General features: G+C 58.8%; 51 protein-coding genes, 2 tRNA genes and 1 pseudogene (2 of these 54 cut by a window edge). 33 read left to right on the forward strand and 21 right to left on the reverse strand.

Annotation, left to right across the window (positions count from 1 at the left end; genetic code table 11):
- The 3 genes from ACTWLJ_RS05165 to ACTWLJ_RS05175 all read right to left on the reverse strand — a co-directional run.
- Positions 1-1,186, reverse strand: the 5' portion of a protein-coding gene (locus ACTWLJ_RS05165; protein WP_445180103.1) for a DUF3999 domain-containing protein. 179 nt of this gene lie to the left of the window's left edge; the window shows 1,186 of its 1,365 coding nt (coding positions 1-1,186); the start codon lies at positions 1,184-1,186; its stop codon lies off the left edge, out of view.
- Positions 1,183-4,785 (reverse strand): DUF2339 domain-containing protein, encoded by a 3,603-nt coding sequence (locus ACTWLJ_RS05170; RefSeq protein WP_445180104.1) that lies wholly within the window; start codon positions 4,783-4,785, stop codon positions 1,183-1,185. The genes ACTWLJ_RS05165 and ACTWLJ_RS05170 overlap by 4 nt, the downstream gene beginning before the upstream one ends.
- A 165-nt stretch (positions 4,786-4,950) precedes the next feature.
- Positions 4,951-7,401, reverse strand: coding sequence for a glycogen/starch/alpha-glucan phosphorylase (locus ACTWLJ_RS05175; RefSeq protein ID WP_445180105.1), 2,451 nt, complete (start codon positions 7,399-7,401; stop codon positions 4,951-4,953).
- 258 nt (positions 7,402-7,659) lie between these two features.
- On the opposite strand from ACTWLJ_RS05175, the gene ACTWLJ_RS05180 reads away from it, so the two are divergent.
- Positions 7,660-8,097, forward strand: a complete 438-nt coding sequence (locus tag ACTWLJ_RS05180; RefSeq protein WP_401218690.1) for a YkgJ family cysteine cluster protein — start codon at positions 7,660-7,662, stop codon at positions 8,095-8,097.
- A 233-nt stretch (positions 8,098-8,330) separates the two neighbouring features.
- Here the strand turns inward: ACTWLJ_RS05180 and typA are convergent, their stop codons facing one another.
- Together typA and thiI are read right to left on the reverse strand one after the other, a co-directional pair.
- Positions 8,331-10,151, reverse strand: coding sequence for a translational GTPase TypA (gene typA, locus ACTWLJ_RS05185; RefSeq protein WP_445180106.1), 1,821 nt, complete (start codon positions 10,149-10,151; stop codon positions 8,331-8,333).
- A 142-nt stretch (positions 10,152-10,293) separates the two neighbouring features.
- Entirely contained in the window at positions 10,294-11,748 is a 1,455-nt protein-coding gene (gene thiI, locus ACTWLJ_RS05190; protein WP_445180107.1) for a tRNA uracil 4-sulfurtransferase ThiI, read from the reverse strand.
- A 330-nt stretch (positions 11,749-12,078) separates the two neighbouring features.
- Here thiI and glnA point away from each other — a divergent pair, with 330 nt between their 5' ends.
- The 5 genes from glnA (at position 12,079) to ntrC (ending at position 17,655) form a co-directional block, all read left to right on the forward strand.
- Positions 12,079-13,485 (forward strand): type I glutamate--ammonia ligase, encoded by a 1,407-nt coding sequence (gene glnA / locus ACTWLJ_RS05195; protein ID WP_401220392.1) that lies wholly within the window; start codon positions 12,079-12,081, stop codon positions 13,483-13,485.
- A gap of 287 nt (positions 13,486-13,772) precedes the next feature.
- The gene (locus ACTWLJ_RS05200; RefSeq protein WP_445180108.1) at positions 13,773-14,282 is read left to right on the forward strand and encodes a DUF4124 domain-containing protein; all 510 of its coding nucleotides are present in this window, start codon (positions 13,773-13,775) and stop codon (positions 14,280-14,282) included.
- Positions 14,279-14,905, forward strand: coding sequence for a DUF4124 domain-containing protein (locus ACTWLJ_RS05205; protein ID WP_445180109.1), 627 nt, complete (start codon positions 14,279-14,281; stop codon positions 14,903-14,905). The genes ACTWLJ_RS05200 and ACTWLJ_RS05205 overlap by 4 nt, the downstream gene beginning before the upstream one ends.
- A 231-nt stretch (positions 14,906-15,136) precedes the next feature.
- The gene (glnL, locus tag ACTWLJ_RS05210) at positions 15,137-16,222 is read left to right on the forward strand and encodes a nitrogen regulation protein NR(II) (protein WP_401220381.1); all 1,086 of its coding nucleotides are present in this window, start codon (positions 15,137-15,139) and stop codon (positions 16,220-16,222) included.
- Positions 16,219-17,655 carry a nitrogen regulation protein NR(I) gene (gene ntrC / locus ACTWLJ_RS05215; RefSeq protein ID WP_007909238.1) on the forward strand — a complete coding sequence of 479 codons (1,437 nt, stop codon included), beginning with the start codon at positions 16,219-16,221 and terminating at the stop codon, positions 17,653-17,655. The genes glnL and ntrC overlap by 4 nt, the downstream gene beginning before the upstream one ends.
- Positions 17,656-18,174: 519 nt before the next feature.
- Here the strand turns inward: ntrC and ACTWLJ_RS05220 are convergent.
- Complete coding sequence (locus ACTWLJ_RS05220; RefSeq protein ID WP_445180110.1) at positions 18,175-18,615, reverse strand: hypothetical protein; 441 nt, start codon at positions 18,613-18,615, stop codon at positions 18,175-18,177.
- On the opposite strand from ACTWLJ_RS05220, the gene ACTWLJ_RS05225 reads away from it, so the two are divergent.
- Entirely contained in the window at positions 18,614-19,069 is a 456-nt protein-coding gene (locus ACTWLJ_RS05225; protein WP_064117042.1) for a tRNA (cytidine(34)-2'-O)-methyltransferase, read from the forward strand. The two genes, ACTWLJ_RS05220 and ACTWLJ_RS05225, sit on opposite strands and share 2 nt — an antisense overlap.
- A gap of 121 nt (positions 19,070-19,190) precedes the next feature.
- Here ACTWLJ_RS05225 and secB read toward each other — a convergent pair whose 3' ends face one another.
- From secB to ACTWLJ_RS05240, 3 genes are read right to left on the reverse strand one after another with little or no spacing between them, the layout of a single operon-like run.
- Complete coding sequence (gene secB, locus ACTWLJ_RS05230) at positions 19,191-19,676, reverse strand: protein-export chaperone SecB (RefSeq protein ID WP_008080562.1); 486 nt, start codon at positions 19,674-19,676, stop codon at positions 19,191-19,193.
- Between the two features lie 57 nt (positions 19,677-19,733).
- Complete coding sequence (grxC, locus tag ACTWLJ_RS05235; RefSeq protein WP_445180111.1) at positions 19,734-19,988, reverse strand: glutaredoxin 3; 255 nt, start codon at positions 19,986-19,988, stop codon at positions 19,734-19,736.
- 1 nt (position 19,989) lies between these two features.
- Entirely contained in the window at positions 19,990-20,403 is a 414-nt protein-coding gene (locus ACTWLJ_RS05240) for a rhodanese-like domain-containing protein (protein WP_445180112.1), read from the reverse strand.
- A gap of 153 nt (positions 20,404-20,556) precedes the next feature.
- Between ACTWLJ_RS05240 and gpmI the strand changes: the two genes are divergently transcribed.
- From gpmI to ACTWLJ_RS05265, 5 genes are all read left to right on the forward strand, one after another.
- Entirely contained in the window at positions 20,557-22,086 is a 1,530-nt protein-coding gene (gene gpmI, locus ACTWLJ_RS05245) for a 2,3-bisphosphoglycerate-independent phosphoglycerate mutase (protein ID WP_445180113.1), read from the forward strand.
- Positions 22,087-22,339: 253 nt separating this feature from the next.
- Positions 22,340-23,626, forward strand: coding sequence for a murein hydrolase activator EnvC family protein (locus ACTWLJ_RS05250; RefSeq protein ID WP_445180114.1), 1,287 nt, complete (start codon positions 22,340-22,342; stop codon positions 23,624-23,626).
- A gap of 34 nt (positions 23,627-23,660) precedes the next feature.
- Complete coding sequence (locus ACTWLJ_RS05255; protein WP_401220369.1) at positions 23,661-24,980, forward strand: S41 family peptidase; 1,320 nt, start codon at positions 23,661-23,663, stop codon at positions 24,978-24,980.
- A gap of 2 nt (positions 24,981-24,982) precedes the next feature.
- On the forward strand, positions 24,983-25,759 hold the full coding sequence (locus ACTWLJ_RS05260; RefSeq protein WP_445180115.1) for a divergent polysaccharide deacetylase family protein: 777 nt from the start codon (positions 24,983-24,985) through the stop codon (positions 25,757-25,759).
- A gap of 137 nt (positions 25,760-25,896) precedes the next feature.
- On the forward strand, positions 25,897-27,369 hold the full coding sequence (locus ACTWLJ_RS05265; protein WP_445180116.1) for a trypsin-like peptidase domain-containing protein: 1,473 nt from the start codon (positions 25,897-25,899) through the stop codon (positions 27,367-27,369).
- On the opposite strand, the gene ACTWLJ_RS05270 is transcribed toward ACTWLJ_RS05265, so the two are convergent.
- From ACTWLJ_RS05270 to ACTWLJ_RS05300, 7 genes are all read right to left on the reverse strand, one after another.
- A complete protein-coding gene (locus ACTWLJ_RS05270) occupies positions 27,350-28,105 on the reverse strand; it encodes a substrate-binding periplasmic protein (protein WP_445180117.1) in 756 nt (251 codons plus the stop codon). The genes ACTWLJ_RS05265 and ACTWLJ_RS05270 overlap by 20 nt on opposite strands.
- Positions 28,106-28,178: 73 nt before the next feature.
- Positions 28,179-28,949, reverse strand: a complete 771-nt coding sequence (gene hisF, locus ACTWLJ_RS05275) for an imidazole glycerol phosphate synthase subunit HisF (RefSeq protein WP_007897430.1) — start codon at positions 28,947-28,949, stop codon at positions 28,179-28,181.
- Between the two features lie 9 nt (positions 28,950-28,958).
- A complete protein-coding gene (hisA, locus tag ACTWLJ_RS05280; RefSeq protein WP_014336098.1) occupies positions 28,959-29,696 on the reverse strand; it encodes a 1-(5-phosphoribosyl)-5-[(5-phosphoribosylamino)methylideneamino]imidazole-4-carboxamide isomerase in 738 nt (245 codons plus the stop codon).
- A gap of 42 nt (positions 29,697-29,738) precedes the next feature.
- Positions 29,739-29,999: a DUF2164 domain-containing protein gene (locus ACTWLJ_RS05285; protein ID WP_401219864.1), complete on the reverse strand. Its 261-nt coding sequence runs from the start codon at positions 29,997-29,999 to the stop codon at positions 29,739-29,741.
- Positions 30,000-30,638: an imidazole glycerol phosphate synthase subunit HisH gene (gene hisH / locus ACTWLJ_RS05290; RefSeq protein WP_401219866.1), complete on the reverse strand. Its 639-nt coding sequence runs from the start codon at positions 30,636-30,638 to the stop codon at positions 30,000-30,002. It lies immediately after the preceding gene.
- Complete coding sequence (hisB, locus tag ACTWLJ_RS05295; RefSeq protein ID WP_003218037.1) at positions 30,638-31,231, reverse strand: imidazoleglycerol-phosphate dehydratase HisB; 594 nt, start codon at positions 31,229-31,231, stop codon at positions 30,638-30,640. The genes hisH and hisB overlap by 1 nt, the downstream gene beginning before the upstream one ends.
- A 273-nt stretch (positions 31,232-31,504) precedes the next feature.
- A complete protein-coding gene (locus ACTWLJ_RS05300; RefSeq protein ID WP_445180118.1) occupies positions 31,505-33,169 on the reverse strand; it encodes an OFA family MFS transporter in 1,665 nt (554 codons plus the stop codon).
- A gap of 261 nt (positions 33,170-33,430) precedes the next feature.
- Here ACTWLJ_RS05300 and ACTWLJ_RS05305 point away from each other — a divergent pair, with 261 nt between their 5' ends.
- The 10 genes from ACTWLJ_RS05305 (at position 33,431) to ACTWLJ_RS05350 (ending at position 43,460) form a co-directional block, all read left to right on the forward strand.
- Positions 33,431-33,835, forward strand: a complete 405-nt coding sequence (locus ACTWLJ_RS05305) for an acetyl-CoA sensor PanZ family protein (RefSeq protein ID WP_445180119.1) — start codon at positions 33,431-33,433, stop codon at positions 33,833-33,835.
- Positions 33,836-33,913: 78 nt separating this feature from the next.
- Entirely contained in the window at positions 33,914-36,139 is a 2,226-nt protein-coding gene (locus ACTWLJ_RS05310) for an AsmA family protein (RefSeq protein ID WP_401219873.1), read from the forward strand.
- Positions 36,136-37,203, forward strand: coding sequence for an A/G-specific adenine glycosylase (gene mutY, locus ACTWLJ_RS05315; protein ID WP_445180120.1), 1,068 nt, complete (start codon positions 36,136-36,138; stop codon positions 37,201-37,203). The genes ACTWLJ_RS05310 and mutY overlap by 4 nt, the downstream gene beginning before the upstream one ends.
- Complete coding sequence (locus ACTWLJ_RS05320) at positions 37,200-37,472, forward strand: oxidative damage protection protein (protein ID WP_401219879.1); 273 nt, start codon at positions 37,200-37,202, stop codon at positions 37,470-37,472. Before mutY ends, ACTWLJ_RS05320 begins: the two co-directional genes overlap by 4 nt.
- Before the next feature lie 103 nt (positions 37,473-37,575).
- A tRNA-Phe gene (locus tag ACTWLJ_RS05325) sits at positions 37,576-37,651 on the forward strand.
- 329 nt (positions 37,652-37,980) lie between these two features.
- On the forward strand, positions 37,981-39,060 hold the full coding sequence (locus tag ACTWLJ_RS05330) for a hypothetical protein (RefSeq protein WP_445180121.1): 1,080 nt from the start codon (positions 37,981-37,983) through the stop codon (positions 39,058-39,060).
- A gap of 67 nt (positions 39,061-39,127) precedes the next feature.
- Positions 39,128-39,919: a TSUP family transporter gene (locus tag ACTWLJ_RS05335; protein ID WP_401219884.1), complete on the forward strand. Its 792-nt coding sequence runs from the start codon at positions 39,128-39,130 to the stop codon at positions 39,917-39,919.
- Between the two features lie 239 nt (positions 39,920-40,158).
- Positions 40,159-41,583 (forward strand): transporter, encoded by a 1,425-nt coding sequence (locus ACTWLJ_RS05340; protein WP_445180122.1) that lies wholly within the window; start codon positions 40,159-40,161, stop codon positions 41,581-41,583.
- Between the two features lie 29 nt (positions 41,584-41,612).
- A complete protein-coding gene (locus ACTWLJ_RS05345; protein ID WP_445180123.1) occupies positions 41,613-43,088 on the forward strand; it encodes an aminotransferase-like domain-containing protein in 1,476 nt (491 codons plus the stop codon).
- Between the two features lie 24 nt (positions 43,089-43,112).
- On the forward strand, positions 43,113-43,460 hold the full coding sequence (locus ACTWLJ_RS05350) for a hypothetical protein (protein WP_445180124.1): 348 nt from the start codon (positions 43,113-43,115) through the stop codon (positions 43,458-43,460).
- Here the strand turns inward: ACTWLJ_RS05350 and ACTWLJ_RS05355 are convergent.
- The gene (locus ACTWLJ_RS05355) at positions 43,457-43,906 is read right to left on the reverse strand and encodes a carboxypeptidase regulatory-like domain-containing protein (RefSeq protein WP_445180125.1); all 450 of its coding nucleotides are present in this window, start codon (positions 43,904-43,906) and stop codon (positions 43,457-43,459) included. The two genes, ACTWLJ_RS05350 and ACTWLJ_RS05355, sit on opposite strands and share 4 nt — an antisense overlap.
- Before the next feature lie 256 nt (positions 43,907-44,162).
- Between ACTWLJ_RS05355 and ACTWLJ_RS05360 the strand changes: the two genes are divergently transcribed.
- The 4 genes from ACTWLJ_RS05360 to ACTWLJ_RS05375 all read left to right on the forward strand — a co-directional run bounded on the left by ACTWLJ_RS05360 (position 44,163) and on the right by ACTWLJ_RS05375 (position 47,168).
- Positions 44,163-45,221, forward strand: coding sequence for a PDDEXK nuclease domain-containing protein (locus ACTWLJ_RS05360; protein ID WP_445180126.1), 1,059 nt, complete (start codon positions 44,163-44,165; stop codon positions 45,219-45,221).
- A gap of 67 nt (positions 45,222-45,288) precedes the next feature.
- Positions 45,289-46,263, forward strand: a complete 975-nt coding sequence (locus tag ACTWLJ_RS05365; RefSeq protein WP_445180127.1) for an alpha/beta hydrolase family protein — start codon at positions 45,289-45,291, stop codon at positions 46,261-46,263.
- A 29-nt stretch (positions 46,264-46,292) separates the two neighbouring features.
- A complete protein-coding gene (locus tag ACTWLJ_RS05370; protein ID WP_401219911.1) occupies positions 46,293-46,706 on the forward strand; it encodes a hypothetical protein in 414 nt (137 codons plus the stop codon).
- 6 nt (positions 46,707-46,712) lie between these two features.
- A complete protein-coding gene (locus ACTWLJ_RS05375) occupies positions 46,713-47,168 on the forward strand; it encodes a hypothetical protein (RefSeq protein WP_401219914.1) in 456 nt (151 codons plus the stop codon).
- A 326-nt stretch (positions 47,169-47,494) separates the two neighbouring features.
- Here the strand turns inward: ACTWLJ_RS05375 and gabP are convergent, their stop codons facing one another.
- A complete protein-coding gene (gene gabP / locus ACTWLJ_RS05380; protein WP_445180128.1) occupies positions 47,495-48,886 on the reverse strand; it encodes a GABA permease in 1,392 nt (463 codons plus the stop codon).
- A gap of 552 nt (positions 48,887-49,438) precedes the next feature.
- Here gabP and ACTWLJ_RS05385 point away from each other — a divergent pair.
- The 7 genes from ACTWLJ_RS05385 to ACTWLJ_RS05415 all read left to right on the forward strand — a co-directional run bounded on the left by ACTWLJ_RS05385 (position 49,439) and on the right by ACTWLJ_RS05415 (position 54,979).
- Entirely contained in the window at positions 49,439-50,212 is a 774-nt protein-coding gene (locus ACTWLJ_RS05385; RefSeq protein ID WP_025110949.1) for an ABC transporter ATP-binding protein, read from the forward strand.
- A gap of 13 nt (positions 50,213-50,225) precedes the next feature.
- On the forward strand, positions 50,226-50,975 hold the full coding sequence (locus ACTWLJ_RS05390; protein ID WP_445180129.1) for an ABC transporter substrate-binding protein: 750 nt from the start codon (positions 50,226-50,228) through the stop codon (positions 50,973-50,975).
- Positions 50,976-51,053: 78 nt separating this feature from the next.
- Positions 51,054-51,749, forward strand: a complete 696-nt coding sequence (locus ACTWLJ_RS05395; protein ID WP_401218096.1) for an ABC transporter permease — start codon at positions 51,054-51,056, stop codon at positions 51,747-51,749.
- The gene (locus ACTWLJ_RS05400) at positions 51,746-52,435 is read left to right on the forward strand and encodes an ABC transporter permease (RefSeq protein ID WP_401218093.1); all 690 of its coding nucleotides are present in this window, start codon (positions 51,746-51,748) and stop codon (positions 52,433-52,435) included. Before ACTWLJ_RS05395 ends, ACTWLJ_RS05400 begins: the two co-directional genes overlap by 4 nt.
- Entirely contained in the window at positions 52,416-53,651 is a 1,236-nt protein-coding gene (locus tag ACTWLJ_RS05405; RefSeq protein WP_445180130.1) for a methyltransferase, read from the forward strand. Before ACTWLJ_RS05400 ends, ACTWLJ_RS05405 begins: the two co-directional genes overlap by 20 nt.
- A gap of 441 nt (positions 53,652-54,092) precedes the next feature.
- Positions 54,093-54,168: transfer RNA gene (locus ACTWLJ_RS05410), tRNA-Thr, on the forward strand.
- A 535-nt stretch (positions 54,169-54,703) separates the two neighbouring features.
- Positions 54,704-54,979, forward strand: coding sequence for a DUF3077 domain-containing protein (locus tag ACTWLJ_RS05415; RefSeq protein ID WP_445180131.1), 276 nt, complete (start codon positions 54,704-54,706; stop codon positions 54,977-54,979).
- Positions 54,980-55,037: 58 nt separating this feature from the next.
- On the opposite strand, the pseudogene ACTWLJ_RS05420 reads toward ACTWLJ_RS05415, so the two are convergent.
- The 3 genes and pseudogenes from ACTWLJ_RS05420 to ACTWLJ_RS05430 all read right to left on the reverse strand — a co-directional run.
- Positions 55,038-55,747 (reverse strand): annotated as a pseudogene (locus ACTWLJ_RS05420) (SDR family NAD(P)-dependent oxidoreductase).
- Between the two features lie 51 nt (positions 55,748-55,798).
- Positions 55,799-56,017: a tautomerase family protein gene (locus ACTWLJ_RS05425; RefSeq protein WP_401218082.1), complete on the reverse strand. Its 219-nt coding sequence runs from the start codon at positions 56,015-56,017 to the stop codon at positions 55,799-55,801.
- Between the two features lie 155 nt (positions 56,018-56,172).
- On the reverse strand, positions 56,173-56,708 hold the 3' portion of the coding sequence (locus ACTWLJ_RS05430; RefSeq protein WP_445180132.1) for an RES family NAD+ phosphorylase. 145 nt of this gene lie beyond the right edge of the window; only the last 536 of its 681 coding nucleotides appear in the window; its start codon lies off the right edge, out of view — the gene reads right to left on this strand; the stop codon is at positions 56,173-56,175.

Raw genomic sequence — 56,708 nt, forward strand, 5'->3', positions numbered from 1 at the left:
GCGTCGCCAGTTTTTCCGGCTTGAAGTCGGGGATCAACGTTGTCAGCGGCAGGTTCGCGGTTTTCACACTCGGGTTGCCCAGCGCCAGGCTGTAAGGCCCTTCACCGCGTGCGAGGAAGATCACCTGCGTCGCCCGCACCGCGTATTTCAGGCTTGGCGCCTGCTCACCGAGTCCGCCGCCGCGCTCATCCACCGTCAACTTCAACTGCTGCACGGTCTGCCCGTACAACTGCAATTCGTTTTGCACCACGTCCTGGCCATCGCGGGTCAGGCGATACAGCAGCGAACTGCTCAGCGTCTGCCACGGCAGACTGCTCTCGCGGCGTCCGGCCAACGTCACCGGCGCCAGACTGTTGGGTTGTTTCAGCTCGACCTGGACCCGCTCGACATTCAGCCCCATCGGCAACTGCCAGGTGTATTCACCGGCCTTCGCGCTGCTGCCGGCCAAGGCTTGCGACCAGACCAACGGTAGCGGCACGTTACGCGGATCGCTGCTTTTGAGTTGCGCCGAAGTCAGCGTCGGCGCCGAGCTCGGTGAGTCCCAGAGCAAGCGCAGATAACGCGCCGATTGCCCCGGCAACGCCACCTCGTGCTGTTCGACGCGCTCATCGGCGAACGACAGGCGCGCCACCTGACCGTCGCCCCAGGCTTGCCAGTGCTGCAAATCGTCGCTGGCTTCGATGCTGAAGCGCTGGAACCCGTCGCGTTCGCTGGTCCAGTCGAGGATCAACTGCTGCAACGGCGCCTTGATCGCGCTGGCATCGAGCAGCCAGCCGCGCAGCACTTCTTCGCCCGCCTCCAACTGACTCGACGGCTGCACTTCCACCAGCGTGCCGTTGGTGGTCGATTGCACGCGCACATTTGGCGCGTGCTCAGTGGCGTCGGCTGCGTTGTACAGCGGGAACCATTTGACGTCGTGCAACTGGCCGTCGTCGCGGGTCTGCGCCGATTCACGCGCCAGCGCATAGGCCTGTGGCTCGCCGGCCGCGTTGAACACCCGCAGGTCGCTGAGATCAGTCTGCCGCGCCTGCAATTGCACATTCAGCGGCAGTTCGAAGCGATACCACGGGCCGTTGCCGCTAACCGACAACGACACCTGCGTGGCGAAGTCCGCCGGTTTTTCCTGAGCGCCGGCAGCCATCACCACACCGAGCGCCAACCACCCCAGATTCAACTTGCGACTCACGATGACACTCCTTCGGTTTCCGCGGCCGGTGGTTCTGCCACCGGGTCAGCTTCGACGCGCTTGGGCGGTAGCGGCGCAAAGTAGCCGACCACCAGCAGCAACACGCCAACGCCGATAAACGAGACGATCCGCGCCAGCCCGCCACGGTTGCTCAATTCGACAAAAATCAGTTTCGCCACCACCAGCGCAATCAGCGCCGCGCCGATCAGCCACACCTCGCGCCGATGACGCAAATGGCCGCCGATCATCAGCCCCAGTGCCATCAGCGTCCAGACGATGGACAACCCGGCCTGCACCAGCATCGACGCCAGCAGTTGATCCAGCTCGAACGGAATCCCCGCCCAATGGTGCGCGGCGCGGGTCACCAACGCTGTGCAGAAAGCGAAGAGCGAAACCCCGGCCACCAGTTGTGCGGCGTACTCGGCGTAATCCTGGCGGATCGACCATTGTGTTGCGGCGCTGCGCGACCAGACATACACCCCGAACAACGCAAACAGCAGGCCCAATTCCAACGGGTTGAGCAGCGGCACGTACGGCAACGGTTCTGCATTGCCATCGCTGACGCCGTTGGCCAGCCAGAACCAGCCGAGCATCAACACCGCCAGCGGCGCAGCGGCATAAAAACGGTACTCGCGAGCAAACGCCGCCACCGGCCACGGCCAATTACGCGGTGCAGCCGCCAGCAACAGATACAGGCTCGGCAGAATCGCCCAACCCAGCCAGCGCCAGGCGTTGTATTGCTCGGACAACAGCAGCAAACCGTAGCGCAATTCCAGCGCCAATACGCCGAGCAACAGCCAGCAACCGAGCACATGCGCAGCACTCAAGGCGCGCGCCGGCAGCATCGGTGCCAGGCGTCGCAGGCTGAGGAAATGCACCACGAACACCGCCGCCCACGCCAGCCAGCCAAAGTCCGCCGCCGGGTGATAACGCGAATGCCAAGCGGCGATCAGCACCAGTCCGGCAGCCGGAATCAGCAAGGTGCAAAGCAGCCCCAGCGACGGCCACTTCAGGCGTAATGACAGCAGCGTCCAGAGCGCCACACTCAGCGCGGCGACCAGCAGCAACAATGTGCCCTGCAGATTGATCGGCGCAAAACGCAGCACTTCACTGACCCACGCCAGCGTCCACCAACCGGCGCCCCACACCAGTAATACTTGGGACAAGCGCTGCAGGCTCAGCGCATCGAACGCCGAGGCGTGATTGCCCAGTTGCAGGCGCCACGCGCCAATCATCGCGGCCAGCCCCAACACCAGCGGCGTCCAGAATCCGCCATGCGCCAACGGCTTTAAACCTTCGCTGGACAACGGCCCAAGCAACTCGGGACCGGCGAACAAGAACGCCGCGCCGCCGATCACCTGTAACAGCAGGCCAAAGACAAAACTCACACGCTGCTTGAGGTACAGGCTCAGCCAGATGATCAGCAAACCGCTGGCCGCCCAGACCGCGCTCGCGGTCTGCCATGGCAGGACAAACAGCACCGCCAGATTGATCAGCACCAACCCCGCCAGCAACACCACTGACAAACCGCGCAGCAGCCGCACATCGCCGCGCACCATCTCGTCACGCGCCGCCAGCAGCATGCCGGCGATCAGCGCCAGACCAATCAACGAGGCGCTGAGCAAACCGCTCCAACCGGCATTGAACACGGCTGCCGAATCTTCACCGGCGCCTTGCAGCCGCAGCAGGAACAGCGCACCGCCAAGCAACTGCACAGCGAACGCGGTGAACAGGAACGTACGGGATTGCAAACGCAGGCCAACAAACAAAGTGACCAAACCGGCCAGCGCCCAACTGATCGCCGTGCCGTGGGTAAAGAAGAACAGCGGTGCCAGCAGATAAAGGAAGGTCAAGCCCAGACTCGCCAAAACCGGCAGACCTTGGCGCTCCCACGGCGAAGCCTGCTCCGCCGAGGCTTTGCGCAATTGATAGAAGCTGAACAGCAAAGCGCTCCCGAGCATCAACGCACCCAGCGGCGCGCCGTCGAGCAGGCTGCTTTCGCCGATGCGCAACTGACTGAGAAACGCCAGCGCCGAGCCCAATTGCAAGAGCAACGCAAAGGCCCGAGCGAACGGTCGTTGCTGACGCAAACCGAGCCAGAAAATCCCCGCACCCTCCACCGCCCAAGCGGCCGATGTCCAGCGCGCATCCAGCCCCAGCGGGATCGCCAGACTGGCGAAAATCACCCCGAGCGCCAGACAGGTTTCGCCGAGCAACAAGGCGCGACCGCCCATCAAGACTTTGGCTAGAGCCATGTAAATCATGCCGAGCACGAGGGCACTGAACGCGGCGGCAAATTCCAGATGCTGCACCAGCGCGAACTGCAAACCGAAGCCGACAATAGGCGGACCGAAGAGCATGGTGCCGTCGACGTAATCGCCCTTGCGCGCCGACCATTGCAACAGCGCCTCGCGATCACCGTCCGCAGGGGCATCGGGCATATCGCGCAATTTGCGTCGGGCGAACAGCAGGCCGATGGCGAGGTATATCAGGAAAAACAGAATCAGGAACGGTTCGGTGCTCCACAGCAATTCAGGCGCATAAGAACGCAGCCCCCAAGCGAAGCCGATACCGAAGGTGCCGACGAAACCGATCAGGTTGAGCAGACGCCAGGCCTTGAACCAGGCGATGGCGAGAATGCCGGCGTTGAGCAAGGCGAAATAGCTGAACAGTGCGACATGGTTGCCGGCGCCGGTGGAGGTCAGAATCGGCGCGGCAAAACCGCCCAGCGCGGCGACACACGCCAGCGCCAACGAGTCTTGGGTGATCGCCAGAATCGCCGAAAATACCGTCACTGCCACCAGCAAGCCCAGCGCGGCAGACGGGTCGAGCAACGGATGCAGACGCATCGCCGCGAACACCGTCAGGTACAACACTGCGATGCCCGTCCCTTGCAGCATCAACGCATAACTGTTGTTGCGATGCCGCAGCCACCAGCCCAGCGCCAGCAGACCCAAAGCGGCAGCCGCCACGCCGGCGTAACGCAATTCAATCGGCACCACCATGCCTTCGGTGGCGTAACGCAACAGGAATGCCAGACCGAAGAACAGCAGCACCACACCGACCCGCAGCACGGTGTTGCCACCGAACAGCCAGTTGCGTGCAGCACTGATGCCGCGCTCGATAAGATTCGGGCCACGGGGTTCGGCGGGTTGTTGTGGTTCGGCAGTAACGGCGTCAAGACGCCAGACATCGGCGGGCAACGGCTGGCTGGTTTCGCGGGCGACGGCGGAGATGGGCTCGAGTTCGGGCGGCAGTTCCCAGACCAGCTCGGACGCAGGTGCTTGTACCGGCGCTGGAGCTTGTTCGACGACCTGGGCCGGTGCGACGATCGCTTCAGGGACTGGCGCAACACTCGGTGGCGACTCAGCGCGAACCGGCGCGCCTTCCAGCAGAAACAGACGCTGCTCGACCGCCTGCAACGCGACTTTCGCCTGTTCAAGTTGACGCTGTTGCTCGGCAGTCTGCGAACCGAGCCTGGCCAGCCGGATCGTCTGCCCAATCGCCAGACCCAGCAGCGCGCCCAACAGCGCGGAGCTGAACGACTCGTCGAGCAGCCAGCCGAGCACCAGCCCGATCAACATGAACATCCATTGCATGGTCGATATCCCTAAGCGCGAAGGCCAATCCGGGGAGATTAGCGCAGCCTGATCGAAAAAGATCGCAGCCTTCGGCAGCTCCTACAGGGTTATGTGAACACCTGTAGGAGCTGCCGAAGGCTGCGATCTTTTCCGGCGCGTCAGTATATCGAGCCGGGCGGGAAGTTACTCCAGCGCTTTCCAGATTTCCGTGGCGTACTCGCGGATCGTCCGGTCGGAGGAGAACCAGCCCATTCGCGAGGTGTTGAGCACCGCCGAGCGCCACCAGTTGTTGGTGTCGTGCCAGTGCGCTTCGACGCGCTTCTGCGCTTCCCAATACGAGTCGAAGTCGGCGCAGACCAGGAAGCGGTCGTAGTCGATCAGCGAGTCAATCAACCCGGTATAGCGTGACGTGTCGTCCGGCGAGAACACGCCGCTGCGGATCGCTTGCAGCACATCGTTCAGACGATGCGAGGCGGCGATGTCCGGCGCGGCGCTGAACTCGTGGTTCTGTTTGCGCGCTTCAACCTGCTGCGCACTGAGGCCGAAAATGAACATGTGCTCGGCGCCAATGCGCTCACACATTTCCACGTTGGCGCCGTCGAGGGTGCCGATGGTCAGTGCGCCATTAAGGCCGAACTTCATGTTACTAGTGCCCGACGCCTCGAACCCGGCAGTGGAAATCTGCTCGGACAAGTCCGCCGCCGGAATAATGCTTTCCGCCAGACTGACGTTGTAGTTGGGCAGGAACACGACTTTCAACAGACCACGCACGGTCGGGTCGTTGTTCACCACCCGGGCGATGTCGTTGGTCAGTTTGATGATCAGTTTGGCCTGGTGATAACTGGCCGCCGCCTTGCCGGCGAAGATCTTCACCCGTGGCACCCAATCGACTTCCGGTTCAGCACGGATCGCCTGATACAGCGCGACGGTGTGCAGCAGATTGAGCAACTGGCGTTTGTATTCGTGAATCCGTTTGACCTGCACGTCGAACATCGCTGCCGGATTGACCGCGACCCCCAGCCGTTCGTGGATCAGATAGGCCAGGGCCTTTTTACTGTGCAACCGCTGTTCGGCGAAGGCTTTGCGGAACGCCGGTTTCTCGGCGAACGGTTCCAGATCGAGCAGGCGCTCCTCAGCGTTGTCGAGCAAGTCCGGGCCGAGGGCATCAACCAGCATCGAAGTCAGCTCGGAGTTGGCCTGATACAGCCAACGGCGAAAGGTGATGCCGTTGGTTTTGTTGTTGATCCGCTCCGGATAGAGCTTATGCAGTTCGGCGAACACGGTTTTGCGCATCAACTGGGTGTGCAGCCCGGACACGCCGTTGACACTGTGCGAACCGAGAAATGCGAGGTTGCCCATGCGCACGCGACGGCCGTTGTCTTCTTCGATCAGCGACACCGCACGCAACACGTCGAAATCATGAATGCCCTTGGCTCGCAGCGAATCGATGTGCTGCGCGTTGATCAAATAAATGATCTGCATGTGCCGTGGCAGCATGCGTTCCATCAAACCGACCGGCCAGGTTTCCAGCGCTTCGGGCAATAGCGTGTGGTTGGTGTACGACAGCGTGTCGACGGTGACTTGCCATGCTGCGTCCCAGGCCACGTCATAGACATCGACCAGTTGCCGCATCAGTTCGGCGACGGCAATCGAGGGGTGGGTGTCGTTGAGTTGGATCGCGGCGTGATCACCGAGGGTCAGTACCGAGGTGTGCATGTTGCGATGGCGGCGCAGCAAATCCTGCAACGAGGCGGCGACAAAGAAGTATTCCTGACGCAGACGCAGCTCTTGCCCGGCTTCGGTGCTGTCCGCTGGATACAGGACGCGAGAGATGCTTTCGGCCCGCGCCACTTCGGCGACGGCCCCCAAGTGGTCACCGGCGTTGAACCGTTCCAGGTGCAGATCTTCCATCGCCCGCGCGCGCCACAGGCGCAAGGTGTTGACGCTCGCCCCGCGCCAGCCAACCACCGGCGTGTCGTAGGCAATCGCCCGGACGGTTTCTGCCGGTGACCAGACTTGTTTGGCCTTGCCGGAGACATCGGTGACGGTTTCGACACTGCCGCCGAAGCCGATGGAATACACGACTTCCGGCCGCTCGAACTCCCACGGGTTGCCGAAATCCAGCCAGTGTTCGGTCTGTTCCTGCTGCCAGCCATCGACGATGGCCTGACGGAACAAGCCGTGTTCATAACGAATACCGTAACCGTGGCCGGCGATGCCGAGGGTCGACATGCTTTCCATGAAGCATGCGGCGAGCCGACCGAGGCCGCCGTTGCCCAGCGCCGCATCGGGCTCCAGCAGGCGGATGCGCTCCAGATCGACACCGAGCTCGGTCAACGCCTCACGGGCGACATCGAGCAGGCCGAGGTTGCTCAGGCTGTCGTAGAGCAAACGGCCGATGAGAAATTCCAGCGAGAGGTAATACACCCGCTTCTGGCCTTTGCGGTAGATCTGCCGGGTGTGATCCATCCAGTGCTCGACCATGTGGTCGCGCGCTGCCAGGGCAATGGCTTCGAACCAGTCATGGTCGAAGGCGTGATCCGGGTCTTTGCCCACCGCATAGGTGAGTTTGGTCAGGACGGCGTCGCGGAATGCGGCCACCTCTGCTTCGCGAACTAGTGGTTCTTGAGTCATCGATAGGACCTCGAGCGAGCGGGGAATTGTCTGAGCCTAGACGGTCTGACCGATGCTGGCGGCTCTGGTTCGGCAGTTTTTCCTGAGAGTGCGAGATCGCCCGGCAATACCTTGGCGAGCACGCTTATCGATGCATGGCCCGTGCCGGGTTGTCCGACGATTTATCCCGGCAATGAAAAAATCTGGCGAAAGGTTGTTCAAAAATCCACCAGTCCCGGTATGATCGCGCGCCCTGATGCACACGCCTGGTAACTCCCGATGATGAAGCCCAACCTGATTGCCGCCGCCGAGATCGACCGTCTCGACACTTGGGCAAAATATACGGCGCCGATGTGCGGCTCGTGCATTTCGAGCTGCTGCACGCTGCCGGTCGAGGTCAAGATCAAGGATCTGGTGCGTATCGGTGTAGTCGATGAGTTCGAGCTGGGCGATCCGCCGAAGAACATCGCCAAGCGTTTGCAGAAAGAAGGCCTGGTCGAGCGCTTCAACCAGAAGTCGGGGATTTTCACCCTGCAACGGATGAGCAACAACGATTGCTACTATCTGGATCGTAAATCGCGTCTATGCACCATTTATGACAAGCGCCCGGACACTTGCCGCAATCACCCGAAGATCGGGCCACGCCCGGGGTATTGCGCGTACAAGCCGAAAGAAGTCGAGCGCGTGCAGAATTTCCGCGCCATCGAGAAGTTTTGATCCCTCCTGAAATATTCGGCGGCTGATCGGCCGCCTTCGCTGGCAAGCCAGCTACCACAGTGATTGTTGTCGTTCAAAAATTCCATGTGCGACTCAAAACCCTGTGGGAGCTGGCTTGCCAGCGAAGGGGCCAGCAAAAACACCGCATAAATCTCAGACAAAACCCAGACAAACAAAAACGCCCCCGGTCTCGCGACCGGGGGCGTTTTTTTAAGCCTTAACTAAGTCGAAACTCAGTTGCCGCTTTTCTTGGCAGCGCGGGTACGCTCGCTTTCGCCCAGGATCTTCTTGCGAAGACGGATGGACTTAGGAGTGACTTCGCACAATTCGTCTTCTTGAACGAATTCCAGAGCCTGTTCCAGAGTGAAGCGGATAGGCGGAACCAGAGCGATGGTTTCGTCTTTACCCGAAGCACGCATGTTGTCGAGCTTCTTGCCTTTGGTTGGGTTGACGCCCAGGTCGTTGTCGCGGCTGTTGATGCCGACGATTTGACCTTCGTACACGTCTTCACCGTGACCCAGGAACAGTTTGCCGCGAGCTTGCAGGGTTTCCAGCGAGTAAGTCAGAGCCTTACCGGTAGCAACCGAAACCAGCACGCCGTTCTGACGGCCGGACATGTCGCCGGACTTCATCACGTCGTAACGGTCGAAGATCGAGGTCAGGATGCCTGCACCGGAGGTCAGGGTCAGGAACTCGTTACGGAAACCGATCAGGCCACGGGCCGGGATGTTGTACTCAAGGCGCACACGGCCCTTGCCATCCGGAACCATGTTGGTCAGGTCGCCTTTACGGATACCGATCTGTTCCATGATCGAACCTTGCGATTCTTCCGGCAGGTCGATGGTCACGTTTTCGTACGGTTCGTGCTTCACGCCGTCAACCATGCGGATGATCACTTCCGGACGACCAACACCCATTTCGAAGCCTTCGCGACGCATGGTTTCGATCAGTACCGAGAGGTGCAGCTCACCACGGCCGGAGACTTTGAACTTGTCGGCGGTGTCGCCTTCTTCAACGCGCAGAGCAACGTTGTACAGCAGCTCTTTGTCCAGACGTTCCTTGATGTTACGGGAAGTCACGAACTTGCCTTCTTTACCGCAGAAAGGCGAGTCGTTTACCTGGAAGGTCATGGAAACGGTTGGTTCGTCAACGGTCAGCGGAGTCATCGCTTCGACGTTCAGTGGGTCGCACAGAGTGTCGGAGATGAACAGCTGGTCGAAGCCGCTGATGCAGACGATATCGCCGGCAGCTGCTTCTTCAACGTCGATACGGTGCAGACCGTGGTGACCCATCAGCTTCAGGATACGACCGTTGCGCTTCTTGCCGTCGGCGTCGATAGCGACAACCGGAGTGTTCGGCTTGATGCGACCACGAGCGATACGGCCAACGCCGATAACACCCAGGAAGCTGTTGTAGTCCAGAGCGGAAATCTGCATCTGGAACGGACCGTCACGGTCGACTTTCGGCGAAGGTACGTTGTCGACGATCGACTGGTACAGCGGGGTCATGTCTTCAGCCATGTCGGTGTGTTCCAGACCGGCAATGCCGTTCAGGGCCGAGGCGTAGACGACTTTGAAGTCCAGCTGTTCTTCGGTAGCACCGAGGTTGTCGAACAGGTCGAAGATCTGGTCCAGAACCCAGTCCGGACGCGCGCCTGGACGGTCAACCTTGTTGATGACCACGATCGGACGCAGGCCGGCTTCGAAAGCCTTCTTGGTCACGAAACGGGTTTGCGGCATAGGGCCGTCTTGAGCGTCAACCAGCAGCAGAACGGAGTCAACCATCGACATTACGCGTTCAACTTCGCCGCCGAAGTCGGCGTGGCCCGGGGTGTCCACGATGTTGATGTGGTAGCCGTTCCAGTTGATGGCGGTGTTTTTCGCCAGAATGGTAATACCGCGCTCTTTCTCCTGGTCGTTGGAGTCCATCACGCGCTCGTCGTTGAGCTCGTTGCGCTCCAGGGTGCCGGATTGACGCAAGAGTTTGTCTACCAGGGTGGTTTTACCATGGTCAACGTGAGCAATGATGGCGATGTTGCGTAGATTTTCGATCACTTGTGTATCTCGATCAGAGGATTCGGTGTGCTGACAACAACTGGTGGCAGCGATTAACAGTAGAGTCCGGCAAAGCCGTTACAGCTTGACGGCGGCGTCGGGGGGCCGGTGACGCAAGCCACAGGCAAACAGCCCCGGGCACTTAGCTCGGTCGATAAACGCGCACATTGGCATGCCCCTCACTGAGCAAATGGTGGGCATGCAGGCGACTCATGACGCCTTTGTCGCAATACAGCAGGTACTGGCGTGTAGGGTCCAGTTCCTTGAAACGAGCGTTCACTGCGTAGAACGGCATCGTCTGTATTTCTACGCCGTCGAGTTCCAGCGGGTCATCCTCGGCGGCATCCGGGTGACGGATGTCGATAACGATCTGACCGGCCAGCGCTTCGCCGACTTCTTCAATCTGCAAATCCTGGCCCAACTCGTCGATCACCCGATCGATCGGAACCAGTTTGGCGTTTGCGAGCGCACGCTCGAGCACCGCCATGTCGAATTCTTTTTCTTCATGCTCAACGCGGCCACGTTTGGCGGCAGTCTTCGGATTGACCGAGATAACGCCGCAGTATTCCGGCATATGCCGGGCGAAATCGGCAGTGCCGATCTCGTTGGCCGTGTCGATGATATCTTGCTTGTGCGCGACGATCAGCGGTCGCAGGACCAGTTTGTCGGTCACACAGTCGATCACTGACAGGTTCGGCAGCGTCTGGCTCGAAACCTGGGAGATCGCCTCGCCGGTAACCAGCGCATCAATCTGCAGGCGGTCGGCAATGCTCGACGACGCGCGCAACATCATACGCTTCAACACGACGCCCATATGACTGTTATCGACTTTGCCGAGAATTTCGCCCAAAACTTCTTCAAACGGCACACTGACAAATAGCACGCGCTGGGAGCTGCCGTACTTCTTCCAGATGAAGTGCGCGACTTCCATCACGCCCAATTCGTGGGCACGCCCGCCAAGATTGAAGAAGCAAAAGTGCGCCATCAAACCGCGTCGCATGATCTGGTAGGCCGCAACGGTTGAGTCAAAGCCGCCGGACATCAATACCAGCGTCTGCTCCAGTGCGCCGAGCGGGTAACCGCCGATGCCTTCGTGCTGGCTGTGGATCACAAACAACCGTTTGTCGCGAACTTCGATGCGAACTCCGATTTCCGGCTTTTTCAGGTCGATTCCGGCAGCACCGCATTCACGACGCAGTTTGCTGCCGACGTATTTTTCGACGTCCATCGAGCTGAACGGGTGCTTGCCCGCACGCTTGCAGCGCACCGAGAAAATCTTCCCGGCCAGTGCATCGCCGTAGTGCTCTTTGCACTTCTCGGTGATGTCGTCGAAGTCGCCCAGCGGGTACTCGTCGATCTGCAAATAGTGCGCGACGCCTGGCATGCAAGTCAGGCGCTCACCCATCTCTTTCAAGGCTTTGAGGTCGGTAACGCGGGTTTCCAGCTCGAGATTGTCCCAGACACCGTTAACCACCACCGCCGGGTCCAGATCGCGGAGCACGGTGCGGATGTTCTTGGCCAACTGGCGGATGAATTTCGTCCGGACAGGTCGACTCTTGATGGTGATCTCGGGGAAGACTTTTACGATTAGTTTCATGAAAACAGCGCGCGCAGGGCCAGCCGAAAAAGGGGGGCGCGGATTATAGCGGAAATTGCTCAAGGTTTAACCAGTTAATATGCAGAAGGTTTTGCGCGCACCAAAACAGGTCATTTTTCGATTAAGACGCTACATTAGAGGGCGATATTTTCACCATTAATGCGCTTTACAGCTTTATAAGCGTGAATTTGGGGCAAAAAACCCATGCTGGGGCACTGGCATGCAATTTGCTCCCTTGTGAGGCAGGTTGCCTTGGCAGAGTATTCGCGCCGGCATCACCCACATTCTAAGGGCATCCACTACTAAGCCCGAAGCCACCCGGAGGACACTATGTCGAAGTCGGTTCAACTCATCAAAGATCATGACGTCAAGTGGATTGATCTGCGCTTCACGGACACCAAAGGCACTCAGCACCACGTGACCATGCCGGCTCGCGATGCGCTGGATGACGACTTTTTCGAAGTCGGCAAAATGTTCGACGGTTCCTCCATCGCTGGCTGGAAAGGCATCGAAGCCTCCGACATGATCCTGCTGCCGGACGATGACACTGCCGTTCTCGACCCGTTCACCGAAGACACCACGCTGATTCTGGTGTGCGACATCATCGAACCGTCGAGCATGCAAGGCTACGACCGCGACCCGCGTGCAATCGCCAAGCGTGCCGAAGAACACCTGAAAGCCACCGGTATCGGTGACACCGTGTTCGCCGGTCCAGAGCCAGAGTTCTTCATCTTTGACTCGGTGAAATTCAAGTCGGACATCTCCGGCTCGATGTTCAAGATCTACTCCGAGCAAGCTTCGTGGATGTCCGACCAGGACATCGAAGGCGGTAACAAGGGCCACCGTCCAGGCGTCAAAGGCGGCTACTTCCCGGTTCCACCGTTCGACCACGACCACGAAATCCGTACCTCCATGTGCAACGCGCTGGAAGAAATGGGCCTGACCGTTGAAGTTCACCACCACGAAGTGGCGACTGCCGGCCAGAACGAAATCGGCGTCAAGTTCAACACCCTGGTGAAGAAAGCCGACGAAACCCAGACCCTGAAGTACGTTGTACACAACGTTGCTGACGCATACGGCCGCACCGCGACCTTCATGCCGAAGCCACTGTACGGCGACAACGGTTCGGGCATGCACGTACACATGTCGATCTGGAAAGACGGCAAGAACACCTTCGCTGGCGAAGGCTATGCCGGCCTGTCCGACACCGCTCTGTACTTCATCGGCGGCATCATCAAGCACGGTAAGGCCCTGAACGGCTTCACCAACCCGGCTACCAACTCCTACAAGCGTCTGGTACCAGGCTTCGAAGCTCCGGTAATGCTGGCCTACTCGGCTCGTAACCGTTCCGCTTCGATCCGTATTCCTTACGTGTCGAGCCCTAAAGCCCGCCGTATCGAAGCACGCTTCCCGGACCCGGCTGCCAACCCGTACCTGGCTTTCGCAGCACTGCTGATGGCCGGCCTGGACGGTATCCAGAACAAGATCCACCCTGGCGACGCAGCTGACAAAAACCTGTACGACCTGCCGCCTGAAGAGGCGAAAGAGATCCCACAAGTTTGCGGCAGCCTGAAAGAAGCCCTGGAAGAGCTGGACAAGGGCCGTGCGTTCCTGACCAAGGGCGGCGTGTTCTCCGACGACTTCATCGACGCTTACATCGCGCTGAAATCCGAAGAAGAAATCAAAGTCCGCACCTTCGTACACCCACTGGAATATGAGCTGTACTACAGCTGCTGATCCGGTAGCGCCGCGTTACGCGGCGTGACAAAAAGAGGCCTCCTTCGGGAGGCCTTTTTTATTGCCTGAATTTCATGGCCAATGAAGAACTCAGGTGGGAGTGAGCTTGCTCACGAATGCGCCAGGTCATTGAAAGAGATGGCGACTGACACGACGCCTTCGCGAGCAAGCTCGCTCCCACAGGGGAATTTTGGTGCCTGAATGATCTCTGGATGTGTGCAGGGTTGGGCTTACCGCTACCCCTGACCTATGCTGCAATCCAATCTCATCGTTTATCGGTCGATTTCATGGGTCGTGGTTTTCTTTTCCTGTTGCTGGTGATCGCCCTCCCCGCCGCCGCGCAGATCTACAAGTACACCGATGCCAACGGCAACACGGTCTACAGCGATCATTCACCCGGTGGGGTGCAGGCGCAAACCGTGGATTTACCGCCGCTCAACAGCGTTGAGCCGCAAGCACCGAGCACGCCGAAGCCCAATACGGACAGCAGCCAGCCGCCCCGCAATGTTTACGAAGTCCTCGAACTCGGCGGCCTGCCGACCGAAGAAGCGCTGCGCGCCAACAACGGCACCTTCACCGTCAACGTGCAGATCAAGCCGCGCCTGCAACCACCTCATCAATTACGGCTGGTGCTCGATGATCAGCCTTACGGCCAGCCAAGCAACGTGCCGATCCTGCAACTGGTGAATGTTGATCGCGGTGAGCATCGACTCGCCGTACAGGTGCTCAATGGCGAGGCGATCATCCAGCAGAGCCCGGCAGTGGTGTTTACCGTGCAGCGGGTGCACAAGCCATGACTCGCTGGCTGCTTACCGCCTGCCTGTTCCTGATAGCGCTCAGTGCGTCAGCCGAGGTTTTCACTTACGTCGATGCGCAGGGCAACCGGGTCTTCACTGACCAGCCGCGCTCCGGCAACGCCAAGAGCGTGCCGCTGGCGACCAGCAACCGCATGCCGGCCAATCCGACTGCAGCGGCCCCCATCCGGACGGCGAGCAAATCCGAGGAGCTGCCACTGTTCCACTACGACATGCTGCGTGTTCTGGTGCCCGAACCCGATGCAACGATCCGCAGCAGTGCCGGCGAGCTGATCGTCAGCATCACCAGTGAGCCCGGCCTGCAACCCGGTCATCGCTATCGCCTGTTGCTGGATGGTCAACCGACCGGCGATCCTGGTGTCAGCCCGGTGTTTCCGCTGAGCAACGTCGACCGTGGCAGCCACAATCTCTCGGCGGAAATCCTCGATGCCGAGGGCCGCACCGTCGAGCGCACCGCCAACCAGCCGTTCCACATGCTGCGCATCTCGCTGGCACAGAAACGTCAGGTCAAACCCTGCGTGACCGAGGACTACGGCGTACGCCCCGAATGTCCGCTGAAAGACAAACCCGCCGAAACCAAAAACCCCTTCCTGCGTTTCTTCTAACGCCGTTCAGCTTTGCGCACTATATTGGTGCAACAGGCTGCACCGTACCCACATTTCAACCCATTTTGGTTCGAAAGTACCCGCAAGCGCTGGCCACACGCCACGCAAATGAGCGTCAAACGCCTGTTTCAGGCGTCGAACGCTTCTTTTCGGAGCCTTGGTTTGGTTTTTGCATTTTCCGCTTATCGACGCTTGTTACTTGCGCACGCTCCGCCCCCAAAAGAGGCTCTGATGACCATTAGCGACGCAATTCCCCGTTTGCTGCTCGACAACTTGACCACCGCCACCATCCTGCTCGATGCCGAATTGCGCCTTGAGTACATGAATCCGGCGGCAGAGATGCTCCTGGCCATCAGCGGTCAGCGCAGCCATGGACAGTTCATCAGCGAGCTGTTCACTGAATCGACCGAAGCGCTCAACTCTTTGCGCCAGGCCGTGGAGCAGGCGCACCCGTTCACCAAGCGCGAAGCGATGCTCACCGCCCTCACCGGCCAGACCCTGACTGTGGATTACGCGGTCACGCCGATCCTCAGCAATGGCGCGACCCTATTGCTGCTGGAAGTCCACCCGCGTGACCGCTTGCTGCGGATCACCAAGGAAGAGGCGCAGCTGTCCAAGCAGGAAACCAGCAAGATGCTGGTGCGCGGTCTCGCCCACGAAATCAAGAACCCGCTGGGCGGCATCCGTGGCGCCGCGCAATTGCTGGCCCGCGAGCTGCCAGAAGAAAGCCTGCGCGACTACACCAACGTGATCATTGAAGAAGCCGACCGCCTGCGCAATCTGGTCGACCGCATGCTTGGTTCGAACAAACTGCCGTCGCTGGCCATGTGCAACGTGCACGAAGTGCTGGAGCGCGTCAGTCATCTGGTCGAAGCCGAAAGCCAGGGCTGCATCACGCTGGTGCGCGATTACGACCCGAGCATTCCCGACGTCCTGATCGACCGCGAACAAATGATTCAAGCCGTGCTGAACATTGTGCGCAATGCGATGCAGGCCATCAGCAGCCAGAACGAGCTGCGTCTGGGCCGCATCAGCCTGCGCACCCGCGCCATGCGCCAGTTCACCATCGGCCACGTCCGCCATCGTCTGGTGACCAAGATCGAGATCATCGACAACGGCCCGGGCATCCCGGCGGAACTCCAGGAAACCATTTTCTTTCCCATGGTCAGCGGTCGCCCGGACGGTACCGGGCTCGGTCTGGCCATTACCCAGAACATCATCAGCCAGCACCAGGGCCTGATCGAGTGTGACAGCCATCCCGGCCACACGACGTTCTCGATCTTTCTGCCACTGGAACAAGGAGCCACATCGACATGAGCCGTAGTGAAACCGTGTGGATCGTCGATGACGACCGTTCTATCCGTTGGGTTCTGGAAAAGGCCCTGCAGCAGGAAGGCATGACCACCCAGAGCTTCGACAGCGCCGATGGCGTGATGAGTCGTCTGGCGCGTCAGCAGCCGGACGTGATCATTTCCGACATTCGCATGCCCGGTGCCAGCGGTCTGGATCTGCTGGCGCGGATTCGCGAGCAGCACCCACGGTTGCCGGTCATCATCATGACCGCTCATTCCGATCTGGACAGCGCTGTCGCCTCTTATCAGGGCGGCGCCTTCGAGTACCTGCCGAAACCGTTCGACGTTGATGAAGCGGTTTCGCTGGTCAAACGTGCCAATCAGCACGCGCAAGAACAGCAAGGTCTGGAAGTGGTTCCGGCGCTGACCCGCACCCCGGAAATCATCGGCGAAGCGCCGGCGATGCAGGAAGTGTTTCGCGCCATCGGCCGCTTGAGCCATTCCAACATCACCGTGTTGATCAACGGCGAATCCGGCACCGGTAAAGAACTGGTAGCCCACGCCCTGCACCGCCATAGCCCGCGTGCGGCCTCGCCGTTCATTGCGCTGAACATGGCGGCGATCCCGAAAGACCTGATGGAATCCGAGCTGTTCGGCCACGAGAAAGGCGCGTTCACCGGCGCGGCCAACCTGCGGCGCGGGCGTTTCGAACAGGCTGACGGCGGCACGCTGTTCCTCGACGAAATCGGCGACATGCCGGCCGATACGCAAACCCGTTTGCTGCGCGTATTGGCTGACGGCGAGTTCTACCGCGTCGGCGGGCATGTACCGGTCAAGGTCGATGTGCGGATCATTGCCGCGACTCACCAGAATCTGGAAACCCTGGTCCACGCCGGTAAGTTCCGTGAGGACTTGTTCCACCGCCTCAACGTGATCCGCATCCACATTCCGCGCCTGTCGGACCGTCGCGAAGACATCCCGACGCTGGCCAAGCACTTCCTCAGCCGCGCCGCGCAAGAACTCGCGGTCGAGCCGAAGCTGCTGAAAAGCGAGACCGAGGAATATCTGAAGAATCTGCCGTGGGGCGGCAACGTGCGTCAGCTGGAGAATACGTGCCGCTGGATCACGGTGATGGCGTCCGGGCGCGAAGTGCACATCAGCGACCTGCCGCCGGAGCTGTTGAACCTGCCACAGGATTCAGCGCCAGTGACCAACTGGGAGCAAGCGCTGCGTCAGTGGGCCGATCAAGCGCTGGCTCGCGGCCAATCCAGCCTGCTCGACAGCGCGGTGCCGGCGTTCGAGCGGATCATGATCGAGACCGCCCTGAAGCACACGGCAGGTCGTCGTCGTGATGCGGCGGTGTTGCTCGGCTGGGGGCGTAATACCCTGACGCGCAAGATCAAGGAACTGGGGATGAAGGTCGATGGCGGGGATGATGATGAGGGGGATGAGGGCTAAGCCCTGAGTTTTTCGCTGACCGTTACATCCAATCGCGAGCAGGCTCGCTCCCACAGAGAAACGCATTCCAACTGTAGGAGTGAGCCTGCTCGCGAAGCTTTCAGGGCCTGCGTGCACCGCATCAATGCACGATGACCCGTGATCGGGCATGTCAGCCTGCTCAAAAAACATTCAATCCAGACTGAAAATCCAAAGCTGCAAATACACGAAAGCCCCGAATTACGGGGCTTTCGTGTTTCTGAGCGGGTTTTCTGTTTCCAAATGCTAAAACTGGCACGCCCCCTGCAATAACCCTTACAGGTGATTCGGTTCACTACCCGTTTCGGGGACCTTGGTACAGGCAGGCCGGGGATTCCCCTCTTTACACCCGGGCTCACACCGCACAAGCGACGAGCCCAACCCGTTTTGGGGCCCTTGATACAGGCAGGTCAGGGGTTCCTTCTTTACACAGGGCTGATGCGAACGCATCAGCCCACGCTTTTGGGAACCTTGGTACAGGCAGGCCGGGGATTCCCGCTTTTATTGCTCCCGGAGATGGATCTCCAGCCGCCAGCGGTCATCGACTTCGCTGCCGGCCCAGTCACCCTGCAGCGGCCGCGCCGCCAGCACCGTCAGCAACAAGCCCCCATCACTCACTCGCGTACGCCAATTGACGTCCTTGCCGTTGAGCTTCAACTGGCCTTTCTGCGCTTTGCCTTCGGCCTGGAACAACAGCGCCAGCGCGCCATCGACGATTTCGCCGTGCAGCTTGGGTTCGTTGTTGAACCACACCACCAGACCGCCATCAATCGTCTCGACCTGCTGCAATACGCTGGGGTCCGGTGTGGTCAGGCGACCGATCATCAAGCCGATCATCAGCCCGACAATCACCAGCGATCCGATCACTCGCGGGAATAGTTTCGAACGGTTGTCCACGGGCGGCGTAGAATGCCGCTCATCTTTACCTTCGGAGCCGTGCATGTTTCACGTCATCCTTTTTCAACCAGAAATTCCGCCGAATACCGGCAACGTTATCAGGCTGTGCGCCAACAGCGGCTGCCACCTGCATTTGATCGAACCGCTGGGCTTCGAGATGGACGACAAGCGCTTGCGCCGCGCCGGCCTCGACTACCACGAATACGCCACGCTGCAACGCCACGCTGACCTTGCCAGTTGCCTGGAAAGCCTCGGCAATCCACGGCTGTTCGCGTTCACCACCAAGGGTTCGCGACCGTTTCATGATGCCGCGTTCGTCCCGGGTGATGCGTTCATCTTCGGCCCGGAAAGCCGAGGCCTGCCGCCTGAAGTGCTGGACGCCCTGCCAGCCGATCAGCGCCTGCGCCTGCCAATGCGAGAAGGCTGCCGCAGCCTGAACCTGTCCAACACAGTAGCGGTGGCGGTGTACGAAGCCTGGCGCCAGAACGATTTCAAATAACACCGCAAAACAAATGTGGGAGCGAGCCTGCTCGCGATTACGGAGTGTCAGTCAACATTGATGTGTCTGACAGACCGCTATCGCGAGCAGGCTCGCTCCCACATGGGTGTTACCAAACCGATTACTGAACGGTCGGGGTCTCGCCGCTTTCCTGCATGCGCTGCAGTTCTTGCGCGTACAGGGCGTCAAAGTTCACCGGAGCCAGCATCAGCGCCGGGAACGAGCCACGGGTAACCAGGCTGTCCAGGGTTTCGCGAGCGTACGGGAACAGGATGTTCGGGCAGAACGCACCCAGAGTGTGGCTCATCGAAGCCGCATCCAGGTTCTTGATCAGGAAGATACCGGCCTGTTGCACTTCAGCGATGAAGGCTACTTCGTCACCGTTTTTCACGGTCACGGACAGGGTCAACACGACTTCATAGAAATCGCCTTCCAGTTCTTTTTGACGAGTGTTCAGATCCAGACCGACGGTCGGGTCCCACTGCTGGCGAAAGATCGCCGGGCTTTTCGGGGCTTCGAAGGACAAATCGCGAACGTAGATGCGCTGCAAGGAGAATTGCGGTGCGGTTTCTTCTTCGCTGGCTGCAGTGTTCTGTTGGTCAGTCATCTCAGATCCTTTCTGATCTTGGGTCTTTTAGGGATTGCTGTACGTGGGTGCAGCCGTTCAGGCCTTGAGCAGCGCGTCGAGCTTGCCCGCGCGCTCCAGGGCATACAAATCGTCACAACCGCCAATGTGCTTGCTGCCGATCCAGATCTGCGGCACGGACGTGCGTCCGGCTTTCTGGGCCATCTCGGCGCGCACCTGCGGCTTGCCATCGACCTTGATCTCTTTGAAGGCCACGCCTTTGTTCTCGAGCAGGTACTTGGCTCGTGAGCAATAAGGGCAGTAATCGCTGGAGTAGACGATGACTTTGCTCATATCACTTCACCAGCGGCAGGTTGTCGCCTTTCCAGCTGGAGATCCCGCCGGACAGCTTGGCGGCGGTGAAGCCGGATTTCATCAGCTCGCGGGCATGGGTGCCGGAGGTCTGGCCCAGGGCGTCGACCAGAATGATGGTCTTGGCCTTGTGCTTTTCCAGCTCGCCGATGCGCGCAGCCAGTTTGTCCTGGGGAATGTTGATCGCGCCAACGATATGGCCGGCGGCGTAATCCTTGGCGGTACGGATGTCGACCACCACGCCTGCGTCCTTGTTGACCAGTGCGGTCAATTCGCCGGTGCTCAGGCTTTTACCGCCGCCCTGCATGGTATGCGCAAGCAGCAGAGCCAGCAGTACGACGAAGATACCGACAAGAATGTAGTGGTTAGTGGCAAATTCAATCAGGTGAGCAACCATCGAAGGAGGTTCCAGGGCGTTAAAATGTCGGCCAGTATACACAGCCACTATGGTGGGCCAAACCCCGTCCGGCGGTGACGCGGTCGGAACTTCGCTTTAAACTGCCACTCACTTTTCCATCGCCCTCTTTTAACTCAGCCACGAGTGGATTCCATGACTACTACGCCTAAACCTTTGGTCCTGATGATTCTCGACGGCTTCGGTCACAGCGAGAGCCACGAATCCAACGCCGTGTATGCGGCGAAGAAGCCTGTACTTGATCGCCTGTGGGCCACCGTGCCGAACGGCCTGATCTCCGGCAGCGGCATGGACGTCGGCCTGCCCGACGGTCAAATGGGCAACTCCGAAGTCGGCCACATGAACCTCGGGGCCGGCCGCGTGGTGTATCAGGACTTCACCCGCGTGACCAAATCGATCCGCGATGGCGAGTTCTTCGAGAACCCGACCATCTGCGCCGCTGTGGATAAAGCCGTGGCCGCCGGCAAGGCCGTGCATTTCATGGGCCTGCTGTCGGATGGCGGTGTACACAGCCACCAGGATCACCTGGTCGCAATGGCCGAACTGGCCTTCAAGCGCGGCGCTGAAAAAATCTATCTGCACGCCTTCCTCGATGGTCGCGACACGCCACCGAAAAGCGCTGCATCGTTCATCGAACTGCTCGACACGACTTTCCAGGCACTCGGCAAGGGCCGTATCGCCAGCATCGTTGGCCGTTACTTCGCGATGGATCGCGACAACCGCTGGGATCGCGTCTCCCAGGCCTACAACCTGATCGTTGATGGCAAAAGCGAATTCAACGCCGCCACCGCTCAGGAAGGTCTGGAAGCTGCTTACGCTCGTGGCGAAAGCGACGAATTCGTCAAAGCCACCACAATCGGCGAGCCGGTCAAGGTCGAAGATGGCGATGCGGTGATCTTCATGAACTTCCGCGCCGACCGCGCCCGTGAGCTGACCCGGGTATTCGTTGAGGACGGTTTCAAGGAGTTCGAACGCGCGCGCCAGCCGAAACTGGCCGGTTTCGTGATGCTCACCCAATACGCCGCAAGCATTCCTGCGCCATCGGCCTTCGCCGCCGGCAGCCTGGAAAACGTGCTCGGTGATTACCTGGCGAAAAACGGCAAAACCCAGCTGCGTATCGCCGAAACCGAGAAGTACGCGCACGTGACCTTCTTCTTCTCCGGCGGTCGCGAAGAACCGTTCCCGGGCGAAGAACGCATCCTGATCCCGTCGCCGAAAGTCGCCACGTACGACTTGCAGCCGGAAATGAGCGCTCCGGAAGTCACCGACCGCATCGTCGAGGCTATCGAAAACCAGCGTTACGACGTGATCGTGGTCAACTACGCCAACGGCGACATGGTCGGCCACAGCGGCGTGTTTGATGCGGCGGTAAAAGCCGTGGAATGCCTGGATGCCTGCGTCGGCCGCATCGTCGAGGCGCTGGAAAAGGTCGGCGGTGAAGCGCTGATCACTGCCGACCACGGCAACTGCGAGAAAATGTCCGACGAAGAAACCCACCAGGCGCACACCGCGCACACCACCGAGCCGGTGCCGTTCATTTACGTCGGCAAGCGTGACCTCAAGGTGCGTGAAGGCGGCGTGCTGGCCGACGTGGCACCGACCATGCTGAAACTGCTGGGCCTGGAAAAGCCTGCAGAAATGACCGGCACCTCGATTCTGGTGTAATCCGGATCACTGAAGTACTGCAAAAACCTGTGGGAGCTGGCTTGCCAGCGATAGCAATCTGACAGCCAACGACTATGTTGAATGTGCAGACGCCATCGCTGGCAAGCCAGCTCCCACATTGGTTTATGGTGGTTTCAAAGATTAATTTCGGCTGTATCTCTGGCCAGTTATCACACAGCCCCAATTGGGCGTTTTTTTTGCAGCCTCGGGCGGGCATACTAGGCCGTCCATTACCCTGGTGCCGCCCGCCTCTATGCTCCGCGTCCTGATTGCCCTCGCTCTGACTTGCCTGCTCCAACCGGCCTTCGCTGACGAGCGCGCGCAAACCCAACAGCAGTTGGACGCCACGCGTCAGGACATTGCCGAGCTGAAAAAGCTGCTGGGCAAGCTCCAGGAAGAAAAATCCGGCGTGCAGAAAGAGCTCAAAGGCACCGAAACCGAGATGGGCAAGCTCGAGAAGCAGGTCGATGCCCTGCAAAAAGAGCTGAAGAAAAGCGAATCCGAGCTGCAGCGACTCGATGGAGAGAAAAAAAAACTCCAGAGCGCGCGCACTGAACAGCAGCGACTGATCGCCATCCAGGCCCGTGCGGCCTATCAGAATGGCCGTCAGGAATACCTCAAACTGCTGCTCAATCAGCAGAATCCCGAGAAGTTCGCCCGCACCCTCACCTATTACGATTACCTGAGCCAGGCCCGCCTGGAGCAGTTGAAGAACTTCAACGAAACCCTGCGCCAACTGGCCAATGTCGAAAAAGACATCTCCATGCAGCAAGCGCAATTGCTGGTGCAGAAAAGCAGCCTCGACAGCCAGCGCGACGAACTCGACAAGGTCCGCAAGGAACGCCAGCAAGTCCTCGCCAAGCTCAGCGACGACGTGAAGGCCCGCGACCAGAAACTGGCAGCCCGCGAGCAGGATCAGGCAGACCTGTCTAAAGTCCTTAAAACCATTGAAGAAACCCTGGCCCGCCAGGCCCGTGAGGCAGAAGAAGCGCGACAGAAAGCGCTGATCGCCCAGCAGGAAGCCGAAAAAAAGCGTTTGCGTGAGGCGCAGGCTGAAAACAGCGACGCCCCACGTAAACCGGTCAAGTCCACACCTGGCGCGCTGGTTTCCAGCAGTGGCGAGACCTTCGGCGGCCCTTTTGCTGCAACCCGGGGAAAACTTCCATGGCCGGTTGATGGTCGATTGCTGGCACGCTTCGGCGAAACCCGTGGCGACGACACCCGCACCAAGTGGGACGGCGTGATGATCAGCGCCTCCGCCGGCAGCCAGGTGCATGCCGTGCACGGTGGTCGTGTGGTGTTCGCCGACTGGTTGCGCGGTGCCGGGCTGCTGGTGATTCTCGACCACGGCAACGGTTTTCTGAGTCTTTATGGTCACAACCAGACGCTGCTCAAGTCGGCCGGTGACGTGGTAAAAGCCGGTGAGTCGATCTCCACTGTCGGCAACAGTGGCGGTCAGGACACACCAGCGCTGTATTTCGCAATTCGTCAGCAGGGTCACCCGAGTGATCCGGCGCAATGGTGCCACGCGCAAGGATAGGCGTTGAGTCACCTACATTAGGAGTTCGTTCGACATGCTGCATTTGTCCCGTCTTACCTCGCTGGCCCTGACGATCGCCCTGGTGATCGGCGCGCCTCTGGCGTTCGCCGCTCAACCGGCCCCGGCCGTCGCTCCGGCAGGCACTGCTGCGACCTCCAAGGCCCCGTTGCCTTTGGAAGAGTTGCGCACCTTTGCCGAGGTCATGGACCGGATCAAAGCCGCCTATGTCGAACCGGTCGACGACAAGACCCTGCTGGAGAACGCGATCAAGGGCATGCTCAGCAACCTCGATCCGCACTCCGCCTACCTGGGCCCTGAAGACTTCACCGAGTTGCAGGAAAGCACCAGCGGCGAGTTCGGCGGTCTGGGCATTGAAGTCGGCTCCGAAGACGGCTTCATCAAAGTCGTGTCGCCAATCGACGACACCCCGGCATCGAAGGCTGGCATTCAGGCCGGCGACTTCATCGTCAAGATCAATGGCCAGCCGACTCGCGGCCAGACCATGACCGAAGCCGTGGACAAGATGCGCGGCAAGATCGGCCAGAAAATCACCCTGACCCTGGTTCGCGATGGCGGCACGCCGTTCGACGTGACCCTGGCTCGCGCCGTGATTCAGGTGAAGAGCGTCAAGTCGCAGCTGCTGGAATCGGGCTACGGCTACATCCGCATCACTCAGTTCCAGGTCAAGACCGGCGAAGAGGTCTCCAAGGCCCTGGCCAAGATGCGCAAGGACAACGGCAAGAAGCTCAACGGCATCATTCTCGACCTGCGTAACAACCCGGGCGGCGTGTTGCAGGCAGCTGTTGAAGTGGTCGACCACTTCGTCACCAAAGGTCTGATCGTTTACACCAAGGGCCGGATCGCCAACTCCGAACTGCGCTTCTCCGCCACCGGCAAGGACGAAAGCGAAGCCGTGCCAATGGTCGTGCTGATCAACGGTGGCAGCGCCTCGGCGTCGGAAATCGTTGCCGGTGCCTTGCAGGATCTGAAACGCGCCGTGGTCATGGGCACCACCAGTTTCGGCAAAGGCTCGGTACAAACCGTGCTGCCACTGAACAACGACCGCGCACTGAAAATCACCACCGCGCTGTACTTCACGCCTAACGGTCGCTCGATCCAGGCTCAGGGCATCGTCCCGGACATCGAAGTACGCAAGGCCAAGATCACCAACGAGGCGGACGGCGACTACTTCAAGGAAGCCGACCTGCAAGGTCACCTCGGCAACGGCAATGGCGGCGCGGACAAACCGACCGGCTCCGGCGCCAAGGCCAAGGCAATGCCGCAGGATGACGACTACCAACTGGCCCAGGCCCTGAGCCTGCTCAAAGGCCTGAGCATCACGTCCGGCCGTTGAGGATGTCTTTGCGTTTCGTCTTCGTTCTACTGTGCTGTCTGGCGGGTGCTGCTCATGCAGAACCCGCCACCTCCACGCCTCACAAGGCTTACCTGACGCTGATCATCGATGACCTGGGGCAAAACCTGCCCCGGGATCGTCGCGTGCTGGCCCTCCCCGGCCCGGTGACCACGGCGATCATGCCCGACACCCCGCACGCCACCGAATTCGCCCGCGAAGCCCATCGCGCCGGCAAGATCGTGATCCTGCACATGCCGATGGACCCCGCCACCGGCCCCTATGCCTGGCACCCTGAACTGCCGCTGGAAGAACTCGAAAAGCGCCTCGACGCAGCCTTCAAAATGGTCCCCTATACCGCTGGCATCAATAACCACATGGGCAGTCGCATGACAGCGCAACCGGTGGCCATGGCGTGGTTAATGGGCGAGTTGCAGCGCCGCCACAAGTTCTTCGTCGACAGCCGCACCAGCGCGCAAACCGTCGCCGCGCAGCAAGCGCAGAAAATTGATCTGGCGAGTGTCTCAAGGGATGTATTTCTTGATGACGAGCGCACCGAGGCAGCGATTTATACGCAGTTGCAGACGGCGATCAACCTGGCGCGCAAGCAAGGTTCGGCAGTGATGATCGGACACCCATACCCGCAGACGCTGGCGGTGCTGGAGCGAGAGTTACCGAAACTGAAAGCTCAGGGAATTGAGTGGATTGATATCAAGCAGATGATCAGTTTGCGCAGCAATCGCGCGACCTCCGCACATGGCAAAAACGGTATTTATCGATAACCTCTTCAGCCCCCTTCAATTGCGATAACTCTCTTCAAGTCATAACCAATAACAACTTCAACCCTTTCGAAAAACAAAAACTGATTTAGTCTAGCCCGCTCTTGAGCATTCGAAGCTCACACGACCAGGGACTGGCCATGATTAAATCACCACCTGCATTAACGTTAGTTGCGCTTGCCTTCACATCAACACTTACAAATGCTACACCTCTTGATTATGGTGATGGTGCCGAAAATTTTGCCGAGCCAGGCTACTTAAAAAACAAAGATGGAAAATTCGACTACTGGCGCGGTATCGGCCGCTTTTCCGGCCCTCTGCCTGGCTATTGCACCGCTTTTATAATCGATACAAAAAGCCAGAGTGATGCCGACCCTGTTTATGCATTGACCAGCGCGCACTGTGTAAGCAAGAAAAACGGCATTATTGAGGTAGATAAACCAATCGAAGGCGCTATTACCTTCAACTACTTTATTGATACCGAAGACGCTTACCAATCTTTCCCGCTGAAGAAAGTTATCTGGAGCAGTATTCAAGGTGTTGACATTGCCATCCTCGAATTGAACACAACACAGGGAGAACTCAAGGATTCCAGGATCACCCCGCTGAAACTGGCCAGCATGGCGCCACCCGAAAACACTGACATTCTGATAGTCAACGCCGCCAGTACGACACCACTGAGGGCTGCAGCGTGCGTCCAGCATGCATCCGCCGCCCTGTTTGAAAAGCCCTGGGTATGGCGCCACAGCGTCCGAAATCAATGCGCCGGCATCAGCGGAGGCAGTTCCGGCAGTCCCGTTCTCGTTAGATCCACCAACGAGGTGTACGCCGTACTGGGTACACGAGCCATGGACGTGACACGACTGCCGGGCTATGACTATGTAGAAAAGAGTAACTACGGTAGCCCGACTGCACTGATCGACGACTGCTTTATCAACGGAAAAATCAATACAAACCCTGACAGCTGCCAACTTTTCCCCAGCGCCTCTCTGTCACTTCCGTCAGATATAAATGAATATGCAAAAATATCGACTGGAAAAGACGGGGTTTCGGTATTTCCGAGTTGGAGTTTCCCCATCAATGCCAGCACTCGGTACTATCGCTACAAAAAAGTCAAAGACCCTGTCGAGTGCGAAAATCCGCACAACTATAGTCATTCATTAGAAGCCAATAGTTCTTACCTAAATGTAGAGATCGGGCCCACGCCAGGAATCAACAATCTTTGTATTGTCACAACAGACAGCACGGATAAATTACTGCCTGCGGGCACTTATAAAAACTCCGTTACCATTCCAGCTTATCTTCATCCCGCAGGCCCGACACCCATGGCCGACGTAACTTTCTTCTACATGAGAGAGTACAACCGGGTGTCAATCGAATGGCCAGAGAGAAAGATCGATGGCATCGCCTATTATCAAAGAAAGCACGGTAATCCGGAAACAATCGACTGCAATATCCCTCAAGGCTATGCGACTGTAAATTCGAACATGATACGACGGGAAAGCAATTTCCCCATGAAAGTCTGCAGTATCGCCTACGACACAAATAACCAAGCTTCGCCCGTACGCGAATACATCATGGGGTGGAGCGACATCACAGGTAGCGCGCCATGATCTCGTCTACCACACCGTCCTTGCGCATCTGATCCAGCGCAGCTTGCAGTTTGGTGACGATTTCCTCAGGTACATCCTTGTTCAGCGCCAGGTAAAGCTCGGCGCTGTTGAAACGCAGCACCGTCTTGAGCCCGGTCACGCCGTCCTGTCGCGCCAGATAACGGCCGGCAGGATCGCCGGTGGCCCAAAGATCGATCTGGCCACTGACCAGTTTCTTCGCGTTGTCCTGATCACGCAGCACCACGACTGGTTTCAAGCCTTGCTTGTTCAGCGTCTCGGCAATCGCGTCACCCTTGTAGGCACCGATCTTGTACTTGCGCGCATCGTTGAGTGTTTCGAGGGTGATCTTGCTATCGGCCCTGGCCAACATGATCCAGTCATCCGGGCCAATCGGGCCGACCCATTTGAAGAGTTTTTCGCGATCCGGCAGGCGCGCCATCACGAACGCACCGTAACCTGGATTTTCCAGCGCCTGTTTGTAGACTCGTTCCCACGGGAAACGCAGCGTCAGGCTATAGGTGAGCCCGGCACGCTTGAACATTTCGCGCACGATGTCGGCAGCGATGCCGTCGATATTCTCGTCTTTGGCGAAGTTCTTGCCGTCTTTCGCCATGTTGTATGGCGGGAAGTTTTCGGTGAGGAGCACCAGATCGGTGTCGGGACTGTTTTCGGCTCGAGCGGTGTTGAGCAACAACACAGAGGCACTGGCGAGAACAAGAAGCAGGCGTTTGATCATGTCGGGCTACCGAAATCCATGGCGTGCCCAAGAGTGCCTTGGGTACGCCATGCTGTCCACTGGCCTGTACGGTTTAACGCATTACGATTCCGCGATGAGCCATATACGCCTTGGCTTCCTGCACGGTGTATTCGCCGAAGTGGAAAATACTCGCCGCCAACACTGCACTGGCGTGACCTTCGAGGATGCCGTCAGCCAGATGCTGCAAGTTGCCGACACCGCCGGAGGCGATCACCGGAATGCCCAGCGCATCGCTGATGGCGCGGGTCACGCCGAGGTCAAAGCCGTTTTTCATGCCGTCCTGATCCATGCTGGTCAGGAGGATTTCACCGGCACCCAGGCCTTCCATCTTCTTCGCCCACTCGACTGCGTCGAGACCGGTCGGCTTGCGCCCGCCGTGGGTGAAGATTTCCCAGCGCGGGGTTTCGCCCGGGCCGGAAACCTTCTTCGCGTCGATGGCGACGACGATGCATTGCGAGCCGAAATGCTGCGCTGCTTCGCCGACGAATTCCGGGTTGAATACAGCTGCGGTGTTGATCGAAACCTTGTCCGCACCCGCATTCAGCAGGTTGCGAATGTCCTGCACGGTGCGCACGCCACCGCCCACGGTCAGCGGGATGAATACCTGGCTGGCCATGCGTTCAACGGTATGCAACGTGGTGTCGCGGCCATCGACACTGGCGGTGATGTCGAGAAAGGTAATCTCGTCGGCACCCTGCTCGTCATAGCGACGGGCGATTTCCACCGGGTCGCCGGCATCGCGGATGTTTTCGAACTTCACACCTTTGACGACCCGGCCGTTATCCACGTCCAGGCAAGGGATGATGCGTTTGGCCAGCGCCATGGTCAGTCCTCAGCCTTTGTACGAATCGCAGAAAGCTTGCGCTTCGGCGACGTCGAGGGTGCCTTCGTAGATCGCCCGGCCAGTGATGGCGCCGATGATGCCCGGTGCCTTGGCATCGAGCAGCGACTTGATGTCACCGAGGTTATGGATGCCGCCGGAAGCGATCACCGGGATCTTCGTTGCAGCGGCCAGCGCAGCGGTGAATGGCACGTTGCAGCCCTGCATCATGCCGTCTTTGGCGATGTCGGTATAAACGATCGAAGACACGCCGTCTGCTTCAAACTGTTTGGCCAGGTCGATGACCTGCACGGTGCTGATTTCAGCCCAGCCGTCGGTGGCGACGAAACCGTCCTTGGCATCCAGGCCAACGATGATTTTGCCCGGGAAGGCGCGGCAGGCTTCAGCAACGAAGGCCGGATCTTTCACCGCTTTGGTGCCGATGATCACGTAGCTCACGCCAGCCTTGACGTAGTGCTCGATGGTTTCCAGCGAACGGATGCCGCCGCCGATCTGGATCGGCAGGTTCGGATAACGCTTGGCAATCGCGGTGACGACTTCGCCGTTGACTGGCTGGCCTTCGAACGCGCCGTTCAGATCGACCAGATGCAGACGACGGCAACCGCCCTCCACCCACTTGGCAGCCATGCTCACCGGGTCATCGGAGAACACCGTGGAATCTTCCATGCGGCCTTGGCGCAGACGTACGCAGGCACCGTCTTTAAGATCGATAGCGGGAATAATCAGCATCTGGCAAACCTTCAAATTTGAATGTTCAGCTTGGCTCGGAAATCAGTGTTTCTCGAGCGCCCACAGGTCGCTTTCGATGCTTTCAAACCGCTCTTTGAGGTGGGTCTGCGCATCGAAAATCGCCCTGTTGTAATAGTGCGGAGCAATTTCACGGGTAAACAGCTCAAGAATTTCCGCCGCTTCGAACGAACCCAGGTCCAGTTCAAAGCGATCTTCCATGAACCGCTGAATCTTGCGATTGGCCTCGCTCTCCTGCTCGGGAGTAAGGGTCAGAATCGGCGGCTTGGTCTTCTTGGCGGCCATTTACCAGCGACCGTCCCACGCGGCGAAGTTCTGCAGCAATTGCAGGCCATGGGTATGGCTCTTCTCCGGGTGGAACTGCACGGCGAAACGCGAGCCTTCAGCCAGCGCAGCAGCGAAATCGACACCGTAATGACCGCCGCCCACCACCTGCCGTGGATTACCGGCGGCGATGTAGTAGCTGTGCACGAAGTAGAAACGCGCCAGGTCCGGAATGTTGTGCCACAGCGGGTGATCCACCGACTGCTTCACTTCGTTCCAGCCCATATGCGGGACCTTCAAGTGTTCGCCGTCTTCATGCAGGTCTTTGCCGAAGAACTTCACCGCGCCCGGGAACAGGCCGATGCAGTCGACGCCGTCGTTCTCTTCACTGCTGTCGAGCAAGGCTTGCATGCCAACGCAGATACCGAGGAACGGCCGATCCTGGCTGACTTCACGCACCAGCGAGTCGAAACCCAGGCGACGGATTTCAGCCATGCAGTCGCGAATCGCGCCAACGCCGGGGAAAACCACCCGGTCGGCTTCGCGGATCACCGCGGCATCGCTGGTGATCAGCACTTTGCCGGCACCGACGTGCTCGAGGGCCTTGGCCACCGAGTGCAGGTTGCCCATGCCGTAATCGATTACCGCAACCGTCTGCATTACAGAACGCCTTTGGTCGATGGCATCTGACCGGCCATGCGGTCATCGAGCTCAACAGCCATGCGCAGTGCGCGGCCGAAAGCCTTGAACACGGTTTCGATCTGGTGGTGGGTGTTGGTGCCGCGCAGGTTGTCGATATGCAGGCTGACGAGTGCGTGGTTGACGAAGCCCTGAAAGAATTCCTGGAACAGGTCAACGTCGAAGCCGCCAACGGTGGCACGGGTGTAAGGCACGTGCATTTGCAGGCCCGGACGACCGGAGAAGTCGATCACCACGCGCGACAGCGCTTCATCGAGCGGCACGTAGGCGTGGCCGTAGCGACGGATGCCTTTCTTGTCGCCGATGGCTTTGGCAAAGGCCTGGCCGAGGGTGATACCGACGTCTTCCACGGTATGGTGGTCGTCGATATGCAGGTCGCCCTTGCTGACAATATCCAGGTCGATCAGCCCGTGACGGGCGATCTGGTCCAGCATGTGCTCAAGAAAAGGAACACCGATATCGAATCGGGCCTTTCCGGTGCCATCAAGATTGATCGAGGCTTTAATCTGGGTTTCCAGAGTATCGCGCTCGACTGACGCCTTACGTTCGGCCATCACCAGCTCCGCAAAATCATTGGGCGAAAAAGGCAGCCATTATAGGGGCGCGGGCGGGAAACAGAAACACGAGACGTGATATGGCTGACGGATAGAACCCCCGGCTGTCGCGGGTAGACATGTCCATACAAGCCATTTCGGACACATCAAAAACAAATGTGGGAGCGAGCTTGCTCGCGAAAGCGGTGGATCAGTCAACATTGATGTCGGCTGATATGACCCCTTCGCGAGCAAGCTCGCTCCCACAGGTTCGGTGTTTATGCAGCTAACACCTTAGTGAAACAGTACCGCCGTTTTCTGCAGGGTTACCCAAACGCCCCACGCCAACGGAATGCCCACCACCAGCCATGCAGCGATTGCCAGCGGCTTGCTGCCCGGCGCGGCTTTCCACTCCAGAACGGTGCTCGCGTCAGCACCCTTGTCGTGGCCCAGCGCCTGTTCGGCAGCCAGTTCAGCGTCAGTCATGAAGTACTTGTCGGCCACCGGACGCACCAGCATGTTGCACAGGAAGCCCAGCACCAGCAGACCGGCGAGGATGTACAGGGTGATGTCGTAAGCGGCAGCGCGTTCAACGCCGATGCTCAACTGATATTCACGCAGGTAGTTCACCAACACCGGACCCAGCACGCCCGCCGCCGCCCACGCCGTCAGAAGACGACCGTGGATCGCGCCGACCATTTGCGTACCGAACAGGTCGGCCAGATAGGCCGGAACGGTGGCAAAACCGCCGCCGTACATCGACAGGATGATGCAGAACGCCGCCACGAACAGCGCAACGTTACCCAGATGCCCGAGGTTCGGGATCAGCGCGTACAAGGCAAAACCCAGCGCAAAGAACACGAAGTAAGTGTTTTTGCGGCCCAGGTAGTCCGAGAACGATGCCCAGAAGAACCGGCCACCGATGTTGAACAGGCTCAGCAGACCCGTGAAACCGGCAGCAATTGCGGCAATCGAAGCCAGTTGTCCGGCGTCCAGTTGACCGAATGGCAGATCCACACCGATCAATTTGCCGCCGAATACTTCCTGCAACAGTGGCGAGGCCATGCCGAGGATGCCGATACCGGCCGACACGTTCAGGCACAGCACCAGCCACACCAGACGGAATTGCGGGGTTTTCCACGCCACGTTCACATGGACGTGACGGTGGGTGATCATCGAGTTCGACGCTTTTTTCGCCGGAGCGGTCCAGCCTTCAGGCTTCCAGCCGGTTGGCGGAACGCGGTACGACAGTGCGCCGCCGATCATGAACACGAAGTAGATCGCGGCCATCACCAGGAAGCTCTGCCACACGCCGACGCTGGTCGGCGAAGCGAAGTGGCCCATCAGCGCTGCAGCGAGTGGTGCACCGACCATCGCGCCGCCACCGAAGCCCATGATCGCCATACCGGTGGCCATGCCGCGCTTGTCCGGGAACCACTTGATCAGGGTCGAGACCGGCGAAATGTAGCCCAGGCCCAGACCGATACCGCCGATCACGCCCGAGCCGATCCACATCAGCCAGATCTGGTGGGTATAGATACCCAGCGCCGAGATCAGCAGACCGCCACACCAGCACAGTGCGGAAACCACACCGGCCTTGCGCGGGCCTGCGTGTTCCAGCCAGCCGCCCCAGATCGCTGCCGAGCAGCCGAGGAAGATGAAGAACAGGGTGTAGATCCAGCCGAGCATCGAGATCGGCCAGTCACATTGCGAGGAGAAGACCTGTGCGATGAAGCTCATGTCCGGCGCGCAAGCCACCGGTGAGGTGACGCCCAGCGCCTTGGACAACGGCAACCAGAACACCGAGAAACCGTAGGCCATGCCGATGCACAAGTGGATGGCCAATGCGGCCGGTGGTACCAGCCAGCGGTTGAAACCGGGCTTGGCGATGATGCGTTCCTTGGACAGGAACGCGGGCTGGTCGGCTTTGAGGCCGTCCGCCGTGATGCTCGTGCTCATTGTGTATCCCCCATTATTAGTATGGTTCGCCAGCCACTATTCACCCTCGGCCTTATGCACGCAGGCATGACCGTTTTTGTGGGTGAAGCTCCTTGAAGGCGCGACGTTAAGTCGCAGAAGGACGGACGAACGGGCGAAGGTTACCATTTGCAGGTGACAGAAAAACCAAACTGACATCACCTTTTTCATGTCATCTGATCTCCTAACGTGCAGGAGCTGCGGAACGCTGCTCCTGCATAAAGCGCCTCGAGAGGAAAATTCATGCCGGTTATTGTTCAGACGCTTGAAAATCCGAGTTATCAGGATCAGCAGGATTTGCAGAAAATCTATCGCGATGCGCCCGAATGGTTGTTCGCGCCCTTTGCCGGGGAGTCGGACCTGATCGAAAGCGCGCTGGCCGACAGCTCATTGATTACCGGACGTTTCAATGACCGCCTGCTCGGCGCAGGGCGTTTGCAAAGGCACGGCAGCGTTTGGTACTTGTCACATTTGTGTGTGCGAAAAGTTACCCGACGCCGTGGTGTTGCCGAGCGTTTGGTGAACCAAGCGCAAAAAATGGCGTCGCAAGCGGGTGCCGAACTACGCCTGCAAGCGCCTGCCGGGCACCTTGAGGCACAAGCGCTGGCCGCCAAATTGAATGTGGCGCTGGACATAGTGGCAACATGAACCCACACCGAACCGGGCAAATGCAGCGCTATACTCCCCGGCTAAATTACGAATTCGACTAACTACAAGGACTCGCCCATGAAAGCGTTCGGCAAAATCCTGGGTCTGGTACTCCTCGGGCTGTTGCTGATCATTGTGGCGGCGGGCTTCGCCCTGACCCACCTCTTCGATCCCAACGACTACAAAGACGAGATCCGCCAGATAGCCCGCGACAAGGCCCACATCGAGCTGACGCTCAATGGCGATATCGGCTGGAGCCTGTTCCCGTGGCTCGGCCTCGAACTGCACGAGGCCAGCGTTGCGACGCTGATCAAGCCTGACGAACCGTTCGCCGATCTGCAGATGCTCGGCCTGTCCGTGCGCGTGTTGCCGCTGCTGCGCCGTGAGGTACAGATGAGCGACGTGCGCGTCGAAGGCCTGAACCTGCGCCTCAATCGCGACAAGGACGGTCACGGCAACTGGGAAGACATCGGCAAGTTGCCGACACCTGCCGCTCCGGCTGGCAGCACGCCGCCTGCCAGCGAACCTGTTGCAGAGGCCACCCCGCAGCCGGAGAAACCGCCGCAGCCAATCCGCCTCGACATCGACAGCCTGACTGTCAACAACGCCCGCGTTGAATACAACGACGAGAAGACCGGCAAGCAGTTCAGCGCCGAAAGCATCCAGCTGAGCAGCGGTGCGATACACGATTCGACCAATATTCCATTGAAAGCCACTGCGTTCCTCAGCACCAATCAGCCTGTGTTGCGGGTTCGCACCGAACTGACCGGCGAACTGCGCATTGAACGCGCCCTGCAACGCTACAAGTTCGAAGACATGAAGCTGTCCGGCGAATTGACCGGCGACCCGCTGCAAGGCAAGACCATGACCTTCTCCGCCCAGGGCCAGATAGCGCTGGACAAGGCAGCGAACGTCGCCGAATGGACCGGGATCAAGATCTCCGCCAACCAGTTGCGCGCCCTCGGTGAATTGAAGGCCAACGACCTCGACAAGACGCCACAGATCAGCGGCGGGATTTCCATCGCGCAGTTCGATCTGGCGAAATTCGTCGACAGCATCGGCCAGAAACTGCCGGCCATGGCCGAAGGCAGCCTGAGCAAAGTCGAACTGGTCAGCCGCATTTCGGCCACGCCGAGCAGCCTGGCGCTGGACAACATCAATCTGAAACTCGACGACAGCAGCTTCAGTGGTCGCATCGCCGTGGAAGACTTCGCCAAGCAATCGCTGCGCGCGATCCTCAAGGCTGACACTTTCAACGTCGACCGCTACTTGCCGCCGAAATCCGCGCAGAACGCCAACGCCACACAAGCGCGTCAGGCTGAAGTCGCCAGCACCGAGGCCGATGCCATGGCCGGCGCTGGCAGTACGCCGCTGCCGGACAAACCGAGCAAAAGTGCCTGGAGCACCGAGCGCCTGTTGCCGGTCGAGCGCCTGGCCAAACTTGATGTCGACGCTGACCTGACGTTCGGCCAGTTGACTCTCGACAAGTTGCCGATCCAGAACGCCGCACTCAAGGCCACCGGCCAGGGCGGCCTGCTGACCCTGAGCAATCTGAGCGGCGAGCTGTACAACGGCGGTTTCGAAGCCAAGGGCACGCTGGATGTACGCCCGAGCGCGCCAGTGCTGAACCTGCAGACAAAAATCAACCGGGTGCCGGTGGAGAAAATCCTCGAAAGCCAAGGCAAGAACCCACCGGTCAAAGGTCTGGTGACACTCACCAGCAATGTCACCGGCAGCGGCAACAGCCAGCAGGCGCTGATCGACACCCTCAACGGTAACGCCAGTTTCGTGATCAACAACGGCGTGTTGCTCAACGCCAACCTTGAGCAGCAACTGTGCAAAGGCATCGCCACCCTTAATCGCAAGACCCTTAGCGGCGAACCGCGAGGCAAGGACACGCCGTTCCAGGAGCTCAAGGGCAACCTGACCTTCCGCAACGGCGTGGCCAGCAACCCTGACCTGAAGGTGCGTATCCCGGGCATGACGGTGAACGGTGACGGCGACATCGACCTAAAAGTGCTGGGCATGGATTACCGCGTCGGCATCATCGTCGAAGGCGATACCGGCGCCATGCCGGACCCGGCCTGTCAGGTCGGCGACAAGTTCGTCGGCATCGAGTGGCCGCTGCGCTGCCGTGGCCCGCTGGAACTGGGCGCCAAGGCTTGCCGTCTGGACAACGAACGCATGGGCCAGGTCGCAACCAAACTGGCCGGCGACAAACTCAGTGAAAAAATCGACGAGAAACTCGGCGACAAGGTCAGCCCGGAATTGAAAAACGCATTGAAAGGTCTGTTCAAACGATGAGAGCGGAGCAGTTTTCAACGGCGGTGCTGGAATGGTTCGACCGCCATGGCCGCCACGATCTGCCCTGGCAGCAGGGCATCAACCCGTATCGGGTGTGGGTCTCGGAAATCATGTTGCAGCAGACCCAGGTCAGCACCGTGCTCAACTATTTCGACCGGTTCATGGCCGCACTGCCGACGGTCGAAGCGCTGGCCGAGGCGCCGGAAGACGAAGTGCTGCACCTGTGGACAGGTCTGGGTTACTACACCCGAGCGCGCAATTTGCAGAAGACCGCGAAGATTGTCGTCAGCCAGTACGACGGCGAGTTTCCGCGTGATGTGGAAAAACTGGTTGATCTGCCGGGCATCGGCCTGTCCACCGCTGGCGCCATCGCGAGCATCAGCATGGGCCTGCGTGCGCCGATCCTCGACGGTAACGTCAAACGCGTGCTGGCGCGCTTTACCGCGCAAGAGGGCTACCCCGGCGAACCCAAGGTCGCCAAACAGCTGTGGGCCAACGCAGAGCGCTTTACGCCGCATGACCGAGTCAACGCCTACACCCAGGCAATGATGGATCTGGGCGCCACGCTGTGTACGCGCAGCAAGCCGAGTTGCCTGCTGTGTCCGCTGGAAAAGGGCTGCGAAGCGCACATGCTCGGGCTGGAGACGCGTTACCCGATCCCCAAGCCGCGCAAAGCCATCCCGCAGAAACGCACGCTGATGCCAATGCTGGCCAACGGTGACGGCGCGATCTTGCTTTATCGCCGCCCGTCCAGCGGCCTATGGGGCGGTTTATGGAGCCTGCCGGAACTCGACGACCTCGACGACCTGCAACATCTCGCCGATCAGCACTCGCTGGCGATGGGCGAGCAGCAAGCACTGCCAACCCTCGTCCACACGTTCAGCCATTTTCAGTTGTCCATCGAACCCTGGCTGGTTCAGGTACAGGAGGCCAGCCACCACGTGGCCGAGGCCGACTGGCTCTGGTATAACCTCGCCACCCCGCCGCGCCTGGGCCTCGCCGCCCCGGTCAAGACCTTGCTCGAACGCGCGGCCGCCGTATTGAATGCAGGAGTATCGCCATGACCCGCACCGTAATGTGCCGCAAGTACAAAGAACAACTCGAAGGCCTGGAGCGCGCTCCATACCCTGGCCCTAAAGGCCAGGACATCTTCGAACACATCTCGGCCAAGGCCTGGGCAGACTGGCAAAAGCACCAGACCCTGCTGATCAACGAAAAACGCCTGAACATGATGAACGGCGAAGATCGTAAATTTCTGCAGGGCGAAATGGACAAGTACTTCTCCGGCGAGGAATACGCCCAGGCTGAAGGCTACGTTCCGCCAGCGGAATAATCCCGAGAAATCGGGGGTCGGATCGTAAGCGACGGAATTAATTTAAGAAATTTTAAAAAAGTCGTTGACGTAAATCCGAAAAACCCTTTTAATGCGCCCCGTTGCCCAGATAGCTCAGTCGGTAGAGCAGGGGATTGAAAATCCCCGTGTCGGCGGTTCGATTCCGTCTCTGGGCACCAAATACCGAAAACCCTGAATCGCAAGATTCAGGGTTTTTTTATGCCTGCGATTTAACCAGGCGCTGTTTCGTACCAGCGAAGCACCGAAAAACCCCCCTTCCCTCCCCCTCTCCCTTCGCCCCCCAACAATTGCCAGTAACGCCTGACAGCCTCCAGGTCAAAGATCCTACAAGCGCTGGTTATCGTCTCCGCAAAAGTCTGTCACACCTCTGGGATCGCTCCTTACGCTTTAGCAGAAAGGGATGACATACGCCGACCAGTGGATTGGGCAGAATCGGACACAGGGCTACCGCATGACTCGGAGCCGATCCACAACAGGGATGTAACCAGTGATTGATGCCTTCAAAACCAGTGTCGAAGCCACCGGGGTTTGTATCGAACAGGAAATCAGAACGTTCGAGTTTGAAACTCGACAGTCAATATTGCTTCACAAGCTCGCCGAAGAACTGGCAAACATGGGCGGGCCGCAAGCACCCGGGACCAAATCCAGAGCCTGCATGGCCGCCACTGAATTAGGACTCTCGTTTTCGAAGCACCAACGCGAAATACTGGACGCCTACTCCGATGGACTATTTTGCGCGTTGATTTTTGAACGGCTGCAAAAGATCACCGACTCCAGCCCCCCGAATCAACTGCCAGAACTGGCGTTGCTGGAAAATCGTCACGACGTGCTTTGCCTGGCTGCACGTAATCAGATCCTGTTGAAACTGGTGGATAACGAGGCTTTTGCCTATGACATGGACAACGAGGGGAAACTGGTCAGACTGGTCGCCAACTTCAAGGGTGGCGGGCTCAACAAAATCAATGCCGAGCCAGATCTCAAAGAACTGAGTTCCCACTCCGGCCTGGCTCTTGGGCCGCATACCGAGGCGCCTTACTGGTGTGCGGTCAACGCGAAAGGCGGGCGTTCGCCCTCCCCATCGTCGCTGATACTTTCAGCCTTGTGGAATCCGACTCTTGAACCTACACGGGTCATCCCGCTACCTCCCATACTCGAAAAAATTGGCGTCGCCAATTGCCTCGCCTTAACCACGGATAACTTCCAGTTCACTCGAAGTGACTCCTTTGTCAGCGGCAAAGGGGAAGATGGCCGTCACGTTTCGATTCTGCAATTCGACGACAAGGTGGGGTTCGCAGCACGGTTTAACTCGTACCGTTTTTCAGTCGATAGCAACGTCTCGCCGATTGTAAAAACCGCTTATACCGCCCTTTGCCGAAGTCTGGAAAAAGCCACTCCGTTCGCCTACGCGTTGACTCAGGAATCGGCCATGGTCATTAACAACATCCGCGCTTTGCACTGCCGCGATGTCATCCAGGACAATCGACGAGTCCTCGTTCGCATTTTCGGAATTTCAAAATTCTCCTCATCCATTGTTCTTTCGGATGACCCGTTACTGCTGCAAGGCTGAGTCACAAGCGTTCAGGCTGCCGATCAATTCGCCATGTAATTGGCCAATCACCAGAAAAGGAATTTCAATGTCTTGGGACATCATTGGCATGCTGGCGCTCGTCGCTTTTTGCGCCGGTTTTTTTGATGCGATTGCCGGTGGTGGAGGGTTGATTACCTTGCCGGCCTTGTTTCTTGCGGGTGTAGATCCGATCAGTGCCATTGCAACGAACAAGTTCCAGGCCGCCTCGGCAACTATTTCAGCAACCGTCACCTTTGCTCGCAAAGGACTGATCGAGTGGCGTGAGGGCCGCTTCCTGGTTATCTGCGGATTTATTGGCGGTGCCAGCGGAGCGTTGCTGGTCAGTTCTATAGATAAGCGCTACATGGAAGTCTGCGTACCTATCATGCTGATTCTGGTGGCGGTCTATTTTGCGCTGTCTCCAAAACTTGCCAATGAAGGCCGCCGCAAGCGAATCGGCATACTGCTTTTTTCATTCACCGTTGCGCCGATCCTGGGCTTTTATGACGGCGTATTTGGTCCGGGGGTGGGATCGTTCTTCCTCGTCGGATTCGTTCTGCTCTGCGGTTTGGGCATGATGCGGGCCATGAGCTTCACCAAACTGGCCAACGCATCATGCAACCTCGGCTCACTGGCGGTCTTCATCACCAAGGGCGTGATTATCTGGCCGGTAGCCATAGCCATGGCTTTGGCGGCGTTTGTCGGTGCCCAATTGGGCGCACGAGCGGCAGTCAGGGTCGGGCCGCGGTTGATAAAGCCGATGTTGATCGTGGTCTGCTGCGCATTGGCGATCAAGTTGCTGAGTGTGGAAACCAATCCTTTACGCATTGCGATCCTGCAGACATTGGCCTTGTCTTGAGCATCAAACCTCCAGCCAAATACTGAAAACCCTGAACCGCAAGGTTCAGGGTTTTCTATGCCTTCGATTTGCTCATCGATTGGCAAGTGCCCTCGCTTCTCATGTCGCATGGGCGCACGTCCTGTCAGGCGTACTGAAAAACTCGCCAATTCTGTATCTCTCCCCGCACCGAAAACTTAGCCAGCATTGCAGCATCCCTCCTGCGGACAGACTCACGGTCAGTTAAGGAAAACATTGGTATGGCTGCGCTCTTGTTGCAAATGTCACCCATCGGTCTGGTGATCGCGCTGATTCTCGTGATGCGCCGGCCTCCGGTACAAGCTGCGCTGTCGGGCGTTGCGCTGGTATTTCTGTTGTGGACTGCAGGCGCCGCTGGTGCGCTGACCGCTGCTATCTCGTCGGCGATCTTTCACGACACCATGATCCTGTTTCTCAGCACCGCTTGCGTGATTGTGCCGGGACTGGCCTTCGTCATTCTGGTGGAGCGCGGTGGCGCGCCTCAGGCGATTGGCGCCTGGGTCAAGGAGCTTGGCTGGACACCGCCGGCGCAGGTGATTTTCATCGTGCTGGGTCTGGCTCCGTTGCTTGAGGCAATGACCGGATTTGGTGTTTCGCTGATCGCCACCGTGCCGCTGCTGATGGGTTTGTTCAGCCGCCAGGCCGGGATGAAAATCGCCCTGGCCGGCATGGTCATCATGCCATGGGGAACCCTGGGTCTGGCGACCGTGATCGGCTCGCTGCTGGCGCACATACCCGCTGAAACTCTTGGCAGCCATTCGGCGCTGATCAGTGCGCCGGTGTTCCTTTGCCTTGCCGCCATCGCCATGTGGCAGGCAGGCATTCGCACCGTCACCCCTTGGCTCGGACTGCTGTTGGTCACTGCGCTATTCGTTGCGGTGCTGTTTTCCATCAACCTGTGGATCGGGCCTGAAGTCTCCGGTGTGCTGGCCGGCCTGGCGGTTGCCTGCGCAGGTTTGGGGATCTCCTGTGCACAGCGCAAAAAACTGGTGCGCTGGCCGAGTGCGGCGTGGCCGTATCTGTCGTTGCTGGGCGTCATCGTTGCATCACGCGGGATATTTTTGCTGTCGGGCTGGGATGGACTGTGGGTCATCAAAGGCGAGCATGTTTCCTGGAAGCCGCTGGCATCCCCGGGATTGGCTCTACTGATCGTCACTTTGCTGATGTCGGTCAAGCAAGGCGCGACCGCAGGATTTCCATGGGCCTCGTTGTTCAAACGAGCCAAATTTCCGGTGACGACGATTTTTCTGTTCCTGCTGCTTTCGCAGGTCATGGTCAAAGCAGGTTTTCTGGTTGAGGCGCAGCACACGCTGCAATCGCTGTCTGGGATTTCACTGGCGCCGACGATTGCCTTGCTGGCGGGTATCGCCGGTTACGTCACCGGGTCGAACGTCGGCGGCAACACCCTCGTCATGCCGTCCATCGCAGCGCTGACCTCGGAGCACGGCGCGTGGCTTGCCGCGATGGTCAACAGCGCTGCCGGACATGGCGCGCTGGGATCGTTATCGATTCTGTCGCTGATTACCGGGCTGGCGGGTGCCAACCGTCAGGAAGAGCACAGCCTGATTCGATTCGCCTTCAGCCTGGTTTTCCTCAACATCGTCATTGTTGCTGCAACGGGGGGCGCTTTACTTTACTTTCTCTGAATTGTTTCCCGGAATGCCTCAGAGAACTTATGGACAGGTTTGATATTCCCGATAAGCGCTGGCGAATCGTCAAGGACTGGATTGTTCGTCAGATCGCCAGTGGAGAGTGGCCAGCCGGATCGAAGCTGCCGTCGATTCGCGCCATGAGCCGAATGTTCGAAGCCAGCATCACCACCGTGCAACACGCTCTGGCTGATCTGGAGGCCGATGCCTATGTCTCGACCATCCCCCGCGTCGGCTATTTCGTCACTGCATCGGGGCAGCCAAAAACCGCCAGCGGTTTTGACTTTTCCAGTGTCACCGTCAACGTCAATCACGCCGTGGTCACGATGCTCGCCCAAGCGGCTTCGCGGAAGACCGCCTCGTTGAATTCCGCCGTCCTGCAGAGCGAACTCACTCCACACGTCCTCCTGAACAAGTGCCTCGCCGCGCTGACCAGCAAAACCGACAACTCGTTGACCGCACTGGTGGCGCCGCCCGGCTTGCCGGCACTGCGCCGACGAATTGCCGGGCTGATGCTGACGCGCGGCGTGGTCTGCGGGCCGGACGATGTCCTGGTGACGTCGGGTGACACCATCGCGCTGGAACTGGCGCTAGAAGCCATCGCGCCAAAGGGTGCAACTGTCGCTATCGAGACGCCCACCTACTACGGAATTTTGCAGACCATCGAGCGCCTCGGCATGCGCGCCTTGCCGATTCGTACCCATGGCGAACATGGCATCGATGTCGATCATCTCGAAGAGGCATTGAAACTGAAAAAGGTCTCGGTGATCTTTCTCAACCCAACCCTGCAGAACCCTCGCGGTTTCATCATGCCCGATGCCACTCGCGCCCGGCTTTCACAGGTCGCTCGCGAGGCTGACGTGCCGATTATCGAGGACGATATCTTCTTCGATCTGGTGCCGGAGGGTGAACGCCCACGCGCCATCAAGAGCTACGACACCAGCGGGCAGACGATCTACTGTTCGTCCTTCTCAAAAACCGTCGCCCCGGGTTATCGCGTTGGCTGGTGTGTTGCCGGCAAGTATCGGGACGCGATTCTGGCGCAAATGTTCTCGCGCAATCTGGCGGTTTCCAGCCTTGCGCAAAATGTGCTCAATGAATTTATCGGGCGCGGCTACATGGACGAACACTGCAACCGGTTGAGAACACAACTGGCGTCGATTGGCGGCTTTTTTGCGGCACTGGTCAAAACCGACTTCCCCGTCGGTACAGTTTATGTTCCGCCACGCGGCGGATTTATCCACTGGATCGAATTGCCGTTGCACACCGACATGACGGCGCTGGAAAGCCTGGCCATCGAACGCGGTTGTCACGTGGCCGGTACCGGGATCTTTTTCGCCGATGGGTATGCGACCACAGGAGTGAGAATCTGCCTGGGGATGACTTTGTCTGCCGATGTCATAGCGATTCTGAAAGTGATTGCTGAGTGCGCGCACCTTGCAGGCAAATCTACGGATACGCTCACGCTGTCTGCGCAAAGTGCAGAGTTCGCGGGTTGCTGACCGCGTAAGGACCTTGCAGAGCACATGAATCAGAAAAGAACCCGCGTCCGCCTGCCCCATCCGCCAGCGCCTCAGGAAAGTCTGCTATCGAGGGGACTGACGATCATGATCAGCGTGTTCCTGATCTTTACCGGTGCACTGCTGAGTTACTCGGTGATCGACGGGCTGATCCACGACTCGATCACCACCGCCACCCGTGGCGGACCGGCCAAGGTCTACACCCTTGCCGGCCAGCCGCGCATGTACTGGTTTCATATTGTCTGGGAAGGTTTCTTCGCATCAGCGCTACTGGCCGCAGGCTTGATGTGGCATCGGCTGACCCGAATCGGCAGACCTGCGACCAGCCCCAAACGCAACGCCAATAAGCGCTAGCTGTTGTCGTTCCAGTGGAACACCAGATTGCGTGCGGCACCGCTGCCGATGTCGGCGGTATCGTGGCGTGTCACGCCATCGCGGGTGGCGGTTACGGTGTACTTGCCGGGCGGCAACTGCACGTAAACCAGTGGGCCGGCCTGACTCAGATTAAACACGGTCTGGCCCGGAGCTTTGCTGATGACCACATCGACATCGGGAATGTATTCGTTGCCCGTACCGACAGAGAAGGTCATGTGCAGGTTGTAACCGGTGGTTTGCTGAATGGCTTTCGACTCATCCAGGCCGATTCCGCCGGACAGATAGTTGATGCCGTTTTGCTGTTGCTGCTGGACCTGCACGCCGGCGCTGTCAATCGGTTCAAGGCTGGCGGCCTGCAACATCACAGGGCACATCAGCAGACACACGGCGGTTACAGACAGCATGAGTGAATGGGTGGTTTTCATGATGGCGACTCCCGGGTTTGGCAAAACCCAATCGTTACTCTCTTTGGATTTTTGCTTTGGCCTCGGGTTTTAGAATGATTGGAACTTGGACGGCGTACGAAATGGACTACAGACCTCGGCATTCATCGCTCGATTCACGGGCAACTTCCTGCAAAAGCAATCCCGTCTTCCTGCTACATAACCCGTAACACCCGACATCCAGCACGATGATCTATTGGCATGCTCTGTGTTCCGTTTCCCCTGTCATGGAATACCGATGAGCCAGTTAGATTCTGTCGATAAACAAGACCCGAAAATCGATTCACTGCTGGGCAACCTCGGCGTGCTCATACGCCAGGCACGGCAACAAGTGCTGCGCGCGGTCGATACTATTCAAGTCCAGACTTGCTGGGAGATTGGTCGGCATATTGTCGAGTTCGAACAGCAGGGAGCCCAGCGTGCGGGGTATGGCAAACAATTACTGGCCACGCTGGCGAAAGAACTGACCGGGCAGTTCGGAAAGGGCTTTGACGCCTCCAATCTCCGATATATGCGCCTTTTTTATCAAGCGTTTCCAATTCGTGACGCACTGCGTCACGAATTGAGCTGGACCCACTATCGCAGGCTGTTACGGGTACAAAGCGAAAAGGCTCGTCAGTGGTACATGGACGAAACCGCGACGCTGAACTGGTCAAGTCGCGCCCTTGATCGCCAGATCAATACGCTCTACTACGAGCGACTGCTCATGAGTCGCGACAAGGCCAGGGTGATCGAGGAAGCAACGACCAACATCGAAGCCATGAAATGCAGTCCGCGTGAGTTCATTCGCGACCCCGTCATGCTCGAATTTCTCGGACTGCCTTCAGCAGGCAAGGTCAAGGAAAGTGGTCTTGAGCAAGCCTTGATCGATCACCTGCAAGGTTTTCTCCTTGAACTCGGCAAAGGCTTTTCCTTTGTCGCTCGCCAGCAACGGATCAGTAGCGATGACGATGATCTGTACATCGATCTGGTGTTCTACAACTACCTGCTCAAGTGCTTCGTGATCATTGATCTAAAACGCGGCCGTCTCAGCGCCCGCGATGTCGGGCAAATGGACATGTATGTACGCATGTACGATGAACTCAAGCGCAGTGAGGGCGACAAGCCAACGGTCGGCATTATTCTGTGCGCCGAAAGTAACGATTCGGTTGCCCGTTACTCGATGCTCAAGGGGAATGAGCAACTGTTCGCCAGCAGTTACAAGACGATCCTGCCGAGTGAAGAAGAGCTTCGCGCAGAACTCAATCGAGAGCAGGCCTTGATCGAAGAACGCATGCTCACCCAATCCACTGAATAACAACTGCGGATTGTTCCCTAGCGGCGCTGGGACTATCGTTGGCAGCTAACCGCGAAGGTCGAGAGCCATGAGTTTTCAGGACACGCCAGAACTGGAAGGCATTCAACTAAAACCATCAACGGCATCAGCAGCGCAGGACGAACCCTTCCAGGAACTCGCAGCCGATGGCTTTGCCCTTGGCGGTTTCACCTGGCGTCATGCCCTGCCCGATACGCAGCGCGCCGTGGTGATCATCAACGCCGCGACTTCGGTGCGTTGCCGTCATTATTCGCGTTTCGCCGCCTACCTGTTCGCCAACGGCTTTGACGTGATCATTTATGACTACCGCGGCATCGGTGAATCCCGGCCCGGCTCGATGAAGGCGCTCAACGCCTCATGGACGGATTGGGGCGCGCAGGATTTCGAAGCAATGCTCAAACGCGTGCAACGGGAGTTTCCCGGTCAGCCGATTGATGTGGTCGGGCATAGTTTTGGCGGTTGCGCGGCGGGGCTGGGAGAATCCGGGCAGGTCATTCGTCGGCTGGTGACGGTCGGCGCGCAGTTCGCCTACTGGCATGACTATGCGCCGGAGCATCGCTGGCGCATGTTCGGCAAATGGCATCTGCTGATGCCGCTGGTGACGCTGATCTGTGGTTACTTTCCCGGCAAGCGCCTCGGCTGGCTGGAAGATACGCCAGCCGGCGTCGTGCGCGACTGGAGCACCCCGACCGCCCGCTACGAGCAGCGCCCAAGCGGTCGCTCGCTCCACAATCGAGACGTTCGACTGCCCTTCGCCAACGTCCACGCACAGACCCTGGCGATCAGCATCAGCGACGACCCTTACGGTACGATTCCGGCCATCGAACGTCTGCTCGACTACTTCAGCAACGCGGCGAAAACCCACCTGCGCATCGAGCCGCAGGACATCGGCGAACAACAAGTCGGACATTTCGCCTTTTTTCGTAGCGCATACCAAGCCACACTATGGCCCATCGCTCTGACCTGGCTGCAAACCGGCGAACTGGCCCCCGACACACCCGGGCGGCAAGTGCCGCGCAGTTGAGCCCATTTCACGCACGACGGAACAACACCATGGCCTCCGCCAACAAGCAGCAAAAACGCGCCACCCGCGCCAAAGCCAAGGCCAAGCAGAACCGCACCAAGCGTGCCGAGGCGCCGGTCGAGCTGGACCCGAACGATGATCGCATCGACTTCGAATCGGTGGACCTGACCGAACTGTTCAAGAAAATGATCGACGCCGAAAAGATCAGCCAGCAAGCCCTGTGCATGGCATTCCTCGAAGACCCGCTGCTGGAACTGGTCTACGAGCAGGAAGGCGAAGAAGGCGCGATGGACTTCATCCTCGCCGCGCTGATCGAGTACCGCCAGTGGTCGAAAGAAACCGACGAAGCCGGCGCACTCGCCTGGATCGAATCCGCGGCCTTCCAGGCCGACTATGTGGCCGCGTCCGACGCAATCGCCGCACAAACCCAACAGAAGAACTGAGTTCCCATGGCATCCCTGAACAAGCAACAGAAACGCGCCAAACGCGCCAAGGCCAAAGCCAAACAAATCCGCATGGTCGGTCGCAAGCCGCTGGATCAGGACGACGACCTCGGCCACCTCGCCGAGCCGATCCCGGAATACACCCTGGCGATGTTCAGCAAAATGCGCGACGCCGAAGCCGTCAGCCGCAACGAAATGCTGCTGACACTGCTGCGGGAGCTGGCGTTCATCATCGTTGACCATCCTGAACTGCTGGACATGGAAAACGCCGATAACGAAGGCATGGCCGCCACCCACCTGGCCGCCGACATGCTGATCGACTACCGCATGTGGGCCGACGGCATGGATATCGAAGCCGCCCAGGCCTGGCTGAGCGAGCCGCAGTTCATCACCGACTTCGGGGTTGCGCTGGATACTTACGGGAAGTCGCTGGAAGAAGATAGCGAACCAAAAGCCGAGTAACTTTTGCGCTTGGCGCTCACGCATGGCTAAGAAAAGGAGGTCAGGTGAGGAAGACAACTTGTCTGATCGGGCCTTGCGATAACAAGGAACAGCCGGCAGCCGCAGTACAGGCTTCAATACTCGAAAGCGGTCCTGCTACCGCTCTCAAGGAAACAACTTGGGATGAATGGTTCGGCGAAGAACAATGCAGCTCAGACTTTATGCTACTGCGAGAGCAAAGCTGATTCTGGATCTGAAGCAGGCAATTATTCTGTCACCGCTAGTAAAAACAAAAACGGCCGCTTGTCATCACTGACAGCGGCCGTTTTTGCATTACATGTTACGGATCAGTTCAACACCACCGCACCACGCTTTTCCAGTTTGCGGCGGCGTGCCACCAGTAAACCGGCAGCCACCACCAGCAGGCTCAGCAGGCCGGTCGCGAGGATTTCCACGCGGTGGGCTTCCTGGAACAGCATGATGGTCAGGGCAGCGATGATGAAGGCGATCACCGCGTAGGTCAGGCCGGGGAACAGCCACATGCTGAAGACGATTTTCTCGCCGCGTGCCATGCGTTGTTTACGCATGCGCAGTTGCGAGAAAGCGATCACCAGGTACACCAGCAGCGCGATGGCGCCGGAGCTGGCCAGCAGGAATTCGAACACCGCAGCCGGGGCCACGTAGTTGGCGAATGTGCACAGGAACGCTGCGCCGGTGGACAGCATTACCGCCCAGTAAGGCGTGCCGCTTTTGTTGGTGCGCGTCGACATGGCCGGTGCGTCGCCGCGTTTGCCCAGCGAGAACAGCATGCGCGACGAGGTGTAGAGGGCCGAGTTCAGGCAACTGGTCACAGCGACCAGAACCACGATATCGACAATCATTTTCGCGTTAGGGATGCCCATACGGTCCAGCACGGTCTGGTAGGAACCGAGGTTGGCCAGCGTAGGATCGTTCCATGGCACCAGCGCCACAACGATGAAGATCGATACGAGGTAGAACAAGCCGATCCGCCAGATCACCGAGTTGGTGGCCTTGGAGATTTGCTTGCCGGGGTTCTTCGATTCGGCGGCCGCGATGGTCACGATCTCGGTGCCCATGAACGAGAACATCGTGGTCAGAATCGCGCCCAACACTGCGCCCATGCCGTTTGGCAGGAAGCCGCCGCTGTCGAACAGATGCGAAACGCCGCTGACCTCGCTGTTCGGCAGGAAGCCGAAGATTGCCGCGATACCGAGCCCGATGAAGCCGATGATCGCCAATACTTTGATCAGGGCGAACCAGAATTCGAATTCACCGTAATTCTTCACGCTGAACAGGTTGGTCACTGTCAGCAACATGGTGATGATCAGTGCGAACGCCCAAATGCCCACACCCGGGAACCATGCATGGAGAATGGTCGCGGCGGCGTTGGCTTCCAGTGGAATCACCAATACCCAGAACCACCAGTACAACCAGCCAATGGTGAAACCGGCCCAATGCCCGATGGCACGGTCGGCGTAAGTCGAGAACGAACCGGTGTCCGGCGAGGCGACAGCCATCTCACCGAGCATGCGCATCACCAGCACCACCAGCGTACCGGCGGCGGCGTAGGCCAACAGCACGGCTGGGCCTGCGGCAGCAATTGCATGGCCGGAGCCAACGAACAGACCTGCGCCGATAACACCGGCGATCGACAGCATGGTCACATGACGCGGTTTGAGCCCCTGTTCGAGGCCATTGGAGCTTTGGGTACTGCTCATCGGAACTACCTTTGCGAGGAAAGCGATTACGTCCGACCTGTCTGGTTTTCCTTCTCGTAAAAAGAAACCAACAGGGCGTTCCGGATTCTGCACGCAATAATTGCGCCAAAATGTTTCAACTTGTTCAGGCCCGCGGCTTTGCGCGCGACCGGACAGTCATCGCAAGTCCTTGGAATTAATGGCTATTCGCCAGAGCGTTACCCTGCGACTCACTTTTCAAACGAATCAGCGCACCAGAAACACACTGAAAAAGTGTGGGATGCACAATAAAAGTGCGATTCAGGTACGTTGGGTCGGTTAGCGCTTCCAACACCCCGCCAAAGCTGGCAACATCGCGCCCTTTTTTACGCGACACCCACGGGAATCCACACTCAAACACCCGTTCGGTTGTTGATGGGGCGACAGTCTGCTGTGCCGATGCGACAACCTGCCACACGCCACCCGTTAACCGCCCGCAGCGCTGTTGGCTGCCATTGAAACGCTATGCTAGCTTGGCCGCCTCGCCAGGAAGGCCAGCCAACAGCAGGAGCGCAACATATATGAGGAACGCACATGGCTGAGGCCACGCCCGCGCTTGAAATCCGCAACTTGCACAAACGCTACGGACAGCTTGAGGTGCTCAAAGGTATCTCGCTGACCGCCCGCGACGGCGATGTGATCTCGATCCTCGGTTCCTCAGGTTCCGGCAAGTCCACGTTCCTGCGTTGCATCAACCTGTTGGAAAACCCGCATCAGGGCCAGATCCTGGTCGCCGGGGAAGAACTCAAGCTCAAGGCCGCGAAGAACGGCGAGCTGGTCGCCGCCGACGGCAAGCAGATCAACCGCCTGCGCTCCGAGATTGGTTTTGTGTTTCAAAACTTTAATCTGTGGCCGCACATGAGCGTGCTCGACAACATCATCGAAGCCCCGCGCCGCGTACTCGGCCAGAGCAAGGCCGAAGCGATCGAAGTCGCCGAAGCGTTGCTGGCCAAGGTCGGCATCGCCGACAAGCGCCACGCCTACCCGGCGCAATTGTCCGGTGGTCAGCAACAACGCGCCGCCATCGCCCGCACGCTGGCGATGCAACCCAAGGTGATTCTGTTCGACGAACCCACCTCCGCGCTTGACCCGGAAATGGTTCAGGAAGTACTTAGTGTCATCCGCGCATTGGCCGAAGAAGGCCGCACCATGCTTTTGGTGACCCACGAAATGGGCTTTGCCCGTCAGGTCTCCAGCGAAGTGGTGTTCCTCCATCAGGGGCTGGTGGAAGAGCAAGGATCGCCTCAGCAGGTGTTTGAAAACCCGCTTTCGGCGCGCTGCAAACAATTCATGTCCAGCAACCGCTAACGGAGCAACATGCATGCAGAATTTTAAAAAGGTCTTCCTGGCCGCCACCGTCACCCTCGCGTTCAGCGCCGGTGCCATGGCCGAAACCTTGAAGATGGGCATCGAAGCGGCTTACCCGCCATTCAACAATAAAGACGCCAGCGGCCAGGTTGTCGGCTTCGACAAAGACATCGGCGACGCCCTGTGCGCGAAGATGAAAGTCGAATGCACCGTGGTCACTTCCGACTGGGACGGCATCATTCCGGCCCTGAACGCGAAGAAATTCGACTTCCTGATTTCCTCGCTGTCGATCACCGAGGAGCGCAAGGGCGCGGTCGACTTCACCGACCCGTACTACTCGAACAAGCTGCAGTTCATCGCACCGAAAAATGTCGACCTGAAAACCGACAAGGACTCGCTCAAAGGCAAAACCATCGGTACCCAGCGTGCCACTCTGGCCGGTACCTGGCTGGAAGATACCTACGGTGATGACATCAAAGTCAGCCTCTACGACACTCAGGAAAACGCCTACCTCGACCTGACCTCCGGTCGTGTCGACGCGATCCTCGCCGACAAGTACGCCAACTACGACTGGCTGAAAAGCGACGCGGGCAAAAACTACGAGTTCAAAGGCGCTCCTGTCGTTGAAAGCGACAAGATCGGCATCGCTGTGCGCAAAGGCGATCCACTGCGTGAGAAGTTGAACGCTGCTCTGAAGGAAATCGTCGCCGACGGTACCTACAAGAAGATCAACGACAAGTACTTCCCGTTCAGCATCTACTGATCCTGACCTGCGGGACCGGCGCCGTGATCCGACGGCGCCGGCTCCCGGCCTTGCCTGCCGCGATTTGAAAAGAAATCCATGATTATCGACCTCTACGGATTCGGCCCGGCCCTCGCTGCCGGCGCGCTGATGACCGTCAAACTGGCGCTTACGGCCCTGTGCCTGGGACTGGTGCTCGGTCTGCTCGGCGCCTTGGCCAAGACCTCCCCGTACAAGCCGTTGCAGTGGCTTGGCGGTACTTATTCGACCCTGGTGCGTGGCGTCCCGGAATTGCTCTGGGTGCTGTTGATCTACTTCGGTACGGTCAACCTGATGCGCGCCCTCGGTGAGTTTTTCGGCAACCCCGACCTTGAACTCAATGCCTTCGCCGCCGGCGTGATTGCGCTGGGCCTGTGCTTCGGCGCCTACGCCACGGAAGTGTTCCGCGGCGCGATCCTCGCCATTCCCAAAGGTCACCGTGAAGCAGGCGTGGCTCTGGGCATGTCGAAATGGCGGATCTTCACCCGGTTGATCATGCCGCAGATGTGGCGCATCGCCCTGCCCGGTCTGGGCAATCTGTTCATGATCCTGATGAAAGACACCGCACTGGTCTCGGTCATCGGCCTTGAAGAAATCATGCGTCACGCGCAGATCGGCGTGACCGTGTCGAAACAACCGTTCACCTTCTATATGGTCGCCGCGCTGATGTACCTGGGTCTGACGGTACTGGCGATGACCGGCATGCACTTCCTGGAAAAACGCGCCGCCCGCGGCTTCGCGAGGAGCGACTCATGAACTGGGAAGTCATCATCAAATGGCTGCCGAAACTGGCGCAGGGCGCACAACTGACCCTGGAGTTGGTGGCGATTGCTGTGGTCGTCGGCTTGCTGCTGGCGATTCCGCTGGGCATCGCCCGCTCTTCGAAGCTGTGGTACGTGCGCGCTTTGCCCTACGCCTACATCTTCTTTTTCCGTGGCACGCCGCTGCTGGTGCAACTGTTCCTGGTCTACTACGGCCTCGCGCAGTTTGACGCCGTCCGCGCGAGCGCAATGTGGCCGTACCTGCGCGATCCGTTCTGGTGCGCCACCGCGACCATGACCCTGCACACCGCCGCGTATATCGCCGAGATTCTGCGCGGCGCGATCCAGGCAATTCCACCGGGTGAGATCGAAGCCGCGCGGGCGCTGGGCATGTCCAAGCCGAAGGCGATGTTCTACATCATCCTGCCGCGTGCCGCGCGCATCGGCCTGCCAGCCTACAGCAACGAAGTGATCCTGATGCTCAAGGCCAGCGCGTTGGCCAGTACGGTGACCCTGTTGGAACTGACCGGCATGGCCCGCACGATCATCGCCCGCACCTACCTGCCGGTAGAAATCTTCTTCGCTGCTGGCGTGTTCTATCTGTTGATGTCCTACGTGCTGGTGCGCGGCTTCAAGCTGCTGGAGCGCTGGTTGCGCGTCGATGCCTGCCAAGGGCGCTGAAACTTCCCACGTGCTGACGGGTGAGGAACTACTCGCCCGTTTCAGCGCACTGGATGCATTTCTTACAACGCATCAGGCGCTGTGGAAACCTCGACCGTTCACTCATCTGCATCTCCCATGGGAAACCTCCTACCCGCAGTTGGCCGCATGGCTACGCGCCCGTTCGCTGGAAGACGCGGAAAACGCCCATAACCACCCCGCCGACTTGCTCGATGCGCCGGAGCCTTTTGCCTCATTGGCGGCGTTGTCGGCTAAGTTGAGTGCAGTGGGTGAACTGCCGGCGCATGCGCTGGAGGCGGCGGGCCACCGATTGAACGTCGATGTCCCGGGACGCAAGTGGCAGCAGATCGAAGCGTTTTCGAGTCGCCTGACATTCGCCGCGCAACCGACCCATTGGCTGGACTGGTGCTCCGGCAAGGGCCACTTGGGGCGTCGCCTGCTCGGTTCCGGCCAACAACTGACCTGCATCGAATACGACCCTGCATTGGTGGTGAGCGGTCAGGCATTGAGCCAGCGTCATCAGTCGCACGCACTGCACGTTGAACAGAATGTCCTCGCGCCAAACGCAGCATCGGTACTGAACGCCAGACATACACCCGTCGCCCTGCACGCCTGCGGCGACCTGCATGTACGGCTGATGCAACTGGCCAGCGCTGCCGGATGCCAACAAATGGCAATTGCCCCTTGCTGCTACAACCGCATCAGTCGCAGCGAATATCAGGCATTGTCCTCGGCCGGTTTACGCTCGTCCCTACAGCTTTCGCTCGAAGATCTTGCCCTGCCAATGAGCGAAACCGTCACCGCCGGTGCACGCGTCCGACGCCAGCGCGACACCTCAATGGCCCGGCGCCTGGCCTTCGACCTGTTGCAACGGCAAGTACGCGGCATCGACGAATACCTGCCCACCCCTTCACTGCCCAGTGCCTGGCTGGACAAACCGTTTGCCGACTACTGCCAGGATCTGGCCGCACTCAAAGAGTTATCCACAGTCGGCACGCAAGATTGGCCGGCACTGGAGTCCGCCGGCTGGCAGCGGTTGGCCGCAGTGCGCAACCTGGAACTGCTGCGCGGATTGTTCCGACGACCACTGGAGCTTTGGCTGAATCTGGATCGAGCACTTTTCCTCATCGAAAGGGGCTACGTCGTACGCCTCGGGACCTTCTGCGACAGCGCACTGACTCCGCGTAATTTTCTGTTGCTGGCAGAGCGCGCTTAAACCTATACAGCCTGTGGATAACTCTGTTGATGGAATTGTCGCGGATCCAATATCTACGGCTGTTTCACCATCGCAACAGCGCTGTTCATTTTTTGTTCATATAAATAAAAAACCTGCAAAACAGCGATTTGCGAACAAAATGAGAACGGCTCCACAAAATCGGGCTTGGGGCTGACTTGCGGCTAATCCGTTGTGCATAAGGTTTCGATCAAAAGGGCATAACCGGAGAGTTTTTGGGGTTTTCAGAGGGGTAATCTGGACCCTGCCACCAAGTTGGTTACATCGCCAAGAAAGCGATTCAGCAGCGCTCGCTATTGCACCGAACTCGTCGAATTTTAGAATCGCACAGGGCAAAACAAGCCTGATTCAGACCTTCGTAAAAATAGTCTGAATTCAGGGGTTTACAGAACCAACCCAATCGCTATAATCGTCGCCCACAACGCCGGTATAGCTCAGATGGTAGAGCAACTGACTTGTAATCAGTAGGTCCCGGGTTCGATTCCTGGTGCCGGCACCATACAAAATGAAGCCCCTGCAGAAATGCAGGGGCTTTGTTGTTTCTGGAGTGTCCACATTTTGTCCACGCTGAACCTCAATGGGCCCAAGTGCACTGCCTATTGCGCATTCTCAGCAGGCACTTTGAAATTATTGCCCAGCCATAATTTTCACTAATACTCCCCCGCCACTACCTGGCCACGATTGCGCTCCCCCCCTCCCCAAGCTACCGTCTAACCCGTCGCTGCCAATTCAGCGACCGGGCCTGAGAACCCGAGTAAGATGCAGGCGCACAAGCGCCCCACCACGTTTGCCGGCGCTTTTTTTGTGCTCGCATTTCCGTGTAATGGCGGCTGTGCGTGGGAGACCTTCGGGTCTGCCGGGTTCCTGTATCTCCGGTTTCTCAGCCTGCGCATAGCTGCCACCCTCTCGCCTGAGAACGGAGGAGGTAGCGCTCATTTGAGACAGGGAGTTTCACAAATGAACAGCATCAATCCGTCAAAGTTCTGCACACCGGTCATTCCTTTCCACCGCCCAGCAAACGGCAGGTGAATCCCATGACCGATCTCCAGGATCTGAAAACCCCCGGCCTCACCCATTTCTCGTACCAATCCAACCACGCACTGTTTCGCACCAGCGCCGGCGTCCCGGTGACTACAGCCCTTTCCCATGCCTCGCATTTGCTGCACATCTCAAAACTGCTGACGTCGGATACTGACGTGGCACGCGACCCAGACCTCCACGCCTGTGCCTCGCAATACTTGCAGGAGTTAAGTAAGGCGTTGATCGATGACGCGGTAAAAGTGCTGGGCACGCCAAGTCCAAAGCTCTAAACCGTCGCCCACAAAAAAGCCCTCGCATCGCTGCGAGGGCTTTGTAAAACAGCAACGATCAGTGCCCCGCGCTCTGCCCACCATCCACATGCAGAATCTCGCCCGTCACAAACGCCGCGTTATCCAGATACACCACTGCCTGCGCAATGTCCTCAATCTCGCCCATATGCCCGACCGGGTGCAGCGCGCCCAATGCTGCGTGGGTTTCTTCGCCATGCATCGGGGTTTTGATGATGCCCGGCGATACTGCATTCACCCGAATCCCGCGTTTGGCGTATTCGATGGCCAGGGATTTGGTGGCGGCATTCAGGCCGCCCTTGGTCAGGGAGGCGAGCACCGATGGCACGCCGTCGATGGCGTGGTCGGTCAGGCTGGTGGTGATGTTGACCACGTGGCCCTGGCCCTGTTTTTCCATCTCGGCGATGGCCAGTTGGGTGATGTAGAAGAAGCCGTTGAGGTTGACTGACAGTACCGTTGCGTAGTCTTCCGGGGTGTAGGCGGTGAAGGGTTTGGCGACGAAGATGCCGGCGTTGTTGATCAGTGTGTCTATGCGGCGAAGCGGGCGACGCCTTCGCTGATCACGCGCTGAGCGGTGGCTGGATCGCCGATGTCACCGGCAATGGTCAGAATTTGCGGATCGCTCGATGCTTTGATCGAACGCGATGTGGCGACGATGTTGTAGCCCAGTTCGCGGAAGGCTTTGACCATACCGTCGCCCAGACCTTGGGAGGCGCCGGTGATGACGACGGTTTTCTTGAAGTTGCTCATGATGGGTTCCTCAATCAATAAACCAGAGTTTTGAATGCGCGCAGGCCAGCGTCAGGACTTGTCGCGCTCTGCCAGTTGCCGGCGGTACTCGGTGGTGGAGATGCCGGCGTAGCCCCAGTTGTCGGTGTCGACTTCTTCGATGACGATGTGGGTCAGGTCCGGGCGTTTGTTGAGGACGCGTTCGAGGGTCTCGGTGATTTCGGCGATCACCTGGGCTTTTTGCTCGCGGGTAACGCCATCGCGGGTGATGCGTACGCTGACAAAGGGCATGACGATTTCTCCAGTGACCTGCCTTCGGGATGAGGGTCAGGTGTTGGAGTTCAATGTAGGCGTGGGGCGGGAGGGGAAAAAGTAGGTGCGGGGTACTTCATTTGTGATGCGGTGTAATCAATCCTGCCGACAGAATCGAAAGCGGCGTTGGTGTTTCAGACCTGACTGATCTCAAACACGATCGAGATCTTGCGCTGACTCGCGCTCCACACGTAACGCAGATGTTTACCCTGTCTCGGGATCGACACCGCTGGCGGCCGGAACGCCGCAACACATTCATGGCCTGACAGACGCACACTGTTGTAGAGCAGACCCCACGACGAACTCTCGCGCAGTTGTCGGGCGAAGGCCTGGCACGGGGCATAGGCCTCGGGATCGGCATTGTGCAAATGCGCATAGCCGTGGCGAACGTCATGCAGCGGTTTGATCACGCGATTGATGTAGGTGCGCATGGTCAATTCCAGATCGGCCTCGTGGGTGGCGGCGAGGAAGCGTTCCTGGTGGTAACAGGTTTCGGCGATGGCGGCGGCCTGGCTACTCGCGGCGTAATAGACGCCGAAGGTGCCATCGGTGAAGCGGCTGGATTTTCCGATGTGGGTGAACGCGGCCATCACCGGCGTTGAGCCAGGACCGGAGAGACGATCTTCAGGCCGCACTCTCGCCAGCACGCCAGCCTGTTGAATCAAGCGAT

The sequence above is a fragment of the Pseudomonas sp. McL0111 genome (assembly GCF_052567255.1).

Excerpts from the sequence above, each read along its gene's own strand:
- hisA (WP_014336098.1), bottom strand. The coding sequence starts at position 29,696 with ATGCTGATTATTCCCGCTATCGATCTTAAAGACGGTGCCTGCGTACGT.
- gabP (WP_445180128.1), bottom strand. The coding sequence starts at position 48,886 with ATGAGCAGTACCCAAAGCTCCAATGGCCTCGAACAGGGGCTCAAACCG.
- ACTWLJ_RS05270 (WP_445180117.1), bottom strand. The coding sequence starts at position 28,105 with ATGATCAAACGCCTGCTTCTTGTTCTCGCCAGTGCCTCTGTGTTGTTG.
- grxC (WP_445180111.1), bottom strand. The coding sequence starts at position 19,988 with ATGAGCAAAGTCATCGTCTACTCCAGCGATTACTGCCCTTATTGCTCA.
- ACTWLJ_RS05385 (WP_025110949.1), top strand. The coding sequence starts at position 49,439 with ATGGCTGAGGCCACGCCCGCGCTTGAAATCCGCAACTTGCACAAACGC.
- ACTWLJ_RS05400 (WP_401218093.1), top strand. The coding sequence starts at position 51,746 with ATGAACTGGGAAGTCATCATCAAATGGCTGCCGAAACTGGCGCAGGGC.
- hisB (WP_003218037.1), bottom strand. The coding sequence starts at position 31,231 with ATGGCCGAACGTAAGGCGTCAGTCGAGCGCGATACTCTGGAAACCCAG.
- ACTWLJ_RS05390 (WP_445180129.1), top strand. The coding sequence starts at position 50,226 with ATGCAGAATTTTAAAAAGGTCTTCCTGGCCGCCACCGTCACCCTCGCG.
- ACTWLJ_RS05375 (WP_401219914.1), top strand. The coding sequence starts at position 46,713 with ATGGCATCCCTGAACAAGCAACAGAAACGCGCCAAACGCGCCAAGGCC.
- ACTWLJ_RS05310 (WP_401219873.1), top strand. The coding sequence starts at position 33,914 with ATGAAAGCGTTCGGCAAAATCCTGGGTCTGGTACTCCTCGGGCTGTTG.
- ACTWLJ_RS05305 (WP_445180119.1), top strand. The coding sequence starts at position 33,431 with ATGCCGGTTATTGTTCAGACGCTTGAAAATCCGAGTTATCAGGATCAG.
- ACTWLJ_RS05365 (WP_445180127.1), top strand. The coding sequence starts at position 45,289 with ATGAGTTTTCAGGACACGCCAGAACTGGAAGGCATTCAACTAAAACCA.
- ACTWLJ_RS05395 (WP_401218096.1), top strand. The coding sequence starts at position 51,054 with ATGATTATCGACCTCTACGGATTCGGCCCGGCCCTCGCTGCCGGCGCG.
- ACTWLJ_RS05345 (WP_445180123.1), top strand. The coding sequence starts at position 41,613 with ATGGACAGGTTTGATATTCCCGATAAGCGCTGGCGAATCGTCAAGGAC.
- ACTWLJ_RS05350 (WP_445180124.1), top strand. The coding sequence starts at position 43,113 with ATGAATCAGAAAAGAACCCGCGTCCGCCTGCCCCATCCGCCAGCGCCT.
- hisH (WP_401219866.1), bottom strand. The coding sequence starts at position 30,638 with ATGCAGACGGTTGCGGTAATCGATTACGGCATGGGCAACCTGCACTCG.
- ACTWLJ_RS05240 (WP_445180112.1), bottom strand. The coding sequence starts at position 20,403 with ATGGTTGCTCACCTGATTGAATTTGCCACTAACCACTACATTCTTGTC.
- ACTWLJ_RS05180 (WP_401218690.1), top strand. The coding sequence starts at position 7,660 with ATGATGAAGCCCAACCTGATTGCCGCCGCCGAGATCGACCGTCTCGAC.
- ACTWLJ_RS05200 (WP_445180108.1), top strand. The coding sequence starts at position 13,773 with ATGGGTCGTGGTTTTCTTTTCCTGTTGCTGGTGATCGCCCTCCCCGCC.
- ACTWLJ_RS05415 (WP_445180131.1), top strand. The coding sequence starts at position 54,704 with ATGACCGATCTCCAGGATCTGAAAACCCCCGGCCTCACCCATTTCTCG.
- gpmI (WP_445180113.1), top strand. The coding sequence starts at position 20,557 with ATGACTACTACGCCTAAACCTTTGGTCCTGATGATTCTCGACGGCTTC.
- glnL (WP_401220381.1), top strand. The coding sequence starts at position 15,137 with ATGACCATTAGCGACGCAATTCCCCGTTTGCTGCTCGACAACTTGACC.
- ACTWLJ_RS05355 (WP_445180125.1), bottom strand. The coding sequence starts at position 43,906 with ATGAAAACCACCCATTCACTCATGCTGTCTGTAACCGCCGTGTGTCTG.
- ACTWLJ_RS05405 (WP_445180130.1), top strand. The coding sequence starts at position 52,416 with ATGCCTGCCAAGGGCGCTGAAACTTCCCACGTGCTGACGGGTGAGGAA.
- ACTWLJ_RS05175 (WP_445180105.1), bottom strand. The coding sequence starts at position 7,401 with ATGACTCAAGAACCACTAGTTCGCGAAGCAGAGGTGGCCGCATTCCGC.
- hisF (WP_007897430.1), bottom strand. The coding sequence starts at position 28,949 with ATGGCGCTGGCCAAACGCATCATCCCTTGCCTGGACGTGGATAACGGC.
- ACTWLJ_RS05265 (WP_445180116.1), top strand. The coding sequence starts at position 25,897 with ATGATTAAATCACCACCTGCATTAACGTTAGTTGCGCTTGCCTTCACA.
- ACTWLJ_RS05260 (WP_445180115.1), top strand. The coding sequence starts at position 24,983 with ATGTCTTTGCGTTTCGTCTTCGTTCTACTGTGCTGTCTGGCGGGTGCT.
- ACTWLJ_RS05255 (WP_401220369.1), top strand. The coding sequence starts at position 23,661 with ATGCTGCATTTGTCCCGTCTTACCTCGCTGGCCCTGACGATCGCCCTG.
- ACTWLJ_RS05335 (WP_401219884.1), top strand. The coding sequence starts at position 39,128 with ATGTCTTGGGACATCATTGGCATGCTGGCGCTCGTCGCTTTTTGCGCC.
- ACTWLJ_RS05370 (WP_401219911.1), top strand. The coding sequence starts at position 46,293 with ATGGCCTCCGCCAACAAGCAGCAAAAACGCGCCACCCGCGCCAAAGCC.
- ACTWLJ_RS05250 (WP_445180114.1), top strand. The coding sequence starts at position 22,340 with ATGCTCCGCGTCCTGATTGCCCTCGCTCTGACTTGCCTGCTCCAACCG.
- ACTWLJ_RS05285 (WP_401219864.1), bottom strand. The coding sequence starts at position 29,999 with ATGGCCGCCAAGAAGACCAAGCCGCCGATTCTGACCCTTACTCCCGAG.
- ACTWLJ_RS05170 (WP_445180104.1), bottom strand. The coding sequence starts at position 4,785 with ATGCAATGGATGTTCATGTTGATCGGGCTGGTGCTCGGCTGGCTGCTC.
- ACTWLJ_RS05340 (WP_445180122.1), top strand. The coding sequence starts at position 40,159 with ATGGCTGCGCTCTTGTTGCAAATGTCACCCATCGGTCTGGTGATCGCG.
- secB (WP_008080562.1), bottom strand. The coding sequence starts at position 19,676 with ATGACTGACCAACAGAACACTGCAGCCAGCGAAGAAGAAACCGCACCG.
- mutY (WP_445180120.1), top strand. The coding sequence starts at position 36,136 with ATGAGAGCGGAGCAGTTTTCAACGGCGGTGCTGGAATGGTTCGACCGC.
- glnA (WP_401220392.1), top strand. The coding sequence starts at position 12,079 with ATGTCGAAGTCGGTTCAACTCATCAAAGATCATGACGTCAAGTGGATT.
- ntrC (WP_007909238.1), top strand. The coding sequence starts at position 16,219 with ATGAGCCGTAGTGAAACCGTGTGGATCGTCGATGACGACCGTTCTATC.
- ACTWLJ_RS05220 (WP_445180110.1), bottom strand. The coding sequence starts at position 18,615 with ATGCACGGCTCCGAAGGTAAAGATGAGCGGCATTCTACGCCGCCCGTG.
- thiI (WP_445180107.1), bottom strand. The coding sequence starts at position 11,748 with ATGAAACTAATCGTAAAAGTCTTCCCCGAGATCACCATCAAGAGTCGA.
- ACTWLJ_RS05360 (WP_445180126.1), top strand. The coding sequence starts at position 44,163 with ATGAGCCAGTTAGATTCTGTCGATAAACAAGACCCGAAAATCGATTCA.
- ACTWLJ_RS05300 (WP_445180118.1), bottom strand. The coding sequence starts at position 33,169 with ATGAGCACGAGCATCACGGCGGACGGCCTCAAAGCCGACCAGCCCGCG.
- ACTWLJ_RS05205 (WP_445180109.1), top strand. The coding sequence starts at position 14,279 with ATGACTCGCTGGCTGCTTACCGCCTGCCTGTTCCTGATAGCGCTCAGT.
- ACTWLJ_RS05225 (WP_064117042.1), top strand. The coding sequence starts at position 18,614 with ATGTTTCACGTCATCCTTTTTCAACCAGAAATTCCGCCGAATACCGGC.
- ACTWLJ_RS05320 (WP_401219879.1), top strand. The coding sequence starts at position 37,200 with ATGACCCGCACCGTAATGTGCCGCAAGTACAAAGAACAACTCGAAGGC.
- ACTWLJ_RS05425 (WP_401218082.1), bottom strand. The coding sequence starts at position 56,017 with ATGCCCTTTGTCAGCGTACGCATCACCCGCGATGGCGTTACCCGCGAG.